Genomic DNA, 56385 nt, shown 5'->3' on the forward strand with positions numbered 1-56385 from the left:
CACCGTTACCGTGATGTTCGGCCCGCGATGGGCGATTTGCGTGCGCCGGCGGCCGTCGGAAACGTCCTCGACCACCCCCGCCGACGCCACCGTATAGATTGCCACGCCCTTCAGCGGTGCCGCCGGTGCCGCTGAAGCCTGGCCGCCGGCCAACAACAGCAGTGCGCCGGCGCACAGCGCCAGGCGATTGCTCACGTGTTTCATCACTGGTTTCATAAAGCCGCCCCCTCGTCTGCCGCAGAGTATGCCTCAGGCACGGATTTCGCAGTAGTTCGGGCAAGGCGGTCGCGCGATGGAGTCACCACCCCGCCCCCATTCCCGCCATCGGCTGGTATGATGCGCGGCTTTTTCCCGCAGACGAATTTCATCAGGCCACCAGAGTCTGTGCTTTGCTGTTGGGACCGATTCATTCAGGGCGCCGAACGCGCCATTGGGGAGCAGAGATGCTGGAAAGGCTGTTTCAACTCAAGGCACACAATACCAACGTGCGCACCGAGATTCTCGCGGGCGTCACGACCTTCCTGGCCATGGCCTACATCCTGTTCGTCAACCCGAGCATCCTCGGCGAAACCGGCATGGACAAGGGCGCGGTCTTCGTCGCGACCTGCCTGGCCGCCGCTATCGGCTCGACCGTGATGGGCCTGATCGCCAACTACCCGATCGCCCTCGCCCCGGGCATGGGCCTGAACGCCTTCTTCACCTACACCGTGGTCCTGCACATGGGCCACACCTGGCAAGTGGCGCTGGGGGCGGTGTTCATCTCGGCGGTGTGCTTCTTCCTGCTGTCGATCTTCCGTATCCGCGAATGGATCATCAACAGCATCCCGCTGCCGCTGCGCTCGGCGATTGCCGCCGGTATCGGCCTGTTCCTGGCGCTGATCGCCCTGCACAACGCCGGTATCGTGGTCAGCAACCCGGCGACCATGGTCGGCCTCGGCGACCTCAAGCAGCCGGCGCCGATCCTCGCCACCCTGGGCTTTGCCGTCATCGTCGCCCTGGACGCCCTGAAAGTCCGTGGCGCGGTGCTGATCGGCATCCTTGGCGTGACCATCGTCTCGATCCTGATGGGGTTCAGCCCGTTCGGCGGCATCATCTCGGCACCGCCGTCGCTGGCGCCGACCTTCATGCAACTGGACATCAGGGGCGCACTGGATATCGGCCTGGTCAGCGTGATCTTCGCCTTCCTGTTCGTCGACCTGTTCGATAACTCCGGCACCCTGATCGGCGTCGCCAAGCGCGCCGGGCTGATGGGCAAGGACGGCCACATGCCGAAAATGGGCCGCGCCCTGATCGCCGACAGCACCGCCGCCATGGCCGGTTCGCTGCTGGGGACCTCGACCACCACCAGCTACATCGAGTCGGCGGCGGGCGTCAGCGCCGGCGGCCGCACCGGCCTGACCGCCGTGGTGGTTGCCGTGCTGTTCCTCCTGGCGCTGTTCTTCGCCCCGCTGGCCGGCAGTGTCCCGGCCTTCGCCACCGCACCGGCGCTGCTGTTCGTGGCCGTGCTGATGGCTTCGGGCCTGGCGGAAATCAACTGGGATGACGTCACCGAGGCGGCACCGGTGGTGATCACCGCCCTGGCCATGCCGTTCACCTATTCCATCGCCAACGGCATCGCGTTCGGCTTCATTGCCTGGACCGCGATCAAGCTGCTGTCCGGCCGCGCACGCGAGCTGAACCCGGCGCTGGTGATTCTGTCGATTCTGTTTGTGATCAAGTTGGGTTGGTTCAACGCATGACTTTTGATTCCTCGACCTACGCCGTCCAGCTCAACGACAAGGTCGCGCGCCTGCGCGACCTGCTGGCGCCGTTCGCTGCACCCGAGCCGCAAGTGTTCGACTCGCCGCTGCAGCACTTCCGCCTGCGGGCCGAGTTCCGCCTGTGGCGCGAAGCGGGCGAGCGCCACTACGCGATGTTTTCCCAGGATGACAAGCGCACACCGATCCTGATCGAAGACTTCCCCATCGCCAGCTTGCGCATCAATGAACTGATGCCCCGGCTCAAGGCCGCCTGGCAAGCCAGCGCGCCGCTGAGCCACAAGCTGTTCCAGGTGGAGTTCCTGACCACCCTGGCCGGCGACGCGATGATCACCCTGTGCTATCACCGTCCGCTGGACGCGCACTGGCAGACCGCCGCCGAGCAGCTGGCCGCCGATCTGGGCGTGAGCATCATCGGGCGCTCCAAGGGCAAGCGCGTGGTGATCGGTCATGACTACGTGGTGGAGAAATTCGAGATTGCCGGTCGCACCTTCAGCTACCGGCAACCGGAAGGTGCCTTTACCCAGCCCAACGGCACGGTGAACCAGAAAATGCTCAACTGGGCCTATGAGGCCCTGGGCGAGCGCACCGACGACCTGCTGGAGCTGTACTGCGGCAACGGCAACTTCACCCTGCCGCTGGCGACACGGGTACGCAAGGTGCTGGCGACCGAGATCAGCAAGACCTCGGTCAATGCCGCCCTGAGCAACCTCGACGAGAACGCCGTGGACACCGTCACCCTGGTGCGCCTGTCCGCCGAGGAACTGACCGAGGCCTTGAATGAAGTGCGGCCATTCCGCCGCTTGCATGGTATCGACCTGAAGAGCTACGAGTTCGGCAGCGTGTTCGTCGACCCGCCGCGCGCCGGCATGGACCCGGACACCTGCGAACTGACCCGGCGCTTCGACAATATCCTGTACATCTCCTGCAACCCCGAGACCCTGGCGGCGAATATCGCGCAACTGCACGACACCCACCGCATCGAACGCTGTGCGCTGTTCGATCAGTTCCCCTGGACCCACCATATGGAATCCGGGGTCCTGCTGACCCGCCGCTGAAACCGCGCAACAGACAAGCCTGTGTGGGAGCGGGCTTGCCCGCGAAGAACGCCGGCGCGCAAGACCTGATACACCGCGTGGCGTCCTTCGCGGGCGCCAACCGCCACTCAGTCCGTCACAAACCCGAACAGCTGCGCCGCCGTGTCGCACAGCAGATGCTGGCGCAGCGGCGCGGCGCAGGCCAGGCGGCGCAGGCGGTCGAATTCGGAGGCGAAATTCACGTCCTGCTCATGCTGGGTATGGGGCCAGTCGCTGCCCCACAGCAACCGGTCCGGCCCTACGCTCTGCAACATCTGCGACAAGGCCTTCTCGGCGAAATGCAGGTTTTCCATCGGTGTGCCACCCAGCCGATAGATCGCCGAGACCTTGATCCACAACCGCCCGCTTTCCCCCAGCGCCAGCAGGCGGGCAAAGGCCGGCTGCTCGACCCCGAGCCGCGAATCGGGACGGCCGAAATGATCGACCACCACCCGGCAACCGTGCGCCAGCAACGGCTGGATCAACGCCGGCAGGTCTTCCAGTTGACGATGCACTTCGACATGCCAGTCCAGGCGGCGCAAGTGCTGAAAAAACACCTGCCACGACGCCTCGGCAAAGTCCGGCAGCGGCTGCCCCATCAGGTTCAGGCGCACGCCCGCAACACCGAGTCCGGCCATGCGCCGCAGTTCCTCGAAGGCAATGTCGCGCTCGACCACCACTACCCCCCGCAACCGCTCGGGCGCCTGCTGCAGCGCCGCCAGCAGATAGCGGTTGTCGGTCCCGAGGAAACTCGGCTGCACCAGCACGCCGTGGCTCAGGCCGTTTTCCTGCAAGCGCGCCAGGTAGTCGGCCAGGGTGGCGTCGTAGTCCGGCGCATAACGGCGCGCGGCCGCCAACCCCAGGCCGCGCTCGAAAACATGGGCATGGGCATCGATGCCGCTAATCGGCAATGGGCAAATCTCGGACATGGAACTCATCTATGGAAAGGTGAATACAGGCCCTGTGGGAGCCGGCTTGCCGTCGGTGGTGGCCGATCAGGCGATGCAAGGCTCACGGCCCTCATCGCAGGCAATCGAGCGTCGACCGGCCGCTCCCACAAGGTTTCGTGACGCTCTCAGGATAACTGGCGGGCATCAGCGCGCCTGATCGGTGGCGCATCCGGCGCGGCCCCCTGCAAGTTGCGGCCTTTGGTTTCCGGCAAGGCCAGCGCCGCGAGCACCGCGACGCCATAGGCGATCCCGGCGTCGATGCCGATGGCCGAACCCAGGGACATCGACTCGCTCATATGCCCGACCATGAACGGGAACACCGCCGACAGCACCCGGCCGAAGTTGTAGCAGAAGCCCACGCCCGCGCCGCGCACATCGGCCGGGTACAGCTCATTGAAGAAGGAGCCGAGGCTGGCCGGAATCCCGGCGGCGAAGAAGCCCAGGGGGAAGCCGAGGAACAGCATCTGGGTATTGCTCAGCGGCAGGAACAGGTAGCACTGCACCGTGACCACGCAACAGAAGGCAAAGAGGATGATGTTCTTGCGCCGGCCGATACGATCCAGCAACAGGCCACTGACGATACAGCCGAACCAGAACGCGACGATGATCACCGCCAGGTAGCCGCCGGAGCTGAGTACCGAGAGGTTGCGTTCGGTCTTGAGAAAGGTCGGCAACCAGGTCATCACCGCGTGGTAACCGCCGTGGGCGCCCAGGCCGAGGATGCCGCCCAGCAGCGTGACCCGCAGCAGCTCGGGACGGAAGATCCCCGCCATCGACGCCAGCAGGCCGCGCCCTTCGGCCTTGGCCTGGCGTTGCGTGCCGTCCGGCTCGACCACGCTGCGGCGCACATAGATCACCAGCAGCGCCGGCAGCAGTCCCACCAGGAACATCACGCGCCAGGCCATGGCCTCGGGTACGAAGGTGTAGATCAGGGTGAAGACCCCGACCGCCGCGCCCCAGCCGATCGCCCAGGCACTCTGCACCGCGCCCATGACCTTGCCGCGATAGCGGGCCTGGATGGTTTCCGCCATCAGCACCGCGCCCGCCGCCCACTCGCCACCGATACCGAAGCCCTGCAATGCCTTGACCACCAGCAACTGGTTGAACCCGGTGACAAAGGCCGAGAGAAAGGTGAACAGCGAGAACCAGAGGATCATCCATTGCAGGGTGCGTACCCGGCCGTAGCGGTCGGACAGCGTGCCGCCGAGCCAGCCGCCGATGGCCGAGGTGATCAGGGTCACGCCGCTGACCAGCCCGGCGTCGCCCTTGCTCAGGGCGAAGGCGGCGATCAGCGCCGGGATTGCCAGGCCGAACATCTGCACTTCCAGGGCATCCAGGGACCAGCCGCCAAAGCAGGCCCAGAACGTCTTGCGCTCCCGCGAAGTGATGTCGCGATACCAACTGAACATGATTTCTTATCCTTATAGGTGAACAGGAAGCCGGTCGGGGCTCAGCGGATCTCGACGCTGTAGCGGAAGTGGCTGGCATGGCCACGGGAACGTCGCCACTCCAGCGGTCGGCCGGCGTAGTCACGGGCCAGTCGCTCGATCACCACCACCGGGCTGTCGGGCTCGATCTGCAACAGTCGCGCATGCACCTCGCCCACGGCTTCGGCAGTGAGGGTCTCTTCGGCACAGGCGACCACCTGGCCGCACAGCGCTTCGTAGATCGGATAAAGCAGCGGCCCCTGGCGATCCAGGTCGACCGTCAGCAGGGCCTGGAACGGCGCTTGCGGCAGCCAGATTTCCTCGGCCAGCAGCGGTGTGCCTTCCAGCAACCGCAGGCGGACCAGACGGATCACTTCGGCCTCGGGCGGCAGCCCCAGTGCCTGGCTGACGGCGGAAGGTGCGGGCAGGGAATCGACGGTGAGGATCCGGCTTTCCGGCATCTGCCGTTCACCGGCCAGGCTCTGGAAGCGGAAAAAGCGGAACAGCGAAGACTGGAACTGCGGGCGGCGGATAAAGGTGCCGCGACCCTGCTGGCGTTCGAGGATGCCTTCCTCCACCAGCTTGTCGATGGCCTTGCGCACGGTGCCGATGGACAGCTGGTACTCGCCGGCCAGTACGGCTTCGGTGGGAATCGCTTCGCCCGGACGCCAGCGGTTGTTGGCAATCTGCCGGGCCAGCTCGTCGCGCAGGCGTTGATAGAGCGGAAGACGTTCGTCGCTGGAAAGTGTGTTCATTTTTGTAGTTATCCAGTCATCTATATGAATTTTTCCCGAGTATTCTCCTTGAACGAGACAGCGTCAAGTCACAGACCGATCACTGGTCGCCATCGCCCCATGCCTTTGCCCTCCCAAACCCGACACTGTTCGTTGATCGAACACTAAAGCACGCGGTTTGCGCCGGGTTGATTGCTGACATTTGACTTGGATTAACCAGTTAGTACATTTTATCCAGACAGACCCGGATGCCTTGCGGTCGACGCCAAGAACAACAACGGAGACTCCCCTGATGCCGCCTATCGTGCTGGTGCTCAACGGCCCCAACCTGAACCTGCTCGGAACCCGCGAGCCGGCCACCTACGGCCATGAAACCCTGGCGGACATTTCCGCCTTGTGCGGTCGTACCGCCACCGAGTTGGGCCTGACCGTGGAATTTCGCCAGACCAACCATGAAGGCGAACTACTGGACTGGATCCACGCGGCGCGCGGGCGTTGCGCCGGGATCATCATCAACCCGGCCGCCTGGACCCACACCTCGGTGGCGATCCGCGATGCACTGGTGGCCAGCGAGTTGCCGGTGATCGAAGTGCACCTGTCCAACGTCCATGCCCGCGAACCGTTCCGCCATCACTCGTTCGTCTCATCCATCGCCAAGGCGGTGATGTGCGGCTTCGGCAGCCACGGTTATCGCCTGGCGCTGGACTATTTCAGCCAGACATTGAAGGGGTGAGCGCGATGTACCCGAACAACAGCACAAGCATCCTGGCCGGACTGATCGGCGCCGGTATCCAGGGTTCGCGCACGCCCGCCCTGCATGAGCACGAAGGCGATGCCCAGGGCTTGCGTTACCTGTATCGGCTGATCGACCTGGATCAGCTGCAACTGGGCATCGATGCCCTGCCCGACCTGCTGCTGGCCGCCGAGCGCATGGCATTCACCGGCCTGAACATCACCTTTCCCTGCAAGCAGGCGATCATTCCGTTGCTCGACGAATTGTCCCCCGAGGCACGAGGGATTGGCGCGGTGAATACCGTGGTGCTCAAGGACGGCAAGCGGGTGGGCCACAACACCGACTGCCTGGGCTTCGCCGAAGGCTTTCGGCGCGGGCTCAAGGGCGTCGCGGTGGAACACGTGGTGCAGATGGGTGCCGGCGGCGCGGGGGCGGCGGTGGCTCATGCGTTGCTCGCCGAAGGTGTGCGGCAACTGACGATATTCGATGTCGACAGCGACCGTGCGCGAAGCCTGGCGGACAACCTCAACCAGCATTTCGATGGCAGCCGGGCCAGGGCCGGAAGCGACCTGGCCGCCGCCATGGCCCGTGCCGACGGCCTGGTGAATACCACCCCCATGGGCATGGTCAAGCTGCCCGGCATGCCGGTCCCGCTGGAACTGCTGCGGGCGGCACTGTGGGTGGCGGAGATCGTCTACTTCCCCCTGGAAACCGAACTGCTGCGCAACGCCCGCGCCCTGGGTTGCCGCACGCTCGATGGCGGCACCATGGCCGTGTTCCAGGCGGTGAAGGCGTTCGAACTGTTCAGTGGCCTGACGCCGGATGCGCAGCGGATGGTGGAGCACTTTCAGCGTCTATAAGGCTCGCCCTGATGAGCTTTACCCTTCATAAGACTCACAAAATTGAGCCTTATAATAAAATGTCTTTCTCATAAGACGTGCTACAGTGAGTCTTATCAACGGTAAGGCTCATTCTGGTAAGTGTTATGAAGGCATTCTTTCCGGTCGGCTGTAGCGATACCCTCAGTAAAATCGGGCTACTGGTGAAAGCCAGACGCCTGGATCTGGGCCTGCGCCAGTCAGACTTCAGATCCAGCCTCGGGATCTCCGAGCATACGCTGCGCAAGATCGAGAATGGCTCGGAGTTGGTGGACCTCAGGTCCTTTATGCTGGTGCTCTGGCGCCTGGGCATCAACGAGATGATTTTCGGTTCACTGGAGGGGATCGAAGGCACCTCGCAAATCACACGATACGTCACGGACGAGGACAATCATGCGAGCCTGGCCTCGAGACGTGTTCGCCTGTCCAAACCCAAGGCGGAGGATTTCTGATGTCCCGCGCCTATATCTATATGGAACACCCGCAGACAGGTGAAGTCGTCACCCTGGGTCGACTGACGCTCCAGGGCAAGGTCGGCGAATTTCTATATGCCCCCGACTACGTGGCCAGCAATGGCTGGGTCCCCGACCCCATCAACTATCCGCTGCGCGCCGAAGCCTATACCGGCATCACCAAGAATCGCGGCATCCCGGGTTTTATCAACGATGCCATGCCGGACGGCTGGGGCGAGCGTCTGCTTCACCGTGCCTATGGCCAGGAACTGACCACCCTCGACTTCCTGCTCAAGTCACCGAACAACGACCGTATTGGCAACCTGATGGTCGGGCGATCCGCCTCTCCAGCGCCAGGTCTCGGCTCTGAGCCCGCGCCGACATTAAGAGGCCTGGCAAAATTCGTCGAGGCATGCGAAGCGGTCTATGACAGCCAACTGGATCAGGAGTCGGTCTCGATACTGAACCTGCGCCAACAGCGTTCTTCACTGGGCGGCGCCCGCCCGAAGCGTACCCTGCAGGATCACGGTATGCTGATCCTGGCCAAACCCCGCGACCGCTTTGATCAGTACGACCTGCCGGCTGTCGAATACGCGTGCATGACCTTTGCCGCCTCCAAGGGCCTGAATGTCGCCCGCACGGCCCTGCACGCCGAAACCCCGTCCACGCTCTTGGTGGAACGCTTCGATCGGACACCGCTGGCCGAGGGCGGCAGTCGCCTCCCCATGCTCAGCGCGCTCACCTTGCTCGACGCCGAGTGGATGACCCAGCATGACTGGCGCTATGCGGGTGTCGCCGATGAGATGCGCCGCCGTGGCGTTCCCGACAAAGATCTGCAGGAGCTGTTCAAGCGCATGTGCTACAACGCACTGGTCGGCAACAGCGACGACCACCCGCGCAACCACGCCATTATCTGGACCGCAGGCCAATGGCGTCTCTCGCCGATGTACGACGTACTGCCCATTCTCGATGAAGGCCCCGCCCAGACGCTGGCCATGGCTGTCGGTCGTGAAGGAACCCAGATCAGCCGCCGCAACCTGCTCAGCCATCATGAGCACTTCGCGCTTGCCCGAGAACAGGCCGAGCAGGTGCTGGATGAAGTGATCGGCTGGGAGCAGGAACTTAAGGAATACTACGGCAGGTGGCTGCAAGGGGCAGAGTTGCAGATGGCGCAGGAGGCGACGAGCGCCGCACGCATGCGATAGCCGCAGGAGCAGCGCCCGTCCCCGGACTATCGATCAAGCCTGCAGGTACCTCAACACCGATTCGCAGATCATCTCCCGATGCCGCGCCTTGATCTGCTCGTCCGGCAGGTCGATCTGGAAGATCTCACCGATGGTGTGGCGGTTCGAGACCCGGTAGAAACAGAACGAACTCACCAGCAGGTGCACGTCCAGCGGGTCCAGGCCGCTGCGGAACAGTCCCTGCTGCGCGCCCCGTTGCAGGATCTCGCCCAGCGCGCCGAGGATGGTGACGTTCATCGAGCGGATCGCCCGGGACTGCTTGACGTACTCCCCCTTGTGGATGTTCTCGATGCTGACGATCCGTACGAAATCGACGTTGCGGTCATGGTGGTCAAAGGTGAACTCGACCATCCGCCGAATCGCTTCACGCGGTTCCAGTTCCGTCAGGTGCAGGCGGCTCTCGGTGCTGCGGATCTCGCCGTAGAGCTTCTCCAGAACCTCGACGTAGAGCTGTTCCTTGCTGCCGAAGTAGTAATAGATCATCCGCTTCGAGGTGTGGGTCCGCTCGGCGATCGCATCGACCCGCGCACCGGAAAGGCCCTGCTGGACGAACTCGACAATCGCTTCCTGGAGGATGTTCTCGCGGGTCTTCTCGGGATTGTTCTTGCGACTCTTGCGCGGCACGGCGGCGGGCAGGGACACGTCAGGCGCGGCGGGAAGTTCTGAAGTCATGGTCATTCTGGGCTCACGGCCTTCTCGGCAGATGCTGGCGATTATGGGCTGCGTCCCCCAGCGAAGGAAGCGGGGAGACAGGTCAATTCCCCTCTCCCTCGCCCCAGAGCGCTAAAGCCGGGCCTGGCGCACGGCACCGCTACGGGATTTGGCCATCGCCGCCAGGCGCACCGCGACATTCGCCGCGCCATAGCCGGCGTAACCGCCCTTACGTTGCAGGATCTCGAAGAAGAACCGCCCTTCGAACGGCTCGGTATAGACGTGGAACAGCTCGCCACCCTGGGCATCGCGGTCGTACAGCACGTTGTAGTAGGCCAGTTCGCTGAGGAATTCGTCGTCGAAATCGAAGCGCGCCGCCAGGTCGTCGTAATAGTTGAGGGGGATATCCAGCAACGCCACGCCCGCCTCTTTCGCCCGGCTGACCTCGGCGAAAATATCGTCGCAGTCAAAGGCGATATGGTGCACGCCGGAACCACGATAGCTCGACAGCGCATGGGAAATCGCCGTGTTGCGGTTCTCGGAAATGTTCAGCGGCAGGCGGATCGAACTGCAGCGACTGCGCAGTGCCCGACTCTTCACCAGGCCATAGGGATCCGGCAGCACCACCTCGTCGTCGGCTTCGAAATCCAGCAGGCTCTTGTAGAACAGCACCCAACTGTCGAGGCTGTCGGCGGGCAGCGCCATGGCCATGTGATCGATCCGCTTGAGACCGGCCCGCGTCGGTGCGACGGGCAACAGGTTGAAATCGGTGGCATAGAGTTTCTGCCCGGCAGCCTCCTTGTCCACCAGATAGATCAGGCTGCCATCCGGCGCCCGCACCGCCGCCAGCTCCAGCTCGTTGGGACCGACCAGGCCGCGATAAGGCTGGCCCTTGTAGGCTATCGCCCGGGACAGCGCACTGGCACTGTCGTTGACCCGGATCGCCGTGGCGCACAGGGACGGGCCGTGGGCCTCGAAGAAGTTGTGGGCGAAGGAATAGGGTTCGCCATTGAGGATCAGGTTGATATCGCCCTGGCGCAACAGGCTGACGTTTTTCGAGCGATGCTGACCGGCGTGGACAAAGCCCAGGCGCTCCAGCCACTGGGTCAGCCGGGCACCGAGGGTTTCGTCCACGGCGAACTCGAGGAACTCGATACCCTCGTTTTCGCTGACCGGCGGCGGCGCGAACAGAGGATCGAGAGTGGCGCTCGGTCCAGCCTCCCGGAGCAGGCGCTCGCGGGTTTTCTCTTCCAGGTACAACAGCGAACGCAGGCCATCGGCGGCATTCGCCCGGGGCGGGGCGGCGCGGAAACCGTCGTTGAAGATCTCCAGGGACAGCGGCCCGGTGTAACCACTCTTGATGATCGGCGCGAGAAAGCCCGGCAGGTCGAATTCGCCCTGCCCCGGGAAGCAGCGAAAATGCCGGCTCCATTCCAGGACATCCATCGCCAGGATAGGCGCGTCGGCCATCTGCACGAAGAAGATCTTGTCGCCGGGAATCTGCGCGATGGCGTCCGGATCGCCCTTGAGCGCCAGGGTATGGAAGCTGTCGAGCAGCACACCGAGGCTCGGGTGGTCGGCCTGGCGGACGATATCCCAGACCTGCTGATAGGTGTTGACGTGCCGGCCCCAGGCCAGCGCCTCGTAGCCGATACGCAACCCACGGGCGCCGGCGCGTTCGGCCAGCAGGCGCAGGTCGTCGACCAGGATCTGCCGCTCGCCCAGGCTGTCGGCCGACGCATTGCTGCACACCAGCACCAGGTCGGTGCCCAGTTCCTGCATCAGGTCGAACTTGCGCTCGGCACGCTCCAGGTTGCGCGCCAGGCGGTCGCGGCGGCAGCCTTCGAAGTCGCGAAAGGGCTGGAACAGGGTGATGGCGATCCCCAGGTCCGCGCACATCTGGCGGATTTCCCGGGGGCTGCCGTCGTAGTACAGCAGATCGTTTTCAAAGATTTCCACGCCATCGAACCCGGCGGCGGCAATGGCCTCGAGTTTTTCCGGCAAGGTGCCGCTCAGGGAAACGGTGGCAATGGAACGCTGCATAAGTAGACTCCTGGCGGTGGTGTTTTTGTTGGATACCGCTCCAGCCCCGGCAAAAGACGCCGGGGCAGTTGTGGGAGCGGGCTTGCCCGCGAAGGGCCCCTGGGATCGCTGGAAGCTGCGCGGGCAAGCCCGCTCCCACAGAGAAATCCCATCGCCCTCCGGCAACCGGATTGATTATTGGGGCAGGGCAAGCCGGACATCAATCAAAGTGTACGAACTGGTTAGTTTTGTGTGCGATTATCGACCACAATGGCCCACGGCGAATTGACGGTTTTTTGCTCACTGCGCACCATCAACCAGGCCAAGGCATTGCTTCAAACTGCAGAAACCCACCCAGACAATTCCAAGAAACGGGTAATCGCTCATGCTCTCGACTTCACAAAGCTCCCCTGCCACCCAGGGCGGCACTCGCGGCGGTATCGCCGACAAGATCCGCGGCGCCATGGCCGTCGGCACGACCCGCTGGGGCATGCTGGCCCTGGTGTTCTTCGCCACCACCCTGAACTACATCGACCGCGCCGCCCTCGGCGTCATGCAGCCCATCCTCGCCAAGGAAATGAGCTGGACGGCGATGGACTACGCCAACATCAACTTCTGGTTCCAGGTCGGTTACGCCGTCGGTTTCGTCCTGCAGGGGCGGTTGATCGACAAGATCGGCGTGAAGCGCGTGTTCTTCTTCGCCGTGCTGCTGTGGAGCCTGGCGACCGGCGCCCACGGCCTGGCGACCTCGGCGGTGGGCTTCATGATCTGCCGGTTCATCCTCGGCCTGACCGAAGCCGCCAACTACCCGGCCTGCGTGAAGACCACCCGGCTGTGGTTTCCCGCCGGCGAGCGGGCGGTGGCCACCGGCATCTTCAATGCCGGGACCAACGTCGGCGCGATGTTCACGCCGATGCTGTTGCCCCTGGTCCTGCAGGTCTGGGGCTGGCAGGCGGCGTTCCTGTGCATGGCGGCGCTGGGCGGCATCTGGCTGCTGTTCTGGGGCCTGAAGTATTTCAACCCGGAAGATCATCCATCGGTGAAACCGGCTGAGCTGGCGTATATCCAGAAGGAAGTCGAACCGGAACAGCCCGCCGTGCCCTTCTCGCGGATCCTGCGCATGCGCGGCACCTGGGCCTTTGCCCTGGCCTACTCGCTGACCGCGCCGGTGTTCTGGTTCTACCTGTACTGGCTGCCACCCTTCCTCAACCAGCAGTACAACCTGGGCATCAGCGTGACGCAGATGGGCATTCCGTTGATCATCATCTACCTGACCGCCGACTTCGGCAGCGTCGGCGGCGGCATCCTCTCGTCGTTCCTGATCGGTCGCGGGATCAACCCGATCCGCGCCCGCCTGCTGTCGATGCTGCTGTTCGCCTGCTGCATCGTCGGCGTGATACTGGCCGCCGGTTCCAGCCACCTGTGGGTCGCCGTGGGGGCGATCTCCCTGGCCATCGGCGCGCACCAGGCCTGGACCGCGAACATCTGGAGCCTGGTGATGGACTACACCCCCAAGCACATGATGAGCACGGTGTTCGGTTTCGGCGGGATGTGCGCGGCCATCGGCGGCATGTTCATGACCCAGTTGGTCGGCTATATCCTGACCACCACGAACAACAACTACGCGGTACTGTTCACGCTGATCCCGGCGATGTATTTCCTGGCGTTGACCTGGATGTACTTCATGGCGCCGCGCAAGATTCCGAAGCTGGTCGATTGATCTCGCCGTGGCGAAGGTTGGGCAAGGCTTGCTGGCCTGTTCGCCGGCAAGCCCGTCCCTGATCGTTCCCACGCTCCGCGTGGGAATGCAGCCCGTGACGCTCTGCGTCACAACAGCGGACGCGGAGCGTCCAGAGAGGCATTCCCACGCAGAGCGTGGGAACGACCATCGACGTTAGAAATCGAAAAACACCGTCTCGCCTTCACCCTGGATACGAATATCGAAACGGTAGGCCGTCTTGCCGTTCACTTCGCAGCGCTGGGCAATCAGGGTCTCCCGACGCTGCGGTTGCTCGATCAGGTTGATCACCGGGCATTTCGCGTTGGCCTCGGCCTCGTCGGAAAAGTACAGGCGGGTCTGCAGGTGGATATTGATCCCCCGGGCAAACAGCGAGACGTTGATATGCGGTGCCATCGGCACGCCGGCAGCATTGTTCACCACGCCCGGCTTGATGGTCGCCAGCGTCCACTCTCCCGCATCGAAGGTGGTGGCCGTGCGGCCGAAGCTGTTGAAGGTTTTCTCGGAATCGAAGGCCGTGTCGTAGACCCCCTCGTGGTTGGCCTGCCAGAACTCCAGGAAGGAATCGCGCACCAGGTGGCCATTGCCGTCATAGACATTGCCGAGCAACAGGATATGTTCGCCGGGCGCTCCCGGCTTGGCCATTTCATTCCAGATTTCCTCCGGACGCGGCGGATTGCCGGCAGCCGCCAGCGCCAGGCCGATATGCACATAGGGACCGGCGGTCTGTGACGGGGTTTCGGCGAGCAATTGAACAGGCATGGTCGGTCTCCTCAGCAGTTTTCGAAGTGGGTCTTGCGCTGGCCGCGCAGCACGATGTCAAAGCGATACGCCAGGCAGTCCATCGGATTGGCGTTGCCCATGTCGAGCCGGGCGATCAGGCTCTGCACCGCTTCGGCATTGGCAATCGACTTGACGATGGGGCACATCGGGATCAACGGATCGCCTTCGAAATACAGCTGGGTGATCAATCGCGTGGCAATCGACGGGCCGCTGATGGACACATGGATATGTGCCGGACGCCAGTCGTTCGGGCCATTGCGCCATGGATAGGGCCCGGGCTTGACGGTGCGGAAGCTGTAGTAGCCGTCACGGTCGGTCAGCGCCCGGCCGACGCCGCCGAAATTCGGGTCCAGGGGCGCCAGGTAGCGGTCGTTCTTGTGCCGATAACGCCCGCCGGCATTGGCCTGCCAGATTTCCACCAGGGTGTGGGGAACCGGCTGGCCGTATTGATCGCAAACCCGACCGGCCAGGATGATGCGCTCGCCCACGGGCAAGCCGCCATTGTTGAAATTGAGCAGCAGGTCGTTATCGAAACGACCGAATTTCAGATGGGAAAAATCCGGACCGGTGCTTTCACTGGGCGATTGCGGAATGCTCACCAGCGCCTGGCGCGGGGAACGGGCAATGGACGTCTTGTAATCGGGGGTCAGGGCTTTGGGGTGCCAATTACGGTCACGGATGACAAAACGACTGCTGTCTGCTTCAGACATGTCGATCTCCTGTTGTTTTTATGGGGAAACGCAGCGGCAAGCTACAAGGAATGAATCACGCGCTTGCAGCGTGCCCCAACAGGGAACCGGCGGATATTGAAAAGCCGGGGCACAACCATAACCAAATGGTTATGGATAACGACCTTCGCGATACGCCTGCCCCACTTCCCGCAGCATCTCCACCGACCATTGCGCCGCCAGCGACAGCGGCAGGCTGGCATTGCTCGAAATGCCCACGGAACCACCCGGCTCGCGCTGGCCGAGGTCGATCTCGCACAACTCGCCACGCGCCAGGTCCAGGCGCACCGCATCCAGCGGCGCGATCCACAGCGCCTCGCTGGACAGCACGTAACGCCGGCTCAAGGCCACCGACAGGGTTTCCAGGCGCTGCCGCGACTGGCGGATGCCGCACTGCACGAACAGGCTGTCGGCAAACTTGCGGATGGTGGTGCCCGCCAGCGGCAGGACCAACGGGAAGTTTTCCACGCTGGCGCGATCCGGCGCACCGCTCGACAGCGGATGATCGGGCCGCGCCACCAGGGTCATGGATTCACTGTACAGGTGCTCGAAGGTCAACCCCTGGATCTCCGGGCTGTCAGTCATGCGGCCTACCACCAGGTCGACATCGCCGACCCGCAATTGCGAGAGCAGGTAGGCGCTGGGCCCGGTCACCACACTGACCACCAGCGCCGGATGCAGTTCGTGCAGGCGCCGCACCACCTCCGGCATCAACAGGCTTTCCACCGTCGACAGCACGCCGAGCCGCACCACGCCAGCGGCGTACTCGCCCTCGCGCAGGGCCTGCACGCCTTCGCGCAGGGTCTGCACCGAAGGCCCGGCGTAACGCAGGAAGGCCACCCCGGCCTCGGTCAGGCTGATGCCGCTTTTGCTGCGCACGAACAGGCTGGTCTCCAGCAGCGTCTCGAGTTCCTTGAGGGTCTTCGACATCGCCGGCTGGCTCACCGCCAGGACATCCGCCGCCCGCGCCAGGCTGCCCTGGCGGGCCATTTCGAGAAAACACACGAGGTGGCGGAATTTGATACGGGTGTCGATATTCACGAGGGGTGCGGCTCCGCTGCGGTCGGGACATGCAGGTCAGGACAGACACAATTGTGTCCGATATTAGTCGTCAGCGGCGGCTTCTGAACCAAATCCCCTGGCTGACCTCTATCTGCATGGCCTGACGACCGGACTGGCGGCTATCTCACCCAGCAGCAACACTCATCTGCACAACAAACAGAGGATTCCCACATGCTTTGGAAAAAAGGAAGGCGCAGCGACAACGTGGTGGATGCTCGTGATGACAACAATGCTGGAGGTGGCGGACTGCGTTTCGGCGGCGGCAAGGGCTTGAGCCTGACAGCCGTGGTGCTGATTGTCGGCATCGGCTTGCTCACGGGCCAGGACCCGATGCAGATTCTCGGACAACTCAGCGGACAACTGACCCAGCAGCAATCGGCGCCCATCAGCCCGCAAACCCGGCAGTCACCTCCGGCCAACGATGAGCAGGCGGATTTTGTCCGGGCCATTCTCGGCGATACCGAAGACACCTGGGGCCAGATCTTCCAGCAGGCCGGACGTCAATACAAGGAGCCGACCCTGGTGCTGTTCCGCGGCCAGGTCAGTTCCGCCTGTGGCCTGGCCTCCTCGGCCACCGGGCCGTTCTATTGCCCGGCGGACCAGCGGGTTTACCTCGACCTGGACTTCTTCCGCGAGATGTCCCAGCGCTTCAAGGCTGCCGGGGACTTTGCCCAGGCCTACGTGATCGCCCATGAAGTCGGCCATCACGTGCAGACCCTGCTCGGGGTCTCCGCCAAGATGCAGGCCGCCCGCCAGCAGGGGCGCAAGATGGAAGGCGACGGCGGCCTGCTGGTACGCCAGGAATTGCAGGCCGACTGCCTGGCCGGCGTCTGGGCCTGGCACGCGCAGAAACGCCTGAACTGGCTCGAGCCCGGCGATATCGAAGAAGCCTTGAATGCCGCCAACGCAATCGGTGATGATCGCCTCCAGCAGCAGGGTCAGGGACGCGTGGTGCCGGACTCCTTCACTCACGGCACCTCTGCTCAACGGGTGCGCTGGTTCAAGACCGGCTTCGCCCAGGGGCAACTCAACCAATGCGATACCTTCGCCGCCAAGAGTCTGTGAATGAACAAAACACTGCTGGGATCATTGTTGTGGGGTATGTGCGTCATCGGTGGCCAGGTCCAGGCCGCTGAACACGGGGTCAAGGAAGTCAGCCCCAATCATCTGAAGCTGTCGGCCGGCGAGTTGAGCGTCGGCCTCAATCGCGACTGGCAAGGGCCGATGCCCGATGTGCAGCGGGTGCTGATCATCGTCCACGGGCGGCTGCGCAATGCCATGACCTACCTCAACAGCGCCGAGACCGCCGCGAGCCAGGCCGGCCAGGACAGCAACACGCTGATCATCGCGCCGCAGTTCCTCAACGAAAGCGATGTACGACGCAATCACCTGCCGGACAACCTGCTGCGCTGGCAGGGCAATGACTGGATGGCCGGCGAGGCGTCCACCGGCCCTTCGCCAATGAGTTCCTATGCCGCGCTGGATGAAGTCCTGCAACGCCTGGGCAATCGGAAAAAGTTTCCGGCCCTGCGTGAAGTCGTGATTGCCGGGCACTCCGGCGGCGGCCAGGTGGTGCAGCGTTATGCGCTGGTGGGACACGGCGACGCGCAACTGGCCGGGAGCGGCATCAAGCTGCGGTATGTGATCGCCAACCCGTCGTCCTATGCCTGGTTCAGTGCCCAGCGACCGGTGGCGGGATTCAATCCATCGTCCTGCCCGGGCTTCAACGACTGGAAGTACGGCCTGCAGAACCTGCCGAGCTACGCCATGGGACAATCGCCGGCGCAGCTGGAACAGGCTTATGTGCAACGCTCTATCACCTACCTGTTGGGCCAGCAGGACACCGACCCGAACCATCCGGCGCTGGACAAGAGCTGCGGAGCGGAAGCCCAGGGCCCGTATCGGCTGATTCGCGGACACAACTATTTCGCCTACCTGCAGCAACGTCACCCGCAAGGGCTGGCGCAGACTCTGGTCGAGGTGCCCGGGGTCGGGCATAACGGCGACGGCATGTTCACTTCGCCACAGGGGCAGAAGGCGTTGTTCCAGCGTTAAAGGGCGGGGGATGTGCTGCCTGGACCGGCCCCTTCGCCGCGATGCGGCGCCCCGACAAGCCAGCTCCCACGGTGGATCGCGCAAGGCGCCACAATGCGATCCCATGTGGGAGCTGGCTTGCCAGCGATGCGGCCCTCAAGCCGACAGCATCTCCCGCAACGCCACACAATCCTCGGCATGCCAGTCCGTGAGCTCCGGCCACGGGTTATCCGGCAGGTTGACCAACACCGTCCGTGCCCCCGCCGCCCGTCCGCAGTCCAGGTCGAAGCGGTAATCGCCGACCATCACCATCTCGGCCGGCGCGACGTCCCAGGCCTCGGCCAGTTTCAGCAAACCACCCGGATGCGGCTTGGGCGGTGCGTCATCGCGGCCCAGCACATCGGCTTCGGCAAAGCAGTCGGCCAGACCGATGGCCTGCAGCGTCACATGGGCCAGTTCGCGAGCATTGCGCGTCAGGATCCCCAGGCGATAACCCCGTCCGGCCAGCTCGCGTACCAGCTCCACCGCACCGACCGCCGCTTGCGAGCCCAGGGCCAGATCCCGCTCATGCTCCAGCAACCAGGCATGCTTGGCCGCCGCCTCGTCGGCCGGCAGCGCTGCCAGGTGGGTCAGGATGTCGTCTTCCGGAGGAATCGACAGGGCCACGCGAATGGCGGCGAAATCATGCACGGCAACGGTCAGGGTGCCATCCATGTCGAACACCCAGTGACGAACCTCGGACAAACTCATGACCAATCCTTGCGATGCCGGATCAGACCTTCCTGGGTCACCGACGCCACCAGCACACCGGCGCGGTTGTACACGCTACCGCGGGAGAAACCACGGGAATTGCCGGCCCAGGGACTGTCCATCGCATACAACAGCCAGTCGTCGGCGCGCAGGTCGGCGTGGAACCACAGGGCATGGTCGAGACTGGCGACCTGCATATCCTTCTGCCACACCGACTTGCCATGGGGCAGCAGCGAGGTGGTCAGCAGGCCGAAGTCCGACGCATAGGCGAGCAGGTACTTGTGCAGCGCCGGCGAGTCGGCCAGGGCACCGTCGGCGCGGAACCAGACGTACTTGACCGGGTCCGACGGCTGCGGGTTGTAGGGGTCCTTCTCGGTCACCGGGCGCACTTCGATCGGCTTCGGGCACAGCAGCTTGTCACGCATGTGCTCGGGGATCAGGTGGGCGCGTTGCTGGGTGATTTCCAGCTCCGACGGCAGGTTCTCCGGCCCCACCACCTGCGGCATGCTGCTCTGGTGCTCGAAACCCTCTTCGTCGTACTGGAACGAGGCACTGCAGGTAAAGATCGGGTGGCCCTTCTGGATCGCCGTCACCCGCCGGGTACTGAAGCTGCCGCCATCGCGTACGCGGTCAACCGAATACACCACCGGCAGGCCGGCATCCCCGGGACGCAGGAAATAGCCGTGCAGCGAATGCACATGGCGCGCTTCCTCGACGGTCTGGCTCGCCGCCGACAGCGACTGGCCCAGCACCTGGCCGCCAAACAGCTGGCGAAACCCCAGGTCCTGGCTGCGCCCGCGAAAGAGGTTTTCCTCGATGGGTTCCAGGGTCAGCAAGTCGACCAGGTCTTCCAGCACTTGGCTCATTCAAACGCTCCTCACACAGGGCAATACAGTTCACTTAAAGACGATATCAAGCCATCCGTGCTTGTAATGGCCGAGCCTTGAACAACTCGCCACAGGCCTTGAATGATACCGCGTTTGCCATCAGCGGCGGTGCAGCGGATCGGCCAACCCCGGGGTTATCCGTGCAGGGTTTCCAGCCACTGGTCGCGGCTGATGCGGTACAGCACATGCTTGCGCAACGGATGATCGGCGGCCAGCCTGGGGTGTTCGAAGTCACCCAGGGGGTCATGGTGCATGCCGATGGCCTGCATGACCTTCTGCGAAGGGGTGTTGGTCTCGGTGGTGAAGGCCACCACTTCTTCCAGCGCCAGGCGATCGAAACCGCAGCGCAGGGAAGTCCATGCGGCCTCGCTGGCATAGCCCAGGCCCCAGTGCTCGCGCGCCAGGCGCCAGCCCATTTCCACCGCCGGGGTGAAGGCCGCGTCGAAGTTGACATGGGCCAGGCCGGTCAGGCCGATAAAGGCGCCATTGTCCTTGCGCTCCAGGGCCCAAAGGCCAAAACCATGTTCGGCGAAATGCCCGCGGATCCGACCGATCAGCGCGGCACTCTCCAGGCGACTCAGCGCGACCGGAAAATAGCGCATCACTTGAGGATCGGCGCACATCCGGGCAAATTCCGGCAGGTCGTCATCGCGCCACTGACGCAGCAACAGGCGCGCGCTCTCGAGTTCCAGTATCGGCTCCATCAATCCCCCTCAGGATTCCTTGTAAAGCTGTTTCCCTGCTCGCAAGTGTATCGCGCTGATAAGATCCTTCACTCATTCCTACATGAATTCGCCATGCCGTTGCCTTTGATCTACCACGATGACTACAGCCCGGAGTTTCCACCGGAGCATCGTTTCCCCATGGACAAGTTCCGCCTGCTGCGCGATCACCTGGTGGACAGCGGCCTGACCCGCGACCCGGAGCTGCTGCGCCCGCAGATCTGTCCCGTGGATATCCTCGCCCTGGCCCATGACCGCGGCTATATCGAGCGCTACATGGCCGGCGAGCTGTCCCGCGAGGACCAGCGCCGCCTCGGCCTGCCCTGGAACGAAGCCCTGGCCCGGCGTACCGTGCGCGCGGTCGGCGGTTCGCTGCTGGCCGCCGAACAGGCACTGGAACATGGCCTGGCCTGCCACCTGGCCGGCGGCACCCACCACGCCCACTACGATCACCCGGCGGGCTTCTGCATCTTCAACGACCTGGCAGTGATCAGCCACTACCTGCTGGCCAGCGGGCGTGTCGACCGGGTGCTGATCTTCGACTGCGACGTGCACCAGGGCGACGGCACTGCCCGTATCCTTGAAGACACTCCCGAAGCCATCACGGTTTCCCTGCATTGCGAGAAAAACTTCCCGGCGCGCAAGGCCCGCAGCGATTGGGACATTCCCCTGCCCATGGGCATGGGCGATGCCGACTACCTCAAGGTGGTGGATGACGCCCTGAATTACCTGCTGCCGCTCTACCAGCCGGACCTGGTGCTGTACGACGCCGGAGTGGATGTGCACAAGGACGATGCCCTGGGCTACTTGAAACTGACCGACGAAGGGGTGGCGGCCCGCGATGAACGGGTCCTGCGCCATTGCCTGGGCCGGGATATCCCGGTGGTCGGCGTGATCGGCGGCGGCTACAGCAAGGACCGCCAGGCCCTGGCGCGGCGCCACGGCATCCTGCACCACAGTGCGCAGCGGGTCTGGACGTCATCAGGTTGTCACTGAAGCCTGCTCGCTTACCCACAATGCCTGTGGAACCGCCTGTGGATAACCTGAGTGAAATGCGCTACAGCCCGCGTAAAGAAAGGGCTACAGATGGCTGTATGTTTTTCGTACAGCCCTCCTGATGAGCCCGGCAGTTCCCCTGTGGGAGTGGGCTTGCCGACGAAAGTCCCACCGCGGTTTTATCGACATACCGCGTTTTCGTTTTTCGTGGGCAAGCCCACTCCCACAAGAAAACGTAGAATGCCCGCCTATCACGCCACTTCGCAGCCCGCCATGACCCGTACAGCCTCCTCCCCCTCTCCCCGCGTCGCCATTATCGGTGGCGGCCCCGCCGGCCTGATGGCCGCTGAAGTCCTGAGCCAGGCGGGCGTCCGGGTCGACCTCTACGACGGCATGCCGTCGGTGGGACGCAAGTTCCTGCTGGCCGGCGTCGGCGGCATGAACATCACTCATTCCGAGCCCTACCCGGCGTTTCTCTCGCGGTATGCCGAGCGCGCCCCGCAGATCGCCCCGATGCTGCGGGCCTTTGGCGCCGACGAGCTGTGCGAGTGGATTCACGGCCTGGGGATAACTACGTTTGTCGGCAGTTCCGGCCGGGTCTTTCCCAGCGACATGAAGGCCGCCCCGCTGCTGCGCGCCTGGCTCAAGCGCCTGCGCGATGCCGGGGTAGTTATCCACACCCGCCATCGCTGGACGGGCTGGCAGGAGGGCACGCTGGTTATCCACAGCCCGGACGGTGAAACCATGGTCCAGGCCGACGCCACCCTGCTGGCCCTGGGCGGTGGCAGTTGGGCGCGCCTGGGCTCCGATGGCGCCTGGTTGCCGTGGCTGGCACAACAAGGCGTGTCCGTCGCCCCGCTGCAGCCGAGCAATTGTGGATTTGAAGTCGAGGCCTGGAGCGAGCTGCTGCGCGACAAATTTGCCGGAGCCCCGCTGAAAAACGTCGCCATCGGCCTGCAACATAGCGTGCCACGCCTGGGCGAATGCGTGATCACCGCCAGCGGCATCGAGGGCAGCCTGATCTACGCCTTGTCCGCGCCGATTCGCGAGCAGATCAACCAGAGCGGCTCGGCGATCATCGAAATCGACCTGCTGCCGGGCAAGACCCAGGGACAGATCCAGGCCGCTCTGTCGAAACCGCGGGGTTCACGCTCCATGGCCAAGCACCTGCACAGCCAGGTCGGCATCGACGGGGTCAAGGCGGCGTTGCTGCGTGAGCTGACGGATGCCGCCTGCTTCGCCGACGCCGCTCGACTGGCCGCTGCGATCAAGGCCCTGCCGCTGAAACTGGTCGCCACCCGCCCGCTGGATGAAGCCATCAGCAGCGCCGGCGGCGTTCCTTTCGAAGCCATGGACGAACAGTTGATGCTCAAGGCGTTGCCGGGCGTGTTCTGTGCCGGCGAGATGCTGGATTGGGAAGCGCCGACCGGCGGCTACCTGCTGACCGCCTGCTTTGCCAGCGGACGGGTGGCGGGGAAAGGGATGCTGGAGTGGTTGCGGCGGCAGGCCTGAAGCAGCGGCCTTTCACTGATCGTTCCCACGCTCCGCGTGGGAATGCAGCTCGTGACGCTCCGCGTCACATATTCGCAGCGGACGCAGAGCGTCCGGAGAGGCATTCCCACGCGGAGCGTGGGAACGATCAACCTTCAGATCGCAATCGCCGGCAAGCCGGCTCCCACAAGGGCGCTCGCCTCAAGGCTTGCGTTTACGCGGCCCGGTGTTGAATACCGGCACCTTGCGCACCGGCTTGACCGGCGGCGCCACGTCTTCCGGTTTCTCGCCGCTGTCCACCCACTTGCCCAGGTTGCGCTTGCCACCACCACCGGCAGCCTTGGGCTTTTTCGGTTTCTTCGGCTTCTTGACCACCTGCCCGGACGCATCGGTTTCCGGCACACGGTGCTCAGGCTCGAAATCCTGTTCTTCACGGCGGCTCAGCGTCTGGCGCGTCAGGGTCTCGATGGCCGACAGCAGGTTCACCTCATCGGCACACACCAGGGAAATCGCCTCACCGGTGGCACCGGCCCGGCCGGTACGACCGATACGGTGAATGTAGTCCTCGGCGACGATCGGCAGATCGAAGTTGACCACCAGCGGCAGGTCTTCGATATCCAGGCCACGAGCCGCGACATCGGTGGCCACGAGGATCTGGATCTCGCTGGCCTTGAAGCGGTCCAGCGCCCGTTGACGGGTTGCCTGGGGCTTGTCGCCATGGATACCGTCGGCGTTCACACTCAGGCCCTGGAGTTTTTCCACCAACTGGTCGACACCGTTGCGGGTCTTGGCGAACACCAGCACCTGCTTCCACTTGTGCTTGCGCAACAGGTGCACGAAGAGTTCCGGCTTGCGCTTCTTGTCGACCGTCACCACCCACTGCTTGACGGTGTTGGCCGCCACGTTGCGGGGGCTGACTTCGATACTCAGCGGATCATTGAGCATCTGCCCGGCCAGCAGGCGGATCGCATCGGAGAACGTCGCGGAGAACAACAGGGTCTGGCGCTTTTTCGGCAGGGCCTTGTAGATATTGCCCAGCTCTTCCTGGAAACCGAGGTCGAGCATGCGGTCGGCTTCGTCGAGCACCAGGGTCTGCAACTGGTTGAACTTGAGCGCGTTCTGGCGGAACAGGTCGAGCAGGCGCCCCGGCGTGGCCACCAGCAGGTCGACGCCCTTGCGCAGCTTCATCATCTGCGGGTTGATGCTGACCCCGCCATACACCGCATAAGTACTCAGCGGCAGGTGCTCGGCGTACTGGCGCACGCTTTCATGCACCTGCTCGGCCAGTTCGCGGGTCGGGACCAGGATCAGCGAGCGGACCGAGTTGGCGGCGACCTTCGGTCCTTCCATGGTCAGCAACTGCAACAGCGGCAGGGCGAAACCGGCGGTCTTGCCGGTGCCGGTCTGGGCCGCGGCCATCAGGTCGCGGCCGGCCAGCACGGCGGGAATGGCCTGGGCCTGGACCGGCGTCGGCGTCTTGTAGCCGAGGGTGTCCAGGGCCCGGGTCAGGGGTTCGATCAGGCCGAGAGTAGCGAATGTCATGCAGGTACCATAGAGAAAGTGTCAGCGCAGTGAAGCAATGCGCGGCAGTTTACCCTGTCAGGCCTCTTTCGGCTTGCGCCACTGCGGCAAACCGATCAGCACCACGGCGCTGATGATCACGCCCATGGCGATACACTCGTGCCAGCCGATGTGTTCGTCGGCGAACAGGATACCCAGCAACACCGCCACGGCCGGGTTGACGTAGGCATAGCTGGTGGCCGCCGCCGGGCGCACATGCTTCAACAGGTACATGTAGGCGTTGAAGGCGATGATGGAACCGAAGACGATCAGGTAGAGCAGCGCGAGCCAGCCTTCGGTCGAGGGCATCTGAGTCATGCGCTCCCCCCTGACAAAGCTGGCCAGCAGCAGGACCACGCCACCCACCAGCATTTCCGCCGCACTGGCCATGCCGCCGGGGGCAGCGGCAGATGCTTGCTCCACACCGAACCGAAGGCCCAGGTCGCCGCGGCCAGCAACAACAGGACCGCGCCAAACGGACTGCTTTGCAGGTTGGAGCCCATGTTCAGCAGGGCGATGCCGATCAGGCCCAGCACGATCCCCGCCCATTCCAGGCCGGTATTGCGCGCGCCCCAGAAATAGCCGCAGAGCAGGGTGAACAGCGGCACCGTGGCCACCGTCAGCGCGGCGACACCGGAAGCCACGCCTGTGTGTTCGGCCAGGGTCACCGCGCCGTTGCCAAAACTGAGCAGCAGCACGCCGATGGCACCCGCGGCTTTCCATTGCCGCCAGGTCGGCGCCGGCACGCCGCGCCAGCGCTGATAGGCGTACAGCAGACTGCCGGCGATCACGAAGCGAATGCCGCCCATCATCAGCGGCGGCCAGGACTCCACGCCGATACGAATGCCCAGGTAGGTCGAACCCCAGATGAAATACAACGCGAAGAAGGCACCGATCAGCGGTAACGGAAAACGGCGTGGGGCAGGCATGGACGGCTCAGGGCAGGACAAGGGAGCGTTATTCTAGAAAGGCCATCGACAAATAATAAGTTACAAAACCGCGTTATCAGGCCGGTACACTTTCTAAAACATGGATATCACGGGTATAAACCGTGCTTTCGAAAGCTCGCGATCCAGAGGTCTTGTAGATGGACAAGTACGACCGTTTGATCCTCGGTGCCCTGCTGGAAAACGGCCGCGCCTCCTTCGCCGAACTGGCGCGCAAGGTCAACCTTTCCGCCCCGGCGGTGGCCGAGCGGGTGGCCAAGCTGGAGAGCAGCGGCGTGATCACCGGCTACCAGGCCAAGGTGGACATGGCCAAGATCGGCCTGCCGATCCAGTGCGTGATCGAGTTGCGGCTCAACCAGCACGGCAGGCAACAAGTCTATGACGATCTGGCGCAGATCCCGCAGATCACCGAATGCCATCGGGTGACCGGCGATCCCTGCGTGATCATGCAGGCGGCGGTGGGCTCGATGGGAGAGCTGGAAGAATTGATCAACCGGATTGCCCAGTTCGGTTTCAGCAAGACCTCGATCGTGCTGTCGAGCGCCGTCGAACCGCGGGTGCCGTTGGGGCATCTGGACACGAATGGCAAGGTGAAGAGCCTGCATTGCGTCTGAACGTGCGTGTTTGCCGGTTTTGGGGGCGCTTCGCACCCCATCGCGAGCAAGCTTGCTCCTACAGGACCGCGTCGTGCACGGGCCATGTGTACGCCACAAACCCTGCATGCCAGCAGGCTTTTAGCGGCCTGGAGGGCTGCTCCACAAGATCCCGGCGCCCCTCCCTGCACAGGCCGGAGCAAACACAAATCCCGTGGGAGCCTGGCTTGCCAGCGAAGCTTTTATCGGCATCGAGGACTTCTGCGCAGCGTTCCGATACCCCCCGCCTCTCAGGATTGGCTTCGTACACAGGCTTCGAGTACATCACCGTCCTGTAGGAGCAAGCTTGCTCGCGATAGCTATCTACCAGACACTGCCACAACCGCTGACGGGCACCACCTGTGGCATATCACGCAGGCGGATCCAGGGCTCCTTGCGCCAATGCAGCAGGCTCAGCGCTCCCCCGTTCCATTCCAGCAAGCCCAGGCTTGGGGCCTGGGTCAGGGCCAGTTGCGGCTGGTCGCGCAGCATGGGCAACACCTGGTGCGTCAGCCACTGGCGCAGATGCCGGTTCTCCGGCAGGTAGTGATAGACCAGCATGGCGTAGACGCCCGACTCGCTGAGCATCAGGTGTTCTTCTGCTCCGCCATTCCCCTGCAAGCTCAGCAGGCGACGCTGATCCGAATCAAGCTTGATCGCTTTGCGCTCGTGCCACTCGATGCCCATCAGGTGCCCGATATCACCGGCGCAGAACCAGGCTTCGTCATGCAGGAGCAAGGCGCGGAGTTTGCGGTGGTGACGAGTAAATATTTGCGGTTCGAAAGCAACGTTAACGGCAAGACCAAGCTGCTCTGACACGTCATAAGCACTACCGTTATCAAGAAGGTTTTGTATGGTTTCAGCGAGACTTTCGAGAATGACTTTTCCCATTTTGGAATACTCCGAGAGATTCAAGGAGCTGCCATATAAAGCCTTCCTACGGACTTGGGTGGCAGCCGTACGCGGGGTAGGAACCGAGCTCTCTCGGACACTCGGCCACGAATCAACGTGCCCGCGCACGGCCACCATAAGGGGCACGCTGGCTAAAAAACCGGCGAGTATGGTGGATGCTCAGTATCGAAAGAGTCAATTGCAAGGGTTCCTACGCCCTGTCACCGATTTGGCGATGACCGGAAAAGGCTAGCGTTGCCAGCTCATCCCGGAAAGACAGCACGGATCGCCACAGGAAGTACGACATTTCCTAAAAAATGCGGGACAAAAGCGCTCCTTGAGAGGTAGCTCCGGCCAGCCAGGGAGCCTGAAGCAGAGCACGGGCTTGTGGCGGGCGGGCTTGCCTCAGGCCACCCGATACCGCCTCAAATGCTCCCCCACCTTCGCCGCCGGTACTTTCTGCAATTTGCACAGCAGGTCGTGAGACAGCTCGCGCAGCCCGTGCTTTTCGCGCAGCTCGCCGGCCAGGTGCGCCAGCAGGTTCGCGGCCATCTCGGCGTCGGCCATGGCCCGGTGCGCCTGGCCGGTGTGCGGCAGCCGCGCGTAGGCGGTCAGGGTGCCCAGCTTGTGGTTCGGTGCCGCCGGCATCAGACGTCGCGCCAGCAACAGCGAGCAGGCGAAATTCTGCAGGCGCGTGCGCTTGATGCGACCCATCTCGAAGTCCCAGAACTTCTGGTCGAACGCGGCGTTGTGGGCCAGCAGCGGCGTGATACCGACGAATTCGTTGACCTCGTTCATCACCCGCTCCGCCGAGGGCGCCGTGCGCAACATGGCGTTGCTGATGCCGGTCAGTTGTTCGATAAAGGCCGGCACCCGCACCCCGGCGTTCATCAGGCTCTGGTAACGGTCGACGATGCGCCCCTCTTCCAGGATGACCACGGCGATTTCCGTCGCCCGGCAGGCACTGCTCGGCGAGATCCCGGTGGTTTCAAAGTCGATGACGGCAATACGTTCCAAAATCCAGCCCTTTCAAATAGTCCGTTGATCGCTCCCCCGGCGCGACAGGGAATACGCGTTGCTTCAGAAATGGACGCGGAGCGTCCAGGACTGCGTTACCACACGGAGCGTGGGAACGATCAGGCCCATCAGTTTTTCAACAACAGTGCGCCTTCGATGGGCACGTAGCGGCTCGCCGCGCGGATCAGCGAGTTGGCCGTCAACCCCGGCACGCCATAGGCCACCGCCTCGACCCCATGCTTGCCGATGATGCGCTCGAGCAGCAGGTCGAAATCGCCATCACCGGACGCCAGCACCACCTCGTCGACGTTCGGCGCGGCATCCATGATATCGATGGTGATCCCCACGTCCCAGTCACCCTTGGCCGAACCGTCGCTGCGCTGGATGTACGGCTTGAGTTTCACCGTGAAACCCAGGTTGCGCAGGATCTGCTGGAACTGCTGCTGCTTGCTGTCGCCGCGGTCGATCGCATAGGCATAGGCTTCGACGATCTGCCCGCGCTGGCTGATATCAGCCCACAGGGCGGCGTAGTTGAAGTGACAACCGTAAGCCTGGCGCACGGTGTAATAGAGGTTCTGAACGTCGGCGAACACTGCGATTTTCTTCACCGTGAATCCTCATGGCGCAGACGCGCACTGGCGGGGGTGACGGACACTCGAAAGCGAGTAGACGCGCAGTATGCCAGCCCGAGGCAATATTCAGCGAACAATCAGCCATGCAAACGCAGTCCGGAGCGCCAAGGCGCCCCGGACCGGAGAGGATCAGACGTAGGAATCGTCGTCAGAGAAAGAAGAGGAACTGTCGTCGCTGTAGTCGCTGTCGAGGAAGCCGCCCTGGTCGTTGTTGCCCCAGGAGTCGTTGTTGGCCATGCGCTGGTCATCGCCCCAACCGCCGCCGTTGTTGTTGCTCATCGGGCTCGGCTCGATGATTTCCTCGATGATCTGCGGCTGCTGCTGGTTGTGATGGAACAGGCTGCTGATACCTTCGGCCAGCATCACGCCACCCGCCACACCGGCTGCGGTCTTCAGTGCACCGCCAAGGAAACCGCTGCCCATCGGGGCGGCCGGAGCGGCCTGCTGCGGCGCATAGTTCTGGGGTGGCGGGTTGTAGTTCTGCTGTGGCGGGGCATTGAATGCCGGGCGCGCCGGCTCACGCCAGCCGCCACCGGAGTTGCCAGGAGCCGGAGCCGGTGCCGGATCGCGACTGCCACCACCAAAGATGCTCGACAGGAAACCACCGCTGCTCGGCGCCGGTGCGGCACTCTGGGCGCGAGCCTGTTGCAGGTCGGCCTGGGCCTGCTGCAATTGGGCCTGGAGTTGCTTGTTCTGCTCGTCGAGACTCTTGATCGCGTGTTCTTGCACCAGGATCGACTGAGTCATGTAGTACGCCGCAGCCGGTTGGCGCGCCAGATGCTCCTTGATCCGCGCCTCGGCCAGGGCGTCACGCGGGGCTGAATCCTTTTCGGCTTGTTGCAACCGTGAAAACAGTCCATCGATCAGGGTTTGCTCTTCGCTGTTCATGGCGACCTCATCAGATTGCCGGGTAGAAATCGGTCGCCCTGGCCGATACGGCCCGGGCGTACATCAGTTATGGGGCTGTTACAGGAAGTTTCAATGATCCTTACGTAACGTTTACATTTGAGTGTCGGCCCGCCTCATCGGTTAAAGTGTCGCTTTGCTTTGACCTTCGATAGCGAGCCCATGAACCCGCTCACCATATTGCGCGACTCCCTGTATTTCTTCCGGCGCAACCTGGGCCAGATCGCCCGCCTCTGCCTGCCGCTGGTGATCTTCGAGGCCGTCCTCCAGCAACTGCTGGACAACGCCATCGGCCCCGATGCCTCGCCCGCCTACGACCTGCTGGCCGGACTGCTGGTGTACCCGCTGTACACCGCGGCGCTGATCCTGTTTCTCGATGCCCGGACCCGCGGCGAAACCCCGCTCAATCGCGACCTGCTGGCCATGTCCCTGCGCCTGTGGCCGCGCATGGCGCTGCTGTCGGCGGTGAATACCGTGGCCATCGTGCTCGGGCTGTCGTTGTACTTCATTCCCGGCATCTGGCTGACCGTGGTGCTGGCCTTTGCCGAATACCAGCTGGTATTGCGCGGCCGGGAACCGCTACGGGCGATGAAGGAGAGTTTCAACCTCAGCCGCGGGCATTTCTGGCGGACCTTCACCTGCATCCTCTGTGTCATGGGACCGCTGTGGCTGCTCAAGGGCCTGAGCGCCAGTGCCTATCCCGAGCCACAGAATCCGCTGCTGACACTGGTCATCGACAGCGCCCACAGCTTCCTGCAACTGTTCACCAGCGTCGTACTCTTCCGGCTGTACATGCTGATCAGCGAAAAATCTGACAGGGGCTAACGGGACAATCCCTCACAATAGAGGGTTAGGCGGTGACAAGGCGGTCGGTTATGCTCCCTCCATTGCAACGTCATAAGCCGAGCCCATGACCCGTCTATTACGTTACACGCTCTTGAGCATGGCCCTGGTCGCCGGCCTGCTGGGCCTTTTCATCTACACCCTGAGCTGGCACCCCGACAGCAAGGAAACGCTGCCGGTCAGTTGTAGCGCCCAGGCGCCCGTTCTGGTCGCCGGCCAGGCCCTCAAGGTGATGACCTGGAACATCCAGTACCTGGCGGGCAAGCGCTATGTGTTCTGGTACGACATGGCCGACGGCAGCGGCAAGGACGAGCGCCCGACCAGCGAAGACATGGCCTTCAGCCTTGACGAAGTGTCGCGGGTCATCCGCGACGAGCAGCCGGATATCGTGCTGCTGCAGGAGGTCGATGAGAACGCCAAGGCCAGCGCCTACCAGGACCAGCTCAAGCTGCTCCAGGAGCGTGTCGCCGACCTGTATCCGTGCAGCTCGCAAGCCTTCGACTGGAAGGCGGACTTCGTGCCCGACTGGCATATCTTCGGCAGCGTCGGGCGCAAGCTGGCGACCCTGAGCCGCTACCAGATCGAGCATGCCGAACGCCTGCAACTGCCCCTGGCCCCGGCCAACCTGATCCAGCGCCAGTTCCAGCACCGCCAGGCACTCCTGCTCAATTACCTGCCGCTGAGCGATGGCGGGCAACTGGCGGTGATCAACACCCAGCTGGCGCCCTTTGCCCAGAACGACACCCAGTTGCGCCAGGTGCAGGCGACCACCCGCCTGCTGGATAAACTCGAAGGCCAGGGCACGCCATGGCTGATCGGTGGCGATTTCAACCTGCTACCCCTGGGCCAGTACCTGCGCCTGCCACCAAGGCTGCGCGGCGGCTACTCGGCGGACAGCGAGCTGCATGTCCTGTGGGACAAGTACCCGATGATCCCGAGCAACAGCGAAGCCAGCGGCATCGACCGCGAGCAATGGCTGACCCATTACCCCAACGATCCCGGGGTCAGTGGCCCGGACCGCACCCTGGACTACTTCTTCTACAGCGCCAAGATGAGGCGGGTCGAGGCGCAGGTCCGCCAGGACGACACCCTGAAGATCTCCGACCACCTGCCGGTGATTGCGCGCTTCCTGCTGCCGCCGGCGCGATAAACACCCCCGAGGCGCTGCGAGGGCGGGCCCATGTGGGCGGGAGTTCGTGCGGACTGCCTTGTGGGAGCGGGCTTGCCCGCGAAGAACGATAACGCGCCGCCCCTGAAACACCGCGCCGCCTCCTTCGCGGGCAAGCCCGCTCCCACACGATCCTTACTTGCGCGGCTTGATCCGCGCCGTCGCCTCCGCCACCAGCGGGTCGTCCGGCCAGTAGTGCTTGGGGTAACGGCCCTTGAGGTCTTTCTTCACTTCGGCGTAGGTGCTGCGCCAGAAGTTCGCCAGGTCCTGGGTCACCTGCACCGGGCGCCGTGCCGGTGACAACAGATGCAGCTTCACCACCTGGCGGCCGCCGGCCACCCGCGGCGTCTCGGCCAGCCCGAACAACTCTTGCAGGCGCACCGCCAGGATCGGCGGCTGTTCGCTGTAGTCCAGGCGGATCGACGACCCCGACGGCACGCTCAGATGATGCGGCGCCAGCTCGTCGAGACGCTGGGGCAACGGCCAGGGCAACAGGTTGTGGACAATATTGGCCAGCTCCAGGTTGGCGAAATGACTGAGCCGTGAAACCCGGCCCAGGTACGGCAGCAGCCAGTGTTCCAGGGTCGCCAGCAACGCCTTGTCGCTGACATCCGGCCATTCGCTCTGGCCCTTGTCCGCCAGGTCCAGCTGGCGCAACAACGCCACCCGCGCCTGCCATTGGCGCAGTTCCGGCGTCCAGGGCAGCAGTTCCAGGCCCTTGCGCCGCACCAGGTTGACCAGCGCCTGGCTGCGCGCCGCCTCATCCAGGCCGGTCAGGGGTTCGCGACTGAGGACCAGTTCGCCGACCTTGCGCTGGCGTTCGGCCCGCAATACGCCCTCGCGCTCGTCCCAATCGAGTTGATCGACGTCGCTCACCTGTTCGGCCAGCACCGTGTCGAACAGCGCCGGATCGAATTCCGCGGCCAGGTAGATCCGCTCTTCGCGCTGGCCCTGGCGACTGCCCAGGTCGGCGATCACCAGCCAGGGCTGTTTCATCAGGCTGTCGGTTTCGCTGAACAGCGCCGCGCGGCCGTTGGCCAGGCGATATTCGGCGCCACCCGCCCGGCGTTGCTGGGCGACCCGGTCCGGATAGGCCAGTGCCAGCAGCGCGCCCAACCAGCGTGGATGCTCGGGATCGGCCACCGGTTCGCTGGCCTTGCCACGCAGATAACCACGGTATTGTCGCGCCAACTGCCGGGCGCGCTGCACGCCGCCCTGGCCGCCACGCGCCACCCGCTCCTCGCCGGCCAGCAAGGCCAGACGGGTGTGCAAGTCGGCGCCGCCACCGCGCTGGATATCCCGTTCGCCCAGCAGCGCGGCGACATCGCAGGCCATGTGCGCCAGGCCCAGCGCCTGCCCGCGCAGCAGCAGGTGGGCGATACGCGGGTGGGCCGGCAGTTCGGCCATGGCCTGCCCGTGGCGGGTGAGGGTCCAGTCTTCGCCCGGCTTGGCCGTCAACGCCCCGAGGCGCTGGAGCAGGTCCTGGGCCTGGGCATAAGCGGCGGCCGGCGGTATATCCAGCCAGACCAGTTGGGTCGGGGTCACGCCCCAGCGCGCCAGTTGCAAGGCCAGCCCGGCGAGGTCGGCCTGGAGGATCTCGGCGCTGCCGTAGGCCGCCAGTTGCTCGTGCTGGGCCTCGGACCACAGCCGATAACACACGCCGGGCTCCAGGCGCCCGGCCCGGCCGGCACGCTGAGTGGCACTGGCGCGGGAAATCCGCTGGGTGTCGAGGCGGGTCATGCCGCTGCCCGGATCGAAACGCGGCACCCGCGCCAGCCCCGCATCGATCACCACCCGCACGCCATCGATGGTCAGGCTGGTCTCGGCGATATTGGTCGCCAGTACCACCTTGCGTTTGCCCGCCGGAGCCGGCTCGATGGCGGCACGCTGGGCCGACAGGTCCAGCTCGCCATGCAACGGGCACAAGAGGATATCCGCGCGCCCACCCAGGGACTCTTCCAGTTGCTGGTAGACGCGACGAATCTCCGCCTGCCCGGGGAGGAACACCAACAGGCTGCCACTCTCATCATCGATCGCTTCGAGTACCGTCTGCACCACCCGCGGCTCGATGAATTCGCCGGGCTGGAAGGCCCTCCCCCAGCGGGTCGTCACCGGGAACATGCGGCCCTCGCTGCGCACCACCGGCGCTTCGTCCAGCAGGCTGGCCAGGCGTTCGCCTTCCAGGGTCGCGGACATCAGCAGAATCTTCAGCGGCTGCTCATCGCGAAACATTTCGCGACCATTGAGGCTCAGGGCCAGCGCCAGGTCGGCATCCAGGCTGCGCTCATGAAATTCATCGAAGATCAGCAGCCCGACGCCCTCCAGCGCTGGATCGTCCTGCAGCCGGCGGGTGAGAATACCTTCGGTGACCACTTCGATCCGCGTGTTCGGACCGACCTTGCTGTCCAGGCGGATGCGATAGCCAACGGTTTCACCGACCTTTTCCCCCAGCTCGCTGGCCAGCCGCTCGGCCGCCGCGCGGGCCGCCAGGCGACGCGGTTCGAGCATCAGGATGGTCTGCCCGGCCAGCCATGGCTCGTGCAACAGGGCCAGCGGCACCCGGGTGGTCTTGCCCGCGCCGGGCGGGGCCTCGAGCACGGTTTCGTGGCGTTCGCCCAGGGCCTGGCGCAATGCAGGCAAAACTTCATCAATCGGCAAGGAAATCATGGTGGCTCCAAAACTGACTGCCGAGTATAACGGCGAACTGCACGGCATTAATCAGGGTCTCAAGCGTTGACCCTTGTATAGTTTCGGCTTTCCTCCAGGAGATCTTTGCATGCGTATTCCTTCACGCGTTATCGGTGGTGTGCTGGTCGCCACCTTGCTGACCCAGCTGACCGCCTGTGGCTCGATTTTCTTCCCGGATCGCCGCGGCCAGATCGAAGGCAAGATCGACCCGCTGGTGGCCGGGCTCGACGCCATCGGTATCCTGTTCTATGTACTGCCCGGCCTGATCGCCTTCGGCATCGACTTCGCCACCGGCGCCATCTACCTGCCTGGCGGCACCACCGCGCAGATCGCCCCGCAGAAACTCCACGAAGCCATCGGCGCCGACGGCCAGGTCGACAACACCAAGCTGCAGGCCATCATCCAGGCCGAGCTGGGCCAGACCCTGCCACTCAACGACCCCCGCCTGATCCAGCACAAGGGCAGCCTGCAACAGCTGGCCATGTATGGCCTGCGGCCGTCCGCCTGAGCCCTGACCACCCCTGATGCCTGACCGCCCCGATACCCGAGAAGAAGGATCGCCTCACCCATGAGCAGCAGCCCGGAACACGCACGCCTGTTACGCCTGGCCACCCGGGCCTCGGTGTCGGTCGCCTGTATCCTGATCGTGACCAAGGCCATCGCCTGGTGGTTGAGCGGCTCGGTGAGCATGCTCGCCGGATTGACCGACTCGCTGCTCGATGGCGTGACGTCATTCCTCAACCTGCTGGCGGTGCACTATGCCCTGCGCCCGGCGGACGATGACCACCGTTATGGCCACGGCAAGGCCGAGTCGCTGTCGGGCATGGCCCAGGCGCTGTTCATTGCCGGTAGCGCGGTGTTGATCGCGGTGCAGGCGGTGGAGCGGATCAAGCATCCGGAACCGGTGGGCGCGCCGTGGATCAGCATCGGTGTGATCGTACTGTCACTGGCGCTCACCGCCGCCCTGCTGGTGCTGCAGCACCGGGTCATTCGCGAAACCGGCTCCACCGCCGTGCGCGCCGACTCGCTGCACTACCGTTCGGACATGATGCTCAACGGCAGCATCCTGCTGGCCCTGGTCCTGGCCAGCTTCGGCTTCGCCCAGGTCGACGCCTGGTTCGGCCTGGGGATCTCGGTCTATATCCTGTGGAGCGCTATCCAGATCGGCCGTGAAAGCTTTGCCGTGCTGATGGATGAAGAGCTGTCACCGCAGATCAGCCAGCACATGCTCGAACTCGCCAAGGGCGTGCCGGGGGTACTCGGCGCCCATGACTTGCGCACGCGGGTTTCCGGCAACCACTGGTTCGTGCAGTTGCACCTGGAGTTGCCGGGAGAGTTGACCTTGTCGGTGGCCCACGGCCTCAGCGACCAGGCGGCCGACGCGATCCATGCCGCCTACCCGAAGGCCGAGGTGCTGGTGCACGCCGACCCCAGGGAAGTGGTGAAACGCCGCGACTGATCAGTAATTGACCTGGTAGCCGCGACTGCTCAGGCAGTTGCCCTGGGCCTGGCGGTAGGTCTGCACCACCGCCGGATCCGGTGCATAGGTGACATTGGCCGGATCGAAACCGCTTTGCTGCACGGCCCAGCGATAACAGTCCTCGCCGTCCTGCTGCACCTGCTGCGGGCTCTGGCCATTGGCCGGATACGCCACCACGTCATAACCATTGCCCGACGGCGCGGGAGCCACCTGCGGCGCGGCGGTGGGTGGATCGACGACCACGTAGTCCTGGGTGTCTTCCTGATAGAGGTAGTAGGCACCCGCCGCGAGGAAAAACAGTGAACTGCCGACCCAGACTTCCCGCGCGTAATCGGGCAGGTAGCTGACCCGGATCCCCCGCGGCGGCGCGACCACGACATAGCGCGGCCCCTGCGGGCGGTACCAGTAGCCGCCGGAGAAGAAGTAGTCCTGGCCACGGTACGGCACACGCCAGTTGCGGTCGGGGAAGCGGTCGACCACATAACCCGGACGATATTGCGGCCCCGGGCCCCAGCCATTGCCATGACCGGACGGACGCCCGGCCCAGCGATGATCGTTGGGATGATCGAAGCTACCGCCGGGGCGGCCGTTGTTGTTGCCCGGCTGCCACCCCGGATTGGGGTTGTAGCCATTGCGCCGGGGAATGTCCGAGTAGTTGCCGCGCAGCGGTTCCTGGGTCTGGCGCACGGTGTCGGGCCGGCCCTGGATCGGCAGGTTGTTCTGCGGCGGTGGCGGTGCCGGACGCGCCTGCTGGTTCGGGTCGTTCTGTGGCGGGCGGGCCTGCCACTGGCCGCCGGGGTTTTGCTCGTGGCGTTCGAAACGCTGGTTGTTTTCCGGACGAACCTGATTCACCTCCGGCCGCACCTGTGGCTGCGGGCGAACTTCCGACGCTTGCGGCCGTGGTTGCGGAGCCTGTGGACGTGGCTGATTGTTTTCCGTCCGTGGCTGATTGTTCGCCGGACGTCCCTCGTTACCGCCAGGCCGTCCTTCGGGGCCCCGCTGGCCGCCGTTGGGATGTGGATGTTGCTGATTATCGTCACCCCGGTCTTCAGCCAGCGCTTGCGCACCGACACTCATACAGAGCAAGCCAACACCTGCCAAACGCCAGATGCGCGATTTCATGCGGTTCCTCACTGCGGTTCAGGGCATACCCATAAGACTGGGAAAGCGGATTCCGGTTCTGCAACACTTTATCAGTCGCGCAACTTATTTCGCGCAATAAAAAAGGGAGGCCCGTCGGCCTCCCTTTGGAGAATTTCGTCCGTGCTCGGCGCTTTTGACGCCGGCTCACCTCACACCGTCTTCTGGACCGTGTGCAGCCCGGGGGCCGGGGCAACCCTGTAGGATTGTCGGCCGCGGCGCGCCTGATTCGGCGGGCCGCTGTGGACTCTATGTCCGGGCAGTGATTCTGTTGCAGTGATTCTGGTGATAAGAATAGGCCTGACGCGACGACAGAGGATTGCGAACATTGCTCAGATAAACATGACTTGCGCAATAATTCGCTTCAGATAGATAATTCAGCGCAATAGTTATGAGAAAGGCTTGAATGATGAGCAAACTCGACCGATACGACCTGAGCATTCTGGCGGAATTGCAGCGCGATGCCCGCATCTCCAACCAGGAACTGGCCGAACGCATCGGTCTGTCGCCGTCGCCATGCTCGCGACGGGTCAAGCAACTGGAAGACGACGGCTACATCTCGCGCCAGGTCGCCCTGCTCGACCGCAAGATGCTCGGCCTGAGCCTGACCGCCTATGTGCTGATCGGCATGGACCGGCATACGCCGGAACGCTTCGAGAACTTCGAAGCGGCGATCCGCACCCTGCCCCAGGTCCTGGAGTGCAGCCTGGTGACGGGAATGGATGCCGACTACCAGTTGAAAGTCGTGGTGCCGGACATGGACCACTACCAGAAGCTGCTGCTGGGGCACCTGACCCGTATCGAAGGCGTGACCAGCGTGCGCTCCAGCTTTGTGCTGAACCAGGTGCTCAACAGCACCGAACTGCCATTGACCCACCTGCGCAACTGAAGCACGGGGCCTGAGTCAAACCGACGCAGGTCAATGTCCCCGGGTTCCCCCTGGCGTATAATCGGCCGGCTTTTTACCCCGCTCGCGCTGGAGAGATTCGATGGATCCTGCCGTTTTCGAAGAGTGGATGATGACCGGCCTGGTCAGCATCCTGATCATTTTCATGGGCTTCATCGTCTGGGACCTGGCGAAAAAATCCAAGGCCGGGCGCTTCGGCACCTTTATCCTGTTCTTCGTGCTGGGCCTGGGTATCGCCGCGTTCGTGATCAAGAGCGTGGTGATCGGCCTGATCGAGTCCGGTTCCCTATAAGCTCGCCGGGACTTCCTTCCACTGGCCCTGATCGAGTCCTTCGAGGGTCCAGTCTCCAATACGCACCCGTACCAGGCGCAAGGTCGGCAAACCGACCGCCGCCGTCATCCGCCGCACCTGACGGTTGCGACCTTCACGAATGATCAGTTCCAGCCAACTGGTGGGAATGCTCTGGCGAAAGCGCACGGGCGGGTTGCGCGGCCACAGTTCCGGCGTTTCCAGTGCCCGGGCCTGGGCCGGCAGGGTCATGCCGTCGTTCAGCTCGACGCCCTTGCACAAGCGCTCGATCTGCTCCGCCGTGGGCACACCTTCGACCTGCACCCAGTAGGTTTTCGCCAGCTTGTGCTTCGGGTCGGCGATGCGTGCCTGAAGCTGGCCATCATTGGTCAGCAGCAGCAGGCCTTCACTGTCGCGGTCCAGGCGCCCGGCCGGGTAGACACCCGCCACGTCGATGAAATCCTTGAGGGTCGCGCGCCCCTCACCGTCGCTGAACTGGGTCAGCACATCGAAGGGTTTGTTGAACAGGATCAGCTTGGGTTCGACAGGCGGCGCCTTGGCGACCCGACGCGGCGCAACGGGGCTTTTCGCAGCCGAACGGCGTACGACGGGACGGGGTGGTCGGGACATGGCGACGGAGATATCTGCAGATCAGGAGCCGTCATGCTAGGGCGTACCGGCTTTTTTTTCCAGACGCGGTTCCGTGGGAGCCGGCTTGCCGGCGATGGCGTCCTGCGCAGCGCAGCAAAGCTTCAGGGCCTCATCGCCGGCAAGCCGGCTCCCACAGCAAGCGGATTTCACCCCACCGACGGGGTGAATCGCCCTTAACGGAACGGCGGCTCGTCAAAGCTGCGCAGCTTGCGCGAATGCAGCGAGTGCAGTTCGGTACGCAGCAGGTCCACCGCGGCGATGCCGATCTTCAGATGCTGGCTGACGGCACGCTCGTAGAACGCGTTCGCCGAGCCCGGCAGCTTGATTTCGCTGTGCAGCGGCTTGTCCGAGACACAAAGCAAGGTGCCATAAGGCACGCGCAGGCGATAACCCTGGGCGGCGATGGTGCCGCTTTCCATATCCACGGCCACCGCGCGGGACAGGTTGATCAGCGGACGTTCCTGGGCCCAGCGCAGCTCCCAGTTGCGGTCGTCGTAGGTCAGCACGGTGCCGGTGCGCAGGCGTTTCTTGAGATCGTCGCCCTTCTCCCCGGTGACGTTGGCCGCGGCCTGTTGCAAGGCCATCTGCACTTCGGCCAGGGCGGGGATCGGGATATTCGGTGGTACCACCCGGTCGAGAATCCCGTCACGCCGCATGTAGGCGTGGGCCAGCACATAGTCGCCGATGGTCTGGGATTGGCGCAGGCCACCGCAGTGGCCGATCATCAGCCAGCAATGGGGGCGCAACACCGCCAGGTGGTCAGTGATGTTCTTCGCGTTGGACGGGCCGACGCCGATATTCACCAGGGTCACGCCATGACCATCGTTGGCCTGCAGGTGATAGGCCGGCATCTGGTAGCGATGCCAGACCACCGCGGCGGCAATGGCCTGGGCATCGGTGTAGTCCATGCCCTTGTCGATGATCACGTTGCCCGGCAAGACCATGCGCACGAAGCGCGGGTCGTCGCGCAGTTGCTCCAGGCCATGGAGGATGAACTGGTCGACATAACGATGGTAGTTGGTCAGCAGGATCCACGGCTGCACATGGCGCCAGTCGCTGCCGGTGTAGTGCACCAGGCGGCGCAGGGAGAAATCGACACGGGCGGCGTCGAACAGGGCCAGGGGCAACGGCGAGGTGTTTTCCCAATCATGCAGGCCATCGGCTATGCCATCGGTGGCGGCGGACAGGTCGGTGCTCGGGAAGACCCGCGCCAGGGCCGCGGCGGTCACGCCGGAACCGGCCAGTTCATCGCCCTGCTCGACGACGTAGGGATAAGGGATGTTCTGTTCGCTGACGCCGACTTCCACCGTAACGGTGAAATCGCGCATCAGTGGCACCAGCTGTTCCAGCAGGTATTTGCGAAACGCGGCCGGATGGGTGACGGTGACACTGTAGGTGCCCGGCAACTGGACCTTGGCGTAGGCACGGGTGGTCGCCGGAACTTCGCCCTGGTAGGTGTAGGTCAGGCGCAATTCGGGGTAGCGAAACAAGGCGCGCTCTTCGGCATCGGGCTCGACGCGGTCCTTGAGGTAACGCTTGAGCGCCTGGCTCAGGGCCGAGGTAGCACGCTCATGGAGTTCGGCCAGGCGGTCTACGGCCTGTTCGGGGGATTGCACGACAATAAAAGCTTCGGTCACGGAGAGCATCCTGTCTTCTGATGTTGCAGACCTTCATCTTGCCTGCAACATCGTCGGACGGAAACAGTGGCTTTGCGCTCACTACCACAACCTTGTGGCGTTCTCAGAACCCCTGCGGCGTCGAACGAGCGACGATGGCCTCGACATTCACCCCACGTGGCAAAGTGCCGTAGACCCGCCCGCCGGTGCCCAGACGACTGGCGATAAAGCCGTCGCTGACCGCCGAGTTGCCCGCTTCCAGCAGCAGCTTGGCCTGCAGGGCCAGGGCAATGTCCTCGGTCAACTGGCGGGCGCGGTACTGGATGTCATGGGTGTCGGTAAACGCCAGCTTCAGGTGCTCGATATGCCGGGCCAGGTGCTTGTCGCCGTGGCCGTCGCCCAACTCGCTGAACAGCACTTCCAGCACGCCCGGTTCTTTCGACAGCGACCGCAGCACATCCAGGCACTGCACATTGCCCGAACCTTCCCAGGTCGAGTTGACCGGTGCTTCGCGGTACAGCCGCGGCAGGATGCTGTCTTCCACATAACCGGCACCGCCCATGCATTCGGCCGCCTCGTTGATCATCGCCGGCGCACGCTTGCAGATCCAGTATTTGCCCACGGCCGTGACCAGCCGGGCGAACTTGGCTTCATGCTCGTCCCCCAGCCGATCCAGCGCCCGGCCCATGCGCAGGCTCAAGGCCAGGGCGGCCTCGCTCTCCAGCGCCAGATCCGCCAGCACATTCTGCATCAACGGTTGTTCGCCGAGCACCCGCCCGCCCACCAGGCGGTGGGCGCAATGATGGCTGGCCTGGGTCAGCGCCTGGCGCATCAAGGCGCTGGAACCGACCATGCAATCGAAGCGGGTCATCGCCACCATCTCGATGATGGTCGGCACGCCGCGTCCCTCTTCGCCGATCATCCAGGCCAGGGCGCCGCGAAACTCCACTTCGCTCGAAGCATTGGAGCAGTTGCCCAGTTTGTTTTTCAGGCGTTGGATATAGAACTGGTTGCGACTGTCATCGGGACGGTGCCGGGGCAGCAGGAAGCAGGTCAGGCCCTTGTCGGTCTGGGCCAGTGTCAGGAAGGCATCACACATCGGCGCCGAGCAGAACCATTTGTGGCCCACCAGTTCATAGGCCTGGCCGGGACCGCCAGCCCCCACCGGATAGGCCCTGGTGGTGTTGGCGCGGACGTCGGTGCCGCCCTGTTTCTCGGTCATCGCCATGCCAATGGTGGCACCGCGCTTGTGAGCGATGCCTATATTGCGCGGATCGTATTCGGTGCTGAGGATGCTCGGCAGCCACTGTCCGGCGAGATCCGCCTGCAGTTTCAGCGCCGGCACGCAGGCGAAGGTCATGGTCAGCGGGCAACCGGTACCGGCTTCGGCCTGGCTGTGTAGGTAGGTCATGGCGGCACGGGCGACATGGGCGCCGTCCCGGGGATCGGTCCAGGGCAATGACGGCAAGCCATGCTCGATCGCGGTACGCATCAGCTCATGGTAGGCCGGGTGAAATTCCACCAGGTCCTGGCGATGGCCATAGCGGTCATGGCTGACAAACACCGGTTTGTTCTGGTTGGCCAGGAACCCCGCCTCCATCAGCGGCCCGCCGGCCAGCGCACCGTAGCGGTCGATGCGCGCCTGCGCCCAGCCGGCGCCGAACCGTTGCGACCACTCCTGCAGCGGCAGGTCGATGCGGTAGAGATTGGTGCCATCCAGCGACGGCGGCTGGTTGGTGACTTCGTGGGTTTCGGCGTACTGATGGAGGTTCATGCTGTCGGGCTCCTATGGGAAGTTGCCAGGAACCCCAGTGAATCACGCACACCTCCGGGAAAAAAGTGACATATACGCCTAAATATCGGCGCTTTCACCCTCTGCCTGAATCAGCAAACGACGCGCCAGCAGGCTTTGCAACTCTTCGAAACGTACCGGTTTGTGCAGGTAGTCGGTAATCCCGGCGGCCAGGCAGCGCTCGCGCTCCACGCCATTGAGCAGACTGGTCAGGGCCAGGATCGGCAACTCCGCGCAGCCGGGCAGGCTGCGCAACTGACCGCACAGAATCGTCTCGCCCGCCTGGTCGGCGGAACAATCGAGCAGCAAGGCATCCACTGTCTCGGCCCGCAGCCTGTCGATCGCCGCCCGCGGATTGTTGGCCGTCAGCACGCGATAGCCGAGCTTGAGCAGCATCCCGCGCACGACCAACTGGCTGATATCGTTGCCGTCCACCAGCAACACGGTGCAGTCATGCGGACTGCGTGGTGTCGAGGTGGCGGACCGGTTGACGCGTGGGCTCAGCACCTCGACATCGACCTCGATCTGGAAACGGCTGCCCATTCCCGGTTCCGATTGATGGGTCAGGCGCCCGCCGAGCAATTCGATCAACTGCCGGCAGATCGCCAGGCCGATGCCCAGACCGCCGTATTCGCGGGTCATAGAGCCGTCGAGCTGGAAGAAACGCTGGTACAGCGTGGCCTCGTCCAGGTCGGTAAAGCCGATGCCGCTGTCGATCACGGCGAAGGACAGGGTCAATTGCCCGGGCTGCGGCGAATGGCCGATCACCCGCAGCACCAGCCCGCCTTCACGGGTGAACTTGATGGCGTTGTCCACCAGGCATTCCAGGCATTGGGCGATCTTCGTCGCGTCGCCGTGGAGGCTGTCGGGCAACTCGTCGGCCACCTCGACGGCAAAGTGCAGCCCCTTGTTCAGTACATTGCCGGCGAACTGCTCCTGCAATCCCTCCAGCAGCCCGCGCAGGCTGAAAGTCTGCGGGTAGACCTTGAGACGCCCGGCCTGCAACTCGGTCAGGGTAAGGATGCCGTTGACCATGCGCATCATGTCCCGCGCCGAACCGGCGGCGGTCTGCTGGTACTGCTCCAGCTCGGGGTCCAGCGCCACGGTCTGCATCAGTTCCAGCGAGCCGATCACACCGTTCATCGGCGTGCGCAGCTCATGGGTGACGGTGGCCAGGAACTCGTCCTTCAGGCGGTTGCTGTTGGCCAGTTCCTGGTTCAGCACTTCCAGCTTCTGCCCGGACTCCAGCAAGGTCTGGGCCTGCTGCTCGCGCATGGCATTGATCCGGTCGGCCAGGGCCAGGGACAGCAGGCCGACCTCCAGGGCCGAACCGATCTGGCTGGCGTACATGGTCAGGAACATGTTCGGCAGGTAGCCGAGCACCATCAGGGTGTTGACCAGCCCGCCCAGGAGGAACGCCGACCAGGCGATGATGAAGTAGCGCGCCACCCGCTGGCCGCAATACCAGGCACTGATCCCGGCGTAGAAGATGGTCACGGTGAATGCCAGGGCCAGGGCGGTCGCCAGGCGCAAGGCCAGGGCATAGCTGGTCATCAGCGACAGGGCCATGACCACCGCACCGAAGGCCATCAGCAGCAACAGCAGGCGGTCCAGCCAGCGGCTGTGGGCCGCCGTGTGCAGGAAGCTGCGGGCGAACTGGCAGCCGAAGAACCCCGCGGAACCGATCAGGAAGGGTGTCGCGGCGTTGGCCCACCAGGGATTGTTCGGCCAGAAATACTGTACCGCCGCACCGTTGACCGACAATTGGTAAAAGCCGAACGAGGCGATATAGAAGATGTAGTACAGGTAGCTGGTGTCGCGCACGCTGAGATAGATGAACAGGTTGTAGACCAGCATCCCCAGCAGCACGCCATAGATCAGCCCGAGCACATACAGGCGCACCGGCTGTTCTTCCAGGTAGGCCTGGCTCGACCACAGGCTCAGCGGCGCCTGGACCGAGCCCTCGGTTTGCAGCCGCAGGTAGACGGTCTTGCTTTCGCCGGGGGCAAAGTCGAGTTCGAACAGGTAGTTGTTCTGCCTGATCGGTCGGCTGGCGAAAGGCAACTCATCGCCCGTACGCTGGGCCAGGCGGTACTCACCGCTGGCGTCCGGCAGATAAAGGTCGATGTGGTCCATCGGCGGATAGGCCATTTCCAGCAGCCAGGTGCGCCGTGCGTCGGGATTTTTCGGTTGGTAGGTCAGGTCGACCTTGAGCCAGAACGCCGATCGCGAATAGCCCGCGTTGAGCGCATCCTTGTCATGGCGACGGAACTGGCCGGCCTTGGCAGGCGCGCTGATATCCGCGATATCGGCCTGGCCGCTCACGTCCTCGAACACCTGCATGATCCGGCCCAGGGGCAGGCTCTGAGTGGATTCATCAAACTCGACTGCGCTCGCCATCAGCGGCAGACAGCTCAACAACATCATCAGCAAATAGCGCATACAGCCCCAGCATGGCCAGTCTGGTCGCGTCAGGAGCCCCCCTTCCCTTTGAGACGACGTGAAACCGCATGACCTGTTATTCGTTTGGATCCACTCTAGCATAGCCAATAATGGCTAAAGCACACCATTGAAACATTTTATCCAAAGGCTCTAGAACGGGCTTTTCAGCGATCGAATCGCATTCGTGAGTAGCATCTATCGGCCGCAACGGACAAAGCTTCAGGAATCGAACAGCCCGTTGCGCGGAAGATTCCGAAAAAGGCGTTTGGTGGTAAGCTCGCGCACCATGAATATCTACAGCTCTCGTCCCGTTGTCCTCTGTCTCTCCGGCCATGATCCCAGTGGTGGCGCCGGCCTCCAGGCAGATATCGAAGCCCTGCTCGCCCAGGGCTGTCATGCAGCTCCCGCTGTCACCGCGCTGACCGTGCAGAATACGGTCAATGTCCGCGATTTCCGCGTGCTCGATCGCGAGTGGGTACTGGCCCAGGCCAACGCCGTATTCGAGGATTCGACGGTCGCGGCGGTCAAGCTGGGCATGCTCGGGTCCCTGGAAATGGTCGACACCGTGGTCGAACTGCTCAAGGCGCACCCGCACCTGCCGCTGGTCTGCGACCCGGTCCTGCGCGCTGGCGGCGGTGGCCGCCTGGGCAAGGACGAGGTCGGCTACGCCATGCGCGAACAGCTGCTGCCACTGGCGACGATCGCCACCCCCAACCTTCCCGAAGCGCGCATCCTGGCCGAATTGCCCGAAGGCACCGCCGACGAATGCGCGGAAAAACTCCTGCCGTTCTGCCAACACCTGCTGATCACCGGCGGCCACGGCGATGAAGAAGAAATCCACAACCGCCTGTACAGCCGCGACGGCACCCGCCAGACCTTCAAGTGCCAGCGCCTGCCCGGCAATTACCACGGCTCCGGCTGCACCCTGGCGAGCGCCCTCGCCGGCCGTCTGGCCCTCGGTGAAAACCTGGTCAGCGCGGTGCAATCGGCGTTGAATTACACATGGCGCACCCTGCGCGACGCCGAACAGCTGGGCCAGGGACAATTTGTGCCACGCCGTCTGCCGCTGGATTTCTGCTCGTAACCGCGGGCAACTTCCAGTACCGGGAAACCCGTGCTGGAAACCCTGTGTTCGTAACGCTTCGAGGCCGAACCGATGAAACTACGTGGCCTGTACGCCATCACCGATAGCCAGTTGCTGGCCGGCAAGTTCCTGTCCTACGTGGAAGCCGCGCTGGAAGGTGGCGTGACCCTGCTGCAGTACCGCGACAAGAGCGCCGACGACGCCCGCCGCCTGCGCGAAGCCGAGGCGTTGCTGAAACTCTGCGAGCGCTACAAGACCCGGCTGATCATCAACGATGACGCCGAACTCGCCGCACGCCTCGGGGTGGGCGTCCACCTGGGCCAGACCGACGGCCCGCTGACGCCCGCCCGCGCCTTGCTCGGCAGCAAGGCCATCATCGGCTCCACCTGCCACGCGCAGCTGGAGCTGGCCGAGCAGGCCGCCAGGGAAGGTGCCAGCTACGTCGCCTTCGGACGCTTCTTCAATTCGAACACCAAGCCCGGCGCCCCGGCAGCGGATATCGCCCTGCTCGAACGGGCCCGCCCGGCGCTGCACCTGCCGATCTGCGTGATCGGTGGTATCACGCTGGACAACGCCGCGCCGCTGGTCGCCCACGGCGCCGACCTGCTGGCGGTAATCCACGGCCTGTTCGGCGCCGACAACGCCCAGGAAGTGACGCGCCGCGCCCGCGCCTTCAATGCCCTCTTCACTTCATGATTTTTGAGAGCCCGACCATGTCTCGTTCCGAAACGCTGTTTGCCAATGCCCAGAAACATATCCCCGGTGGCGTGAACTCGCCCGTTCGCGCGTTCAAGAGCGTCGGCGGCACCCCGCTGTTCTTCAAGCATGCCGAAGGGGCCTATGTCACCGACGAAGACGACAAGCGTTATGTCGACTACGTCGGCTCGTGGGGCCCGATGATTCTCGGCCACAGCCATCCGGACGTGCTGGATGCGGTGCGCCGGCAGCTTGAGCACGGCTTGTCCTACGGCGCGCCGACCGCCATGGAAACCGAGATGGCCGATCTGGTCTGCTCGATCGTACCGTCGATGGAAATGGTCCGCATGGTCAGCTCAGGCACCGAGGCGACCATGAGCGCCATCCGCCTGGCCCGTGGTTTTACCGGCCGCGACAGCATCATCAAGTTCGAAGGCTGCTACCACGGTCACTCCGACAGCCTGCTGGTCAAGGCCGGCTCCGGCGCCCTGACCCAGGGCGTACCGAGCTCGGCCGGCGTGCCGGCGGCTTTCGCCAAACACACCCTGACACTGCCGTTCAACGACATCGATGCCGTGGCGAAGATGCTCGGCGAAGTCGGCCAGGAAGTGGCCTGCATCATCGTCGAGCCGGTGGCCGGCAACATGAACTGCGTACCGCCGGCCCCGGGCTTTCTCGAAGGCCTGCGCAGCCTGTGCGACCAGCACGGCGTGGTGCTGATCTTCGACGAAGTGATGACCGGCTTCCGCGTCGCCCTCGGCGGTGCCCAGGCCCATTACGGCGTGACCCCGGACCTGAGCACTTTCGGCAAGATCATTGGTGGCGGCATGCCCGTCGGCTGCTTCGGCGGCAAGCGCGAGATCATGTCCTGCATCGCGCCGCTGGGCCCGGTCTACCAGGCCGGCACCCTGTCCGGCAACCCGCTGGCCATGGCCGCCGGCCTGACCACCCTGCGCCTGATCAGCCGTCCGGGCTTCCATGCCGAACTGACCGACTACACCACGCGCCTGCTCGATGGCCTGCAACAGCGCGCCGACGCGGCCGGTATCCCGTTCGTCACCACCCAGGCCGGTGGCATGTTCGGCCTGTATTTCAGCGGTGCCGACGACATCGTCACCTTCGACGACGTGATGGCCAGCGATGCGGAGCGCTTCAAGCGCTTCTTCCACCTGATGCTCGACGGCGGCGTCTACCTGGCGCCCAGTGCCTTCGAAGCCGGTTTCACCTCGATCGCCCACGGCGAAACCGAACTGAAACTGACCCTGGATGCCGCTGAACGCGCCTTCGCCGCACTGAAATAAACCCTGAAACAAGTGACAGATCCGACGCCGGTTTCAGCCGGCGTCGCTTTTCCCACCTAAACTTCCTTCGTTTCTTCCCGTCATCTAACCCATTACTTGCAAAACAAGGCGATATAACGCCCGCGCAGCAGAAAAACGAGTAAAGACTTTGTAAGGTGGCCCCCGCTTATTTCATAATGCGCGCCATATACATCCCCTGGCCGGGTACGCCCGCCCTTCAGAGGTACGTCGATTCCCATGAACCGCACCGGCCGCGCCCTTTCACTGGGCTGCCTGTTGCTCCTTCAGCCGCTGCTGGCACATGCAGGCGGTAACTCGTTGTTGATCCCGGCGATGGGTCGCTGCACCCTCAATACCCAGCCGCAGGATCTCGCCGAGGCCCTGACAGCCTGCGAACAGGCGGCCAAGGGTGGTGATGCGGAGGCGCAATACGAGTTGGGCGAGTTCTATTACGACGGCAAGAATGCGCCGCGCGACCTCAACAAGGCCCTGAACCTCTTCGAACAGGCTTCGCTGCAAGGCCACGCCCAGGCGCAATTCCAGCTCGGCACCATGTTCTACAAGGGCGAAGGCGTGCCGGCCAACAATGTCCAGGCTTATATCGTGCTGAAGATGGCGGCGGTCAATGGCGCCGAAGACGCGCTGGACACCGCGGACGAAGTCGCCGCGCAGATGCCGCGGGACGAGCTGGAGATGGCGACCCAGGTACTGGGACAGATTTTCCGCAAGTACCTGCTGGAACTGCAGACGGCTGACGGGCGCACGCCCTTCTCACCGCTTCCCTGAATCCATTCCCCTGTAGGAGCCGGCTTGCTGGCGATGGCGGTGTGTCAGTCGACAACGATGCAGGCTGATAGACCGCAATCGCCGGCAAGCCGGCTCCTACAGATATCGATATCGGTGCAGGAAATGGGTTATTTCTCGGGCATCGGCATCGGAAACGGCATGACATTGCTCATGCCCCTCGCCTCGCTGATCTTTGGCGTGCCCAGGCGCTCGACCTCGTCGATCCGCACGATCGAATGCATCGGCACGAAACTGCGCACCACGCCTTCGAACTGGGCCTTGAGTTTTTCTTCGCCCGGGTCGACCACCAGTTGCGTACGCTCGCCGAAGACGAACTCTTCGACTTCCAGGAAGCCCCACAGATCGCTCTGATAGATCTGCTTGGCGTACATTTCGAACACCTGGCCCTGGTTGAGGAAAATCACCTTGTAGATCGGGGCTTCACGTTTGGTCATGGTGGGCGGGCAACACATCGGGGATATAAAAGAGGGCGCGAACTATAGCATAGCCGCCGGACGCACAATGCTAGGAAGCGACCGCGATGACCCTTATAATGCGCGGTTCTTTGAATCACTTGATGAAACCCCATGGCCAAGAAGCTTTATATCGAAACCCACGGTTGCCAGATGAACGAGTACGACAGCTCGCGCATGGTCGATCTGCTGGGCGAACATCAGGCCCTGGAAGTCACCGCCCGCGCCGAAGACGCGGACGTCATCCTGCTCAACACCTGCTCGATCCGCGAGCGCGCCCAGGACCGGGTCTACTCCCAGCTGGGCCGCTGGCGCGAGCTGAAACTGGCGAACCCGGAGATGGTGATCGCCGTCGGCGGCTGCGTCGCCAGCCAGGAAGGCGCGGCGATCCGCGACCGCGCGCCCTATGTCGACGTGGTCTTCGGCCCGCAGACCCTGCACCGCCTGCCGGAAATGATCGATGCCGCGCGCCTGACCAGACTGCCGCAGGTGGATGTCTCGTTCCCGGAAATCGAAAAGTTCGACCATCTGCCCGAGCCACGCATCGATGGCCCCAGTGCCTATGTGTCAGTCATGGAAGGCTGCAGCAAGTACTGCACCTTCTGCGTGGTGCCCTACACCCGCGGTGAAGAGGTCAGCCGGCCGTTCGACGACGTGATCGCCGAAATCATCCACCTGGCCGAGAACGGTGTGCGTGAAGTGACCCTGCTGGGACAGAACGTCAACGGCTATCGCGGCAGCACCCACGACGGGCGCCTGGCCGACCTGGCGGAACTGATCCGGGTGGTCGCCGCCGTCGAGGGCATCGAGCGCATCCGCTACACCACCTCGCACCCGCTGGAGTTCTCCGACAGCCTGATCCAGGCCCATGCCGAGGTGCCCGAGCTGGTCAAGCACCTGCATCTGCCGGTGCAATCGGGCTCGGACCGGATTCTCGCGGCGATGAAACGCAACCACACCGCGCTGGAATACAAGTCCAAGCTGCGCAAGCTGCGGGCCGCGGTGCCGGGAATCTGCATCAGTTCGGACTTTATCGTCGGTTTCCCGGGCGAAACCGAGAAGGACTTCCAGCAGACCATGAAGCTGATCGAAGACGTCGGCTTCGACTTCTCCTATTCGTTCGTCTACAGCCAGCGTCCGGGCACCCCTGCCGCGGACTTGCCGGACGACACCCCGGAAGAGCTGAAAAAGCAGCGCCTCAATGCCCTGCAGCACCGCCTGAACCAGCAGGGTTTCGAGATCAGCCGACAAATGGTCGGCTCGACCCAGCGCATCCTGGTGACCGATTACTCGAAAAAGGACCCCGGCGAACTGCAGGGGCGGACCGAGAATAACCGTATCGTCAACTTCCGCTGCGACAATCCGCAACTGATCGGCCAGTTCGTCGACGTCCATATCGACGCAGCCCAGCCACATTCGCTCCGCGGCTCGATGCTGCAATGAGCGCTTTCACCCCCAGGCTGCTAGCGTTATCCTTGAATCCATATCCATTGCCGTCGGGCGGCTAAAAACAACCTTGAACGCACCCATAGAACCCCATCGTTTCATTCTCGAGCCTTTCGAGGCTCGCCGCTTCGCCAATCTGTGCGGGCAATTCGACGAGCATTTGCGCTTGATCGAACAGCGCCTGACGATCGAGATCCGCAACCGCGGCAATCAGTTCGAACTGATCGGCGAACCCAAGCTCACCACTTCCGCAGAAAACCTGCTGCGCCGCCTGTACCGGGAAACCAAGGGGACCGAGCTGTCTCCGGACATGGTGCACCTGTTCCTGCAGGAGTCGGCCGTCGAAGACCTGAACAGCAACCCGGTGGCCGAAGCCGCCGTGGCCCTGCGCACTAAGAAAGGCATGATCCGTCCCCGCGGCATCAACCAGCAGCGCTACGTCAAGGAAGTCCTGGCCAACGATATCAACTTCGGTATCGGCCCGGCGGGCACCGGCAAGACCTACCTGGCCGTGGCCTGCGCGGTGGACGCCCTGGAGCGCGAGCAGGTGCGACGCATCCTGCTGGTGCGCCCGGCGGTCGAAGCCGGGGAAAAACTCGGCTTCCTGCCCGGCGACCTGGCCCAGAAGATCGACCCCTACCTGCGCCCGCTCTACGATGCGCTGTACGAGATGCTCGGCTTCGAATACGTGGCCAAGCTGATCGAGCGCCAGGTGATCGAGATCGCCCCGCTCGCCTATATGCGCGGGCGCACGCTGAACAACAGCTTCATCATCCTCGACGAAAGCCAGAACACCACCGTCGAACAGATGAAGATGTTCCTGACCCGGATCGGCTTCGGCTCCACCGCCGTCATCACCGGTGACATCACCCAGGTCGACCTGCCCAAGGGCACCAAGTCCGGCCTGGCCCATGTCATCGAAGTGCTCAAAGACGTACCGGGCATCAGCTTCACCCACTTCCAGCCCAAGGACGTGGTCCGCCATCCGCTGGTGCAGCGCATCGTCGAAGCCTACGAGCGCTTCGAGAATCGCCCGGTCGAACCGTCTGCATCGAAGGACAGCCGTCGCGATGCTTGAACTCGACCTGCAACTGGCCAGTGAAGCACCAGCCCCGAGCGAAGCGGACTTCCGTACCTGGTGCGAACTGGCCCTGCGCCAGCGCAGCGCCGACTCGGAACTGACCATCCGCCTGGTGGACGAAGCCGAAGGCCGCGAACTCAACCATACCTGGCGACAGAAGGACTACGCGACCAACGTGTTGTCCTTCCCCGCCGATGTGCCGGACGAACTGCTGGATATCCCCTTGCTGGGAGACCTGGTGATCTGCGTACCGGTGGTCGCCCGCGAGGCGGCCGAACAAGGCAAGGCACTGGACGCGCACTGGGCCCATCTGGTCATTCACGGCTGCCTGCATCTATTGGGTTACGACCATATCGATGACGAGGAAGCCGAGGAAATGGAAGCACTGGAACGAGAGTTGCTTGCTGAACTGGGTCATCCCGACCCGTATATCGATGACGAAAACTGATCACTCAACAACCAAGGGAAACGAGTAAATCGCTATGAGCGAAGACCGATCGAGCAACGGGCAGAAGTCCTGGCTGGGTAAACTGACCCAGGCTTTTGCCCATGAGCCGAAAAACCGCCAGGAGTTGCTGGAGCTGCTGCGCGAAGCCCACCAGAACAAGTTGCTGGACAGCGAAGCGCTGGCCATCGTCGAGGGCGCCATCCAGGTTGCCGACCTGCAGGTACGGGACATCATGGTCCCGCGTTCGCAGATGATCAGCATCAAGGCGACCCAGACACCCCGGGAATTCCTCCCTGCCGTGATCGACGCGGCGCACTCGCGCTATCCGGTGATCGGTGAAAGCCACGACGACGTCATGGGCGTCCTGCTGGCCAAGGACCTGCTGCCGCTGATCCTCCAGGAGAACGGCGACGGCTTCAACATCAAGGACCTGCTGCGGCCGGCGACCTTCGTCCCCGAGTCCAAGCGCCTGAACGTCCTGCTGCGCGAGTTCCGCGCCAACCACAACCACATGGCCATCGTCATCGACGAATACGGCGGCGTGGCGGGCCTGGTGACCATCGAGGACGTGCTGGAACAGATCGTCGGCGATATCGAAGACGAGCACGATGTCGAGGAAGACAGCTACATCAAGCCATTGCCCAGCGGCGACTTCCTGATCAAGGCGCTGACGCCGATCGAGAACTTCAATGAGTTCTTCGACAGCGAATTCTCCGATGACGAGTTCGACACTGTCGGCGGGCTGGTGATGAGTGCGTTCGGGCATCTGCCCAAGCGTAATGAAATCACCGAAATCGGCGCGTATCGTTTCCGCATCCTGAATGCCGACAGCCGTCGGATTCATTTGATTCGCCTGACTCCCATCAGCCGCTAAGGATCCACATGCTGCGCTTAACCCGTCCCGGCTGGCCCGGTAATCTGCTGGCCGTGGTGGCTGGCGCACTAACCACCCTGGCCCTGGCGCCGTTCGACATCTGGCCGCTGGCACTGCTCGCGGTCGGTCTGTTCTATGCCGGCCTGCGCGAGCTTTCGCCACGCCAGGCGCTATGGCGCGGCTGGTGCTTCGGTTTCGGCCTGTTCGGCGCGGGCACCAGTTGGATCTACTACAGCATTCACCACTTCGGCGGCGCCTCGGTGCTGTTGGCGAGCATGCTGATGCTGCTGTTCACGGCCGCCATTGCCTGGTTTTTCGCCTTGCCCGCCTGGGTCTGGGCACGCTGGATTCGCCGCAATGAAGCACCACTGGCCGACGCGCTGGCCTTTGCCGCCCTGTGGGTGGCGCAAGAGGCCTTCCGCGGCTGGTTTCTCACCGGTTTTCCCTGGCTCTACTCCGGTTACAGCCAGCTCGACGGGCCACTCTCGAGCCTGGCACCGCTGGGCGGGGTGTGGCTGATTTCCTTTGCCCTGGCCCTCACCGCTGCCCTGCTGTACAACGCACCGCGCCTGTTCAAGACCGGGCGCAAGGCCTTTATCGCCATTGGCCTGGTGTTGCTGCTCGGCCCCTGGGCCATCGGCCTGGCGCTCAAGCACTACGCCTGGACCAGCCCGGCGGGCGAGCCGCTGAGCGTGGCGGCAATCCAGGGCAATATCGAACAAAGCATGAAGTGGGACCCCGAACAGCTCAATGCGCAGCTGGCCTTGTACCGCGACATGAGTTTCACGGCCAAGCGAGTCGACCTGCTGGTCTGGCCGGAAACCGCGGTGCCGGTACTGAAGGAGTCCGCCGAAGGCTACCTGTCGATGATGGGCAACTTCGCCGCCGACCGGCATACGGCACTGATCACCGGCGTGCCGATCCGCCAGGTCGTGCATAACGAAAAACGCTACTTCAACGGCATTACAGTCGTAGGCGAAGGCGATGGTATCTATCTCAAGCAGAAGCTGGTGCCGTTTGGCGAATACGTGCCGCTGCAGGATGTACTGCGCGGCCTGATCGCCTTCTTCGACCTGCCGATGTCCGACTTCGCCCGCGGCCCGGCCGACCAGGCGCTGCTGCAGGCCAAGGGCTACCAGATCGCCCCGTTCATCTGCTATGAAGTGGTGTACCCGGAGTTTGCCGCCAGCCTGTCGGCGCGCAGCGACCTGCTGCTGACCATCAGCAACGACACCTGGTTCGGCACTTCGATCGGCCCGCTGCAACACCTGCAGATGGCGCAGATGCGCGCCCTGGAAGCCGGGCGCTGGATGATTCGCGGCACCAACAACGGGGTGACCGCGCTGATCAACCCGTTCGGCCAGATCACCGCGCAGATTCCCCAGTTCGAACGGGGCATCCTCTACGGTGAAGTGGTACCGATGCATAACCTGACGCCTTACCTGCAATGGCGCTCGTGGCCGCTGATCATCCTCTGCGGCCTGCTGTTCGGCTGGGCGCTGCTGGCCAGCCGGATCGCCAAGACCGTCTGAGCCTGACCGATTGTGGGAACCGGCTTGCTGGCGATGGCGCCCGCGAGAGCAACGCAAGACTCACGGGCCTCATCGCCAGCAAGCCGGCTCCTACAAGGTTGGCGATCGTTCCCACGCTCTGCGTGGGAACGCCTGTCAGGACGCTCTGCGTCCGCATTTGTGACGCAGAGCGTCACGGGCCGCATTTCCACGCGGAGCATGGGAACGATCGGGGAGTGATTTCAACGGTAAAACAGCCGGTAGCCGACCTGCCCCACCGCTTCATTGATCAACTGCCCGCTGCGCCAGATCGCCTTGAACTCCGGCAGCCAGCCGCCCAGCGGGCTGGCGTTGTCTCGTCCGAGAAAGCCGACCGGTGCCGGCACGACACTGAAGCCGGCCTTTTCAAAACTCCACACCGCCCGCGGCATATGGGCCGCATGGGTCACCACGACCACCCGCCGGATACCCAGCGGCGCCAGCAGCTCATGACTGAACTGGGCATTTTCCCAGGTGGTGGTGCTGCGCTCTTCCTGCCAGCGCACAGTCACGCCGGAATCGTCCAGCATCGACTGCGCCATCAGCGCCGCCTCGCTGGGTGGCGAACCGTAATGCAAACCACCACTGGTCAATACCGGCAGGCCCGAGGCCTTGGCCAGGCGCGCCGCGTAGCGCTGGCGCTCGAGGCCGATACCGGTGGGCTGGTCGCTGCCCCAGGCCGGATCGCCCCGCTCCCGCCCCGAGCCCAGCACCACGATCGCATCGGCCCGCTGCGCCAGGCCCGCCCATTCATCGCGCTGCAGGGGCGGCACGGTTTCCAGCACCCGCGCGGACCATTCGACCACCACCGGCAGGCTGATCAGCCAGAACCCTCCCAGTCCCAGGGCGAAACACAGCCCCGCCAGGCGTGGCCGGCGGCGACGAAACCACCAGGCAAGCGCCAGCAGCAGCAATAACAGACCGGGCGGCAGAAGTAATTGTTTCAGGATGAAGCGAACAGGCATCGAGCACCTCCAGAAGATGCTCGAAGCCTAAGTGCATCAGGATCAATCAACAACATTCCAGATCCATGGCTTTCGAATACAAGCCAGGTCAACGACAGACAACAGGATGCAGCCGGGCAGATCCTCACTTGATCCGCAGTGACTTGAAGCGCGCCGAATAGAGCCTGGGCGCCCTGTCCTTCAGCCAGACAACCTCGGCCGAACGCCCCCCTTCCTTCTGTTGCGCCACGGCTGTGGCCGACTCGGGCACGTCGCCACCGCTCAGGTCCAGGTAGGCCCTGATCAGCTCGAACTCGGCACGACTCAAGCCTCGTAACTCCAGCTCGGCAGGCCGCTCGTCACGCAGGCGGACCGCCGTCCTTGCAGCGTCGAGGGCAAGCCCAAGACGCGTGATCAGACGCTCGTACAACTCGGGATTAGTTACATTTCGCTGCGACTCCACCATCCGTTCACCTCATTGAAGATAAGAATCACTCCCCCTCTATGAGCTTAGCGGTGCCCGGCCAACCGGCTGGCCGCCGCGACCAACGGCTTTTGTCGCGCAATCAGGGTTTCCCTCGATAGAGCGGCGTCATGTATGCTACGGCGCTTCCTGTAACTCCACTTCCAGCAGCACCCAGACGGTGCGTTGAAGAGGATTAGGCCACCCTTTCCAGTACAAGTAGCCATGCACGAACACTATCAGCCCCGTGAAATCGAAAACGCCGCCCAATCGTTCTGGGATGAGCAAAAGTCCTTTGAAGTCAGTGAACAGCCAGGCAAGGAGACTTACTATTGCCTGTCGATGTTCCCTTACCCCAGCGGCAAGCTACACATGGGGCACGTGCGCAACTACACCATCGGTGACGTGATCGCGCGTTATCAGCGCATGCAGGGCAAGAACGTCCTGCAACCGATGGGTTGGGACGCCTTCGGCATGCCGGCGGAAAACGCCGCGATGAAGAACAACGTCGCACCGGCCAAGT

At 63.6% G+C, this 56385-nt stretch carries 55 protein-coding genes and 1 pseudogene (2 of these 56 only partly in view); 29 read left to right on the plus strand and 27 right to left on the minus strand.

Features of this window, described 5'->3' with window-relative positions:
• Window positions 1–216, minus strand: the beginning of a protein-coding gene (locus KI243_RS28390; RefSeq protein ID WP_244861785.1) for a DUF4879 domain-containing protein. The gene continues 240 nt to the left of window position 1, outside the view; the window shows 216 of its 456 coding nt (coding positions 1–216); it begins with the start codon at window positions 214–216; its stop codon lies off the left edge, out of view.
• Window positions 217–443: 227 nt separating this feature from the next.
• Here KI243_RS28390 and KI243_RS28395 point away from each other — a divergent pair, with 227 nt between their 5' ends.
• Window positions 444–1739, plus strand: a complete 1296-nt coding sequence (locus KI243_RS28395; protein ID WP_017123413.1) for an NCS2 family permease — start codon at window positions 444–446, stop codon at window positions 1737–1739.
• A complete protein-coding gene (gene trmA, locus KI243_RS28400) occupies window positions 1736–2815 on the plus strand; it encodes a tRNA (uridine(54)-C5)-methyltransferase TrmA (protein ID WP_017123412.1) in 1080 nt (359 codons plus the stop codon). Before KI243_RS28395 ends, trmA begins: the two co-directional genes overlap by 4 nt.
• A gap of 107 nt (window positions 2816–2922) precedes the next feature.
• Here the strand turns inward: trmA and KI243_RS28405 are convergent, their stop codons facing one another.
• The 3 genes from KI243_RS28405 to KI243_RS28415 all read right to left on the minus strand — a co-directional run bounded on the left by KI243_RS28405 (window position 2923) and on the right by KI243_RS28415 (window position 5965).
• A complete protein-coding gene (locus tag KI243_RS28405; RefSeq protein WP_017123411.1) occupies window positions 2923–3762 on the minus strand; it encodes an amidohydrolase family protein in 840 nt (279 codons plus the stop codon).
• Window positions 3763–3908: 146 nt separating this feature from the next.
• Window positions 3909–5192, minus strand: a complete 1284-nt coding sequence (locus KI243_RS28410) for an MFS transporter (RefSeq protein ID WP_017123410.1) — start codon at window positions 5190–5192, stop codon at window positions 3909–3911.
• A gap of 41 nt (window positions 5193–5233) precedes the next feature.
• Window positions 5234–5965 carry a GntR family transcriptional regulator gene (locus tag KI243_RS28415; protein WP_177106444.1) on the minus strand — a complete coding sequence of 244 codons (732 nt, stop codon included), beginning with the start codon at window positions 5963–5965 and terminating at the stop codon, window positions 5234–5236.
• Between the two features lie 271 nt (window positions 5966–6236).
• Here KI243_RS28415 and aroQ point away from each other — a divergent pair, with 271 nt between their 5' ends.
• The 4 genes from aroQ (at window position 6237) to KI243_RS28435 (ending at window position 9212) form a co-directional block, all read left to right on the plus strand.
• On the plus strand, window positions 6237–6677 hold the full coding sequence (aroQ, locus tag KI243_RS28420) for a type II 3-dehydroquinate dehydratase (RefSeq protein ID WP_017123408.1): 441 nt from the start codon (window positions 6237–6239) through the stop codon (window positions 6675–6677).
• A 5-nt stretch (window positions 6678–6682) separates the two neighbouring features.
• Window positions 6683–7537, plus strand: coding sequence for a shikimate dehydrogenase (locus KI243_RS28425; protein WP_177106443.1), 855 nt, complete (start codon window positions 6683–6685; stop codon window positions 7535–7537).
• 125 nt (window positions 7538–7662) lie between these two features.
• Entirely contained in the window at window positions 7663–8007 is a 345-nt protein-coding gene (locus KI243_RS28430; protein ID WP_017123406.1) for a hypothetical protein, read from the plus strand.
• Entirely contained in the window at window positions 8007–9212 is a 1206-nt protein-coding gene (locus KI243_RS28435; RefSeq protein ID WP_017123405.1) for a type II toxin-antitoxin system HipA family toxin, read from the plus strand. The genes KI243_RS28430 and KI243_RS28435 overlap by 1 nt, the downstream gene beginning before the upstream one ends.
• Before the next feature lie 33 nt (window positions 9213–9245).
• Here KI243_RS28435 and KI243_RS28440 read toward each other — a convergent pair whose 3' ends face one another.
• Both KI243_RS28440 and quiC read right to left on the minus strand, forming a co-directional pair.
• The gene (locus tag KI243_RS28440; protein WP_017123404.1) at window positions 9246–9929 is read right to left on the minus strand and encodes a TetR/AcrR family transcriptional regulator; all 684 of its coding nucleotides are present in this window, start codon (window positions 9927–9929) and stop codon (window positions 9246–9248) included.
• Window positions 9930–10034: 105 nt separating this feature from the next.
• Entirely contained in the window at window positions 10035–11945 is a 1911-nt protein-coding gene (gene quiC, locus KI243_RS28445) for a 3-dehydroshikimate dehydratase QuiC (RefSeq protein ID WP_017123403.1), read from the minus strand.
• Window positions 11946–12387: 442 nt separating this feature from the next.
• Here quiC and KI243_RS28450 point away from each other — a divergent pair, with 442 nt between their 5' ends.
• Window positions 12388–13644, plus strand: a complete 1257-nt coding sequence (locus tag KI243_RS28450) for an MFS transporter (protein ID WP_244861917.1) — start codon at window positions 12388–12390, stop codon at window positions 13642–13644.
• Window positions 13645–13818: 174 nt separating this feature from the next.
• Here KI243_RS28450 and pcaG read toward each other — a convergent pair whose 3' ends face one another.
• The 3 genes from pcaG to pcaQ all read right to left on the minus strand — a co-directional run bounded on the left by pcaG (window position 13819) and on the right by pcaQ (window position 16214).
• Complete coding sequence (pcaG, locus tag KI243_RS28455; protein WP_017123401.1) at window positions 13819–14424, minus strand: protocatechuate 3,4-dioxygenase subunit alpha; 606 nt, start codon at window positions 14422–14424, stop codon at window positions 13819–13821.
• Between the two features lie 11 nt (window positions 14425–14435).
• Window positions 14436–15155 carry a protocatechuate 3,4-dioxygenase subunit beta gene (gene pcaH, locus KI243_RS28460; protein ID WP_017123400.1) on the minus strand — a complete coding sequence of 240 codons (720 nt, stop codon included), beginning with the start codon at window positions 15153–15155 and terminating at the stop codon, window positions 14436–14438.
• A 129-nt stretch (window positions 15156–15284) separates the two neighbouring features.
• Window positions 15285–16214, minus strand: a complete 930-nt coding sequence (pcaQ, locus tag KI243_RS28465; protein ID WP_212810150.1) for a pca operon transcription factor PcaQ — start codon at window positions 16212–16214, stop codon at window positions 15285–15287.
• Window positions 16215–16406: 192 nt separating this feature from the next.
• On the opposite strand from pcaQ, the gene KI243_RS28470 reads away from it, so the two are divergent.
• Both KI243_RS28470 and KI243_RS28475 read left to right on the plus strand, forming a co-directional pair.
• Complete coding sequence (locus tag KI243_RS28470; RefSeq protein WP_177127767.1) at window positions 16407–17300, plus strand: neutral zinc metallopeptidase; 894 nt, start codon at window positions 16407–16409, stop codon at window positions 17298–17300.
• 36 nt (window positions 17301–17336) lie between these two features.
• Entirely contained in the window at window positions 17337–18290 is a 954-nt protein-coding gene (locus KI243_RS28475; RefSeq protein WP_042934390.1) for an alpha/beta hydrolase, read from the plus strand.
• A 135-nt stretch (window positions 18291–18425) separates the two neighbouring features.
• On the opposite strand, the gene KI243_RS28480 is transcribed toward KI243_RS28475, so the two are convergent.
• The 3 genes from KI243_RS28480 to KI243_RS28490 form a co-directional block, all read right to left on the minus strand.
• A complete protein-coding gene (locus KI243_RS28480) occupies window positions 18426–19019 on the minus strand; it encodes an HAD family hydrolase (protein WP_017123396.1) in 594 nt (197 codons plus the stop codon).
• Entirely contained in the window at window positions 19016–19885 is an 870-nt protein-coding gene (tesB, locus tag KI243_RS28485; RefSeq protein ID WP_177083998.1) for an acyl-CoA thioesterase II, read from the minus strand. Before tesB ends, KI243_RS28480 begins: the two co-directional genes overlap by 4 nt.
• Before the next feature lie 155 nt (window positions 19886–20040).
• Window positions 20041–20610, minus strand: a complete 570-nt coding sequence (locus KI243_RS28490) for a GNAT family N-acetyltransferase (protein WP_017123394.1) — start codon at window positions 20608–20610, stop codon at window positions 20041–20043.
• Window positions 20611–20703: 93 nt separating this feature from the next.
• Between KI243_RS28490 and KI243_RS28495 the strand changes: the two genes are divergently transcribed.
• On the plus strand, window positions 20704–21624 hold the full coding sequence (locus KI243_RS28495; protein ID WP_212810151.1) for a histone deacetylase: 921 nt from the start codon (window positions 20704–20706) through the stop codon (window positions 21622–21624).
• Between the two features lie 273 nt (window positions 21625–21897).
• The gene (locus KI243_RS28500; protein ID WP_177106438.1) at window positions 21898–23136 is read left to right on the plus strand and encodes a TIGR03862 family flavoprotein; all 1239 of its coding nucleotides are present in this window, start codon (window positions 21898–21900) and stop codon (window positions 23134–23136) included.
• A 180-nt stretch (window positions 23137–23316) separates the two neighbouring features.
• Here KI243_RS28500 and KI243_RS28505 read toward each other — a convergent pair whose 3' ends face one another.
• Window positions 23317–24657 (minus strand): DEAD/DEAH box helicase, encoded by a 1341-nt coding sequence (locus KI243_RS28505; RefSeq protein ID WP_177083992.1) that lies wholly within the window; start codon window positions 24655–24657, stop codon window positions 23317–23319.
• 57 nt (window positions 24658–24714) lie between these two features.
• Window positions 24715–25604, minus strand: a pseudogene (gene yedA, locus KI243_RS28510) (drug/metabolite exporter YedA).
• A gap of 158 nt (window positions 25605–25762) precedes the next feature.
• On the opposite strand from yedA, the gene KI243_RS28515 reads away from it, so the two are divergent.
• On the plus strand, window positions 25763–26236 hold the full coding sequence (locus KI243_RS28515) for an Lrp/AsnC family transcriptional regulator (protein WP_177083988.1): 474 nt from the start codon (window positions 25763–25765) through the stop codon (window positions 26234–26236).
• A 342-nt stretch (window positions 26237–26578) separates the two neighbouring features.
• Here the strand turns inward: KI243_RS28515 and KI243_RS33020 are convergent, their stop codons facing one another.
• Window positions 26579–26941, minus strand: a complete 363-nt coding sequence (locus tag KI243_RS33020; protein ID WP_244861918.1) for a Bro-N domain-containing protein — start codon at window positions 26939–26941, stop codon at window positions 26579–26581.
• Here KI243_RS33020 and KI243_RS33025 point away from each other — a divergent pair.
• Entirely contained in the window at window positions 26846–27070 is a 225-nt protein-coding gene (locus KI243_RS33025; RefSeq protein WP_244861927.1) for a hypothetical protein, read from the plus strand. The two genes, KI243_RS33020 and KI243_RS33025, sit on opposite strands and share 96 nt — an antisense overlap.
• A gap of 480 nt (window positions 27071–27550) precedes the next feature.
• Here the strand turns inward: KI243_RS33025 and KI243_RS28525 are convergent, their stop codons facing one another.
• The 3 genes from KI243_RS28525 to KI243_RS28535 form a co-directional block, all read right to left on the minus strand.
• The gene (locus KI243_RS28525) at window positions 27551–28162 is read right to left on the minus strand and encodes a 3'-5' exonuclease (RefSeq protein WP_017123386.1); all 612 of its coding nucleotides are present in this window, start codon (window positions 28160–28162) and stop codon (window positions 27551–27553) included.
• Window positions 28163–28290: 128 nt separating this feature from the next.
• Window positions 28291–28770, minus strand: a complete 480-nt coding sequence (locus tag KI243_RS28530) for an NYN domain-containing protein (protein ID WP_017123385.1) — start codon at window positions 28768–28770, stop codon at window positions 28291–28293.
• 153 nt (window positions 28771–28923) lie between these two features.
• A complete protein-coding gene (locus KI243_RS28535) occupies window positions 28924–29682 on the minus strand; it encodes a DUF2076 domain-containing protein (protein ID WP_212810153.1) in 759 nt (252 codons plus the stop codon).
• Between the two features lie 180 nt (window positions 29683–29862).
• Here KI243_RS28535 and KI243_RS28540 point away from each other — a divergent pair, with 180 nt between their 5' ends.
• A complete protein-coding gene (locus KI243_RS28540) occupies window positions 29863–30525 on the plus strand; it encodes a YciC family protein (RefSeq protein ID WP_177083978.1) in 663 nt (220 codons plus the stop codon).
• An 85-nt stretch (window positions 30526–30610) separates the two neighbouring features.
• Window positions 30611–31693, plus strand: a complete 1083-nt coding sequence (locus tag KI243_RS28545; RefSeq protein ID WP_212810154.1) for an endonuclease/exonuclease/phosphatase family protein — start codon at window positions 30611–30613, stop codon at window positions 31691–31693.
• A gap of 153 nt (window positions 31694–31846) precedes the next feature.
• Here KI243_RS28545 and hrpB read toward each other — a convergent pair whose 3' ends face one another.
• On the minus strand, window positions 31847–34378 hold the full coding sequence (hrpB, locus tag KI243_RS28550; RefSeq protein WP_212810155.1) for an ATP-dependent helicase HrpB: 2532 nt from the start codon (window positions 34376–34378) through the stop codon (window positions 31847–31849).
• A 109-nt stretch (window positions 34379–34487) separates the two neighbouring features.
• On the opposite strand from hrpB, the gene KI243_RS28555 reads away from it, so the two are divergent.
• Both KI243_RS28555 and KI243_RS28560 read left to right on the plus strand, forming a co-directional pair.
• Window positions 34488–34907, plus strand: a complete 420-nt coding sequence (locus KI243_RS28555; protein WP_017123380.1) for a hypothetical protein — start codon at window positions 34488–34490, stop codon at window positions 34905–34907.
• A 60-nt stretch (window positions 34908–34967) separates the two neighbouring features.
• Window positions 34968–35858, plus strand: coding sequence for a cation diffusion facilitator family transporter (locus KI243_RS28560; RefSeq protein WP_017123379.1), 891 nt, complete (start codon window positions 34968–34970; stop codon window positions 35856–35858).
• Here the strand turns inward: KI243_RS28560 and KI243_RS28565 are convergent, their stop codons facing one another.
• Window positions 35859–37001 carry a DUF6515 family protein gene (locus tag KI243_RS28565; RefSeq protein WP_212810156.1) on the minus strand — a complete coding sequence of 381 codons (1143 nt, stop codon included), beginning with the start codon at window positions 36999–37001 and terminating at the stop codon, window positions 35859–35861.
• Between the two features lie 427 nt (window positions 37002–37428).
• Here KI243_RS28565 and KI243_RS28570 point away from each other — a divergent pair, with 427 nt between their 5' ends.
• Both KI243_RS28570 and KI243_RS28575 read left to right on the plus strand, forming a co-directional pair.
• Window positions 37429–37908 carry an Lrp/AsnC family transcriptional regulator gene (locus KI243_RS28570; protein ID WP_042934386.1) on the plus strand — a complete coding sequence of 160 codons (480 nt, stop codon included), beginning with the start codon at window positions 37429–37431 and terminating at the stop codon, window positions 37906–37908.
• Between the two features lie 100 nt (window positions 37909–38008).
• On the plus strand, window positions 38009–38218 hold the full coding sequence (locus KI243_RS28575) for a DUF2788 domain-containing protein (RefSeq protein WP_017123375.1): 210 nt from the start codon (window positions 38009–38011) through the stop codon (window positions 38216–38218).
• Here the strand turns inward: KI243_RS28575 and KI243_RS28580 are convergent.
• The 4 genes from KI243_RS28580 to KI243_RS28595 form a co-directional block, all read right to left on the minus strand.
• Complete coding sequence (locus tag KI243_RS28580; protein ID WP_244861786.1) at window positions 38213–38845, minus strand: pseudouridine synthase; 633 nt, start codon at window positions 38843–38845, stop codon at window positions 38213–38215. The two genes, KI243_RS28575 and KI243_RS28580, sit on opposite strands and share 6 nt — an antisense overlap.
• 194 nt (window positions 38846–39039) lie before the next feature.
• Entirely contained in the window at window positions 39040–40512 is a 1473-nt protein-coding gene (gene amn / locus KI243_RS28585) for an AMP nucleosidase (RefSeq protein ID WP_212810157.1), read from the minus strand.
• Between the two features lie 94 nt (window positions 40513–40606).
• Complete coding sequence (locus tag KI243_RS28590) at window positions 40607–42256, minus strand: acyl-CoA dehydrogenase family protein (RefSeq protein ID WP_177083964.1); 1650 nt, start codon at window positions 42254–42256, stop codon at window positions 40607–40609.
• A gap of 78 nt (window positions 42257–42334) precedes the next feature.
• The gene (locus tag KI243_RS28595; protein WP_212810158.1) at window positions 42335–44716 is read right to left on the minus strand and encodes a hybrid sensor histidine kinase/response regulator; all 2382 of its coding nucleotides are present in this window, start codon (window positions 44714–44716) and stop codon (window positions 42335–42337) included.
• A 286-nt stretch (window positions 44717–45002) separates the two neighbouring features.
• Between KI243_RS28595 and KI243_RS28600 the strand changes: the two genes are divergently transcribed.
• The 4 genes from KI243_RS28600 (at window position 45003) to KI243_RS28615 (ending at window position 48583) form a co-directional block, all read left to right on the plus strand.
• Entirely contained in the window at window positions 45003–45800 is a 798-nt protein-coding gene (locus KI243_RS28600; RefSeq protein ID WP_103033145.1) for a hydroxymethylpyrimidine/phosphomethylpyrimidine kinase, read from the plus strand.
• A 72-nt stretch (window positions 45801–45872) separates the two neighbouring features.
• Window positions 45873–46496 carry a thiamine phosphate synthase gene (thiE, locus tag KI243_RS28605; RefSeq protein WP_017123370.1) on the plus strand — a complete coding sequence of 208 codons (624 nt, stop codon included), beginning with the start codon at window positions 45873–45875 and terminating at the stop codon, window positions 46494–46496.
• A gap of 17 nt (window positions 46497–46513) precedes the next feature.
• Entirely contained in the window at window positions 46514–47797 is a 1284-nt protein-coding gene (gene hemL, locus KI243_RS28610; protein WP_017123369.1) for a glutamate-1-semialdehyde 2,1-aminomutase, read from the plus strand.
• A 237-nt stretch (window positions 47798–48034) separates the two neighbouring features.
• Complete coding sequence (locus KI243_RS28615; RefSeq protein ID WP_017123368.1) at window positions 48035–48583, plus strand: tetratricopeptide repeat protein; 549 nt, start codon at window positions 48035–48037, stop codon at window positions 48581–48583.
• A 128-nt stretch (window positions 48584–48711) separates the two neighbouring features.
• Here the strand turns inward: KI243_RS28615 and KI243_RS28620 are convergent, their stop codons facing one another.
• Window positions 48712–49038 (minus strand): DUF1820 family protein, encoded by a 327-nt coding sequence (locus KI243_RS28620; protein ID WP_003215457.1) that lies wholly within the window; start codon window positions 49036–49038, stop codon window positions 48712–48714.
• A gap of 132 nt (window positions 49039–49170) precedes the next feature.
• Here KI243_RS28620 and miaB point away from each other — a divergent pair, with 132 nt between their 5' ends.
• The 5 genes from miaB to lnt all read left to right on the plus strand — a co-directional run bounded on the left by miaB (window position 49171) and on the right by lnt (window position 54437).
• Window positions 49171–50499, plus strand: coding sequence for a tRNA (N6-isopentenyl adenosine(37)-C2)-methylthiotransferase MiaB (gene miaB, locus KI243_RS28625; RefSeq protein WP_017123367.1), 1329 nt, complete (start codon window positions 49171–49173; stop codon window positions 50497–50499).
• A 73-nt stretch (window positions 50500–50572) separates the two neighbouring features.
• A complete protein-coding gene (locus tag KI243_RS28630; protein WP_042934207.1) occupies window positions 50573–51580 on the plus strand; it encodes a PhoH family protein in 1008 nt (335 codons plus the stop codon).
• Window positions 51573–52031: an rRNA maturation RNase YbeY gene (ybeY, locus tag KI243_RS28635; protein WP_017123365.1), complete on the plus strand. Its 459-nt coding sequence runs from the start codon at window positions 51573–51575 to the stop codon at window positions 52029–52031. Before KI243_RS28630 ends, ybeY begins: the two co-directional genes overlap by 8 nt.
• 34 nt (window positions 52032–52065) lie before the next feature.
• Window positions 52066–52905, plus strand: a complete 840-nt coding sequence (locus tag KI243_RS28640) for an HlyC/CorC family transporter (RefSeq protein ID WP_017123364.1) — start codon at window positions 52066–52068, stop codon at window positions 52903–52905.
• A gap of 8 nt (window positions 52906–52913) precedes the next feature.
• Complete coding sequence (lnt, locus tag KI243_RS28645; RefSeq protein WP_177083962.1) at window positions 52914–54437, plus strand: apolipoprotein N-acyltransferase; 1524 nt, start codon at window positions 52914–52916, stop codon at window positions 54435–54437.
• Window positions 54438–54658: 221 nt separating this feature from the next.
• Here the strand turns inward: lnt and KI243_RS28650 are convergent, their stop codons facing one another.
• On the minus strand, window positions 54659–55420 hold the full coding sequence (locus KI243_RS28650) for a YdcF family protein (RefSeq protein ID WP_177083960.1): 762 nt from the start codon (window positions 55418–55420) through the stop codon (window positions 54659–54661).
• A gap of 124 nt (window positions 55421–55544) precedes the next feature.
• Window positions 55545–55865, minus strand: coding sequence for a hypothetical protein (locus KI243_RS28655; protein WP_212810159.1), 321 nt, complete (start codon window positions 55863–55865; stop codon window positions 55545–55547).
• A gap of 222 nt (window positions 55866–56087) precedes the next feature.
• Here KI243_RS28655 and leuS point away from each other — a divergent pair, with 222 nt between their 5' ends.
• Window positions 56088–56385: the 5' portion of a leucine--tRNA ligase gene (gene leuS / locus KI243_RS28660; RefSeq protein WP_212810160.1), read on the plus strand. The gene runs 2309 nt beyond the window's last position; the window shows 298 of its 2607 coding nt (coding positions 1–298); it begins with the start codon at window positions 56088–56090; the stop codon falls past the right edge of the window.

The sequence above is a fragment of the Pseudomonas sp. Ost2 genome (assembly GCF_018326065.1).
GTDB classification, from domain to species: domain Bacteria; phylum Pseudomonadota; class Gammaproteobacteria; order Pseudomonadales; family Pseudomonadaceae; genus Aquipseudomonas; species Aquipseudomonas gingeri.

Coding starts and splice junctions, on each gene's coding strand:
- KI243_RS28395 (WP_017123413.1), top strand. CDS start 444: ATGCTGGAAAGGCTGTTTCAACTCAAGGCACACAATACCAACGTGCGC.
- trmA (WP_017123412.1), top strand. CDS start 1,736: ATGACTTTTGATTCCTCGACCTACGCCGTCCAGCTCAACGACAAGGTC.
- KI243_RS28405 (WP_017123411.1), bottom strand. CDS start 3,762: ATGTCCGAGATTTGCCCATTGCCGATTAGCGGCATCGATGCCCATGCC.
- KI243_RS28410 (WP_017123410.1), bottom strand. CDS start 5,192: ATGTTCAGTTGGTATCGCGACATCACTTCGCGGGAGCGCAAGACGTTC.
- KI243_RS28415 (WP_177106444.1), bottom strand. CDS start 5,965: ATGAACACACTTTCCAGCGACGAACGTCTTCCGCTCTATCAACGCCTG.
- aroQ (WP_017123408.1), top strand. CDS start 6,237: ATGCCGCCTATCGTGCTGGTGCTCAACGGCCCCAACCTGAACCTGCTC.
- KI243_RS28425 (WP_177106443.1), top strand. CDS start 6,683: ATGTACCCGAACAACAGCACAAGCATCCTGGCCGGACTGATCGGCGCC.
- KI243_RS28430 (WP_017123406.1), top strand. CDS start 7,663: ATGAAGGCATTCTTTCCGGTCGGCTGTAGCGATACCCTCAGTAAAATC.
- KI243_RS28435 (WP_017123405.1), top strand. CDS start 8,007: ATGTCCCGCGCCTATATCTATATGGAACACCCGCAGACAGGTGAAGTC.
- KI243_RS28440 (WP_017123404.1), bottom strand. CDS start 9,929: ATGACCATGACTTCAGAACTTCCCGCCGCGCCTGACGTGTCCCTGCCC.
- quiC (WP_017123403.1), bottom strand. CDS start 11,945: ATGCAGCGTTCCATTGCCACCGTTTCCCTGAGCGGCACCTTGCCGGAA.
- KI243_RS28450 (WP_244861917.1), top strand. CDS start 12,388: ATGGCCGTCGGCACGACCCGCTGGGGCATGCTGGCCCTGGTGTTCTTC.
- pcaG (WP_017123401.1), bottom strand. CDS start 14,424: ATGCCTGTTCAATTGCTCGCCGAAACCCCGTCACAGACCGCCGGTCCC.
- pcaH (WP_017123400.1), bottom strand. CDS start 15,155: ATGTCTGAAGCAGACAGCAGTCGTTTTGTCATCCGTGACCGTAATTGG.
- KI243_RS28470 (WP_177127767.1), top strand. CDS start 16,407: ATGCTTTGGAAAAAAGGAAGGCGCAGCGACAACGTGGTGGATGCTCGT.
- KI243_RS28475 (WP_042934390.1), top strand. CDS start 17,337: ATGTGCGTCATCGGTGGCCAGGTCCAGGCCGCTGAACACGGGGTCAAG.
- KI243_RS28480 (WP_017123396.1), bottom strand. CDS start 19,019: ATGAGTTTGTCCGAGGTTCGTCACTGGGTGTTCGACATGGATGGCACC.
- tesB (WP_177083998.1), bottom strand. CDS start 19,885: ATGAGCCAAGTGCTGGAAGACCTGGTCGACTTGCTGACCCTGGAACCC.
- KI243_RS28490 (WP_017123394.1), bottom strand. CDS start 20,610: ATGGAGCCGATACTGGAACTCGAGAGCGCGCGCCTGTTGCTGCGTCAG.
- KI243_RS28495 (WP_212810151.1), top strand. CDS start 20,704: ATGCCGTTGCCTTTGATCTACCACGATGACTACAGCCCGGAGTTTCCA.
- KI243_RS28500 (WP_177106438.1), top strand. CDS start 21,898: ATGACCCGTACAGCCTCCTCCCCCTCTCCCCGCGTCGCCATTATCGGT.
- KI243_RS28505 (WP_177083992.1), bottom strand. CDS start 24,657: ATGACATTCGCTACTCTCGGCCTGATCGAACCCCTGACCCGGGCCCTG.
- KI243_RS28515 (WP_177083988.1), top strand. CDS start 25,763: ATGGACAAGTACGACCGTTTGATCCTCGGTGCCCTGCTGGAAAACGGC.
- KI243_RS33020 (WP_244861918.1), bottom strand. CDS start 26,941: ATGGGCATCGAGTGGCACGAGCGCAAAGCGATCAAGCTTGATTCGGAT.
- KI243_RS28535 (WP_212810153.1), bottom strand. CDS start 29,682: ATGAACAGCGAAGAGCAAACCCTGATCGATGGACTGTTTTCACGGTTG.
- KI243_RS28540 (WP_177083978.1), top strand. CDS start 29,863: ATGAACCCGCTCACCATATTGCGCGACTCCCTGTATTTCTTCCGGCGC.
- KI243_RS28545 (WP_212810154.1), top strand. CDS start 30,611: ATGACCCGTCTATTACGTTACACGCTCTTGAGCATGGCCCTGGTCGCC.
- hrpB (WP_212810155.1), bottom strand. CDS start 34,378: ATGATTTCCTTGCCGATTGATGAAGTTTTGCCTGCATTGCGCCAGGCC.
- KI243_RS28555 (WP_017123380.1), top strand. CDS start 34,488: ATGCGTATTCCTTCACGCGTTATCGGTGGTGTGCTGGTCGCCACCTTG.
- KI243_RS28560 (WP_017123379.1), top strand. CDS start 34,968: ATGAGCAGCAGCCCGGAACACGCACGCCTGTTACGCCTGGCCACCCGG.
- KI243_RS28565 (WP_212810156.1), bottom strand. CDS start 37,001: ATGAAATCGCGCATCTGGCGTTTGGCAGGTGTTGGCTTGCTCTGTATG.
- KI243_RS28570 (WP_042934386.1), top strand. CDS start 37,429: ATGAGCAAACTCGACCGATACGACCTGAGCATTCTGGCGGAATTGCAG.
- KI243_RS28575 (WP_017123375.1), top strand. CDS start 38,009: ATGGATCCTGCCGTTTTCGAAGAGTGGATGATGACCGGCCTGGTCAGC.
- KI243_RS28580 (WP_244861786.1), bottom strand. CDS start 38,845: ATGTCCCGACCACCCCGTCCCGTCGTACGCCGTTCGGCTGCGAAAAGC.
- amn (WP_212810157.1), bottom strand. CDS start 40,512: ATGCTCTCCGTGACCGAAGCTTTTATTGTCGTGCAATCCCCCGAACAG.
- KI243_RS28590 (WP_177083964.1), bottom strand. CDS start 42,256: ATGAACCTCCATCAGTACGCCGAAACCCACGAAGTCACCAACCAGCCG.
- KI243_RS28595 (WP_212810158.1), bottom strand. CDS start 44,716: ATGCGCTATTTGCTGATGATGTTGTTGAGCTGTCTGCCGCTGATGGCG.
- KI243_RS28600 (WP_103033145.1), top strand. CDS start 45,003: ATGAATATCTACAGCTCTCGTCCCGTTGTCCTCTGTCTCTCCGGCCAT.
- thiE (WP_017123370.1), top strand. CDS start 45,873: ATGAAACTACGTGGCCTGTACGCCATCACCGATAGCCAGTTGCTGGCC.
- hemL (WP_017123369.1), top strand. CDS start 46,514: ATGTCTCGTTCCGAAACGCTGTTTGCCAATGCCCAGAAACATATCCCC.
- KI243_RS28615 (WP_017123368.1), top strand. CDS start 48,035: ATGAACCGCACCGGCCGCGCCCTTTCACTGGGCTGCCTGTTGCTCCTT.
- KI243_RS28620 (WP_003215457.1), bottom strand. CDS start 49,038: ATGACCAAACGTGAAGCCCCGATCTACAAGGTGATTTTCCTCAACCAG.
- miaB (WP_017123367.1), top strand. CDS start 49,171: ATGGCCAAGAAGCTTTATATCGAAACCCACGGTTGCCAGATGAACGAG.
- ybeY (WP_017123365.1), top strand. CDS start 51,573: ATGCTTGAACTCGACCTGCAACTGGCCAGTGAAGCACCAGCCCCGAGC.
- KI243_RS28640 (WP_017123364.1), top strand. CDS start 52,066: ATGAGCGAAGACCGATCGAGCAACGGGCAGAAGTCCTGGCTGGGTAAA.
- lnt (WP_177083962.1), top strand. CDS start 52,914: ATGCTGCGCTTAACCCGTCCCGGCTGGCCCGGTAATCTGCTGGCCGTG.
- KI243_RS28650 (WP_177083960.1), bottom strand. CDS start 55,420: ATGCCTGTTCGCTTCATCCTGAAACAATTACTTCTGCCGCCCGGTCTG.
- KI243_RS28655 (WP_212810159.1), bottom strand. CDS start 55,865: ATGGTGGAGTCGCAGCGAAATGTAACTAATCCCGAGTTGTACGAGCGT.